Source organism: Nitrospiraceae bacterium, assembly GCA_020632595.1.
Taxonomy (GTDB): domain Bacteria; phylum Nitrospirota; class Nitrospiria; order Nitrospirales; family UBA8639; genus Nitrospira_E.
Genome location: JACKFF010000002.1, coordinates 230,687 through 288,357 on the forward strand (window position 1 = coordinate 230,687; position 57,671 = coordinate 288,357).

General features: G+C 51.4%; 45 protein-coding genes (2 of these 45 running past the window's edge). 15 read left to right on the forward strand and 30 right to left on the reverse strand.

What is annotated here, in order from left to right:
• On the reverse strand, positions 1-1,423 hold the 5' portion of the coding sequence (locus H6750_06100) for a ubiquinone biosynthesis protein UbiB (protein MCB9773883.1). Its footprint begins 266 nt before the window's first position; 1,423 of the gene's 1,689 nt are visible here — the first part of the coding sequence; it begins with the start codon at positions 1,421-1,423; its stop codon lies beyond the left edge, outside the window.
• 419 nt (positions 1,424-1,842) lie between these two features.
• Here H6750_06100 and H6750_06105 point away from each other — a divergent pair, with 419 nt between their 5' ends.
• The gene (locus H6750_06105; protein MCB9773884.1) at positions 1,843-2,925 is read left to right on the forward strand and encodes a hypothetical protein; all 1,083 of its coding nucleotides are present in this window, start codon (positions 1,843-1,845) and stop codon (positions 2,923-2,925) included.
• A 412-nt stretch (positions 2,926-3,337) separates the two neighbouring features.
• Here the strand turns inward: H6750_06105 and H6750_06110 are convergent, their stop codons facing one another.
• Positions 3,338-4,015, reverse strand: a complete 678-nt coding sequence (locus H6750_06110; GenBank protein ID MCB9773885.1) for a two pore domain potassium channel family protein — start codon at positions 4,013-4,015, stop codon at positions 3,338-3,340.
• Positions 4,016-4,677: 662 nt separating this feature from the next.
• Here H6750_06110 and H6750_06115 point away from each other — a divergent pair.
• The 7 genes from H6750_06115 (at position 4,678) to H6750_06145 (ending at position 11,716) form a co-directional block, all read left to right on the forward strand.
• Complete coding sequence (locus H6750_06115) at positions 4,678-5,055, forward strand: hypothetical protein (protein MCB9773886.1); 378 nt, start codon at positions 4,678-4,680, stop codon at positions 5,053-5,055.
• 848 nt (positions 5,056-5,903) lie between these two features.
• On the forward strand, positions 5,904-6,515 hold the full coding sequence (locus H6750_06120) for a paraquat-inducible protein A (protein ID MCB9773887.1): 612 nt from the start codon (positions 5,904-5,906) through the stop codon (positions 6,513-6,515).
• Complete coding sequence (locus H6750_06125; GenBank protein ID MCB9773888.1) at positions 6,512-7,147, forward strand: paraquat-inducible protein A; 636 nt, start codon at positions 6,512-6,514, stop codon at positions 7,145-7,147. Before H6750_06120 ends, H6750_06125 begins: the two co-directional genes overlap by 4 nt.
• Complete coding sequence (locus tag H6750_06130) at positions 7,144-8,820, forward strand: MCE family protein (GenBank protein MCB9773889.1); 1,677 nt, start codon at positions 7,144-7,146, stop codon at positions 8,818-8,820. The genes H6750_06125 and H6750_06130 overlap by 4 nt, the downstream gene beginning before the upstream one ends.
• Before the next feature lie 11 nt (positions 8,821-8,831).
• Positions 8,832-9,467 (forward strand): membrane integrity-associated transporter subunit PqiC, encoded by a 636-nt coding sequence (locus tag H6750_06135; GenBank protein MCB9773890.1) that lies wholly within the window; start codon positions 8,832-8,834, stop codon positions 9,465-9,467.
• Between the two features lie 417 nt (positions 9,468-9,884).
• Positions 9,885-10,382: a hypothetical protein gene (locus H6750_06140; protein MCB9773891.1), complete on the forward strand. Its 498-nt coding sequence runs from the start codon at positions 9,885-9,887 to the stop codon at positions 10,380-10,382.
• A gap of 320 nt (positions 10,383-10,702) precedes the next feature.
• Positions 10,703-11,716: a hypothetical protein gene (locus H6750_06145; GenBank protein MCB9773892.1), complete on the forward strand. Its 1,014-nt coding sequence runs from the start codon at positions 10,703-10,705 to the stop codon at positions 11,714-11,716.
• A 604-nt stretch (positions 11,717-12,320) separates the two neighbouring features.
• On the opposite strand, the gene H6750_06150 is transcribed toward H6750_06145, so the two are convergent.
• The 6 genes from H6750_06150 to H6750_06175 all read right to left on the reverse strand — a co-directional run bounded on the left by H6750_06150 (position 12,321) and on the right by H6750_06175 (position 22,703).
• Positions 12,321-14,219 carry a mechanosensitive ion channel family protein gene (locus H6750_06150; protein MCB9773893.1) on the reverse strand — a complete coding sequence of 633 codons (1,899 nt, stop codon included), beginning with the start codon at positions 14,217-14,219 and terminating at the stop codon, positions 12,321-12,323.
• A gap of 672 nt (positions 14,220-14,891) precedes the next feature.
• The gene (locus H6750_06155; GenBank protein MCB9773894.1) at positions 14,892-15,944 is read right to left on the reverse strand and encodes a hypothetical protein; all 1,053 of its coding nucleotides are present in this window, start codon (positions 15,942-15,944) and stop codon (positions 14,892-14,894) included.
• Positions 15,945-15,978: 34 nt separating this feature from the next.
• Positions 15,979-16,605 (reverse strand): hypothetical protein, encoded by a 627-nt coding sequence (locus tag H6750_06160; GenBank protein ID MCB9773895.1) that lies wholly within the window; start codon positions 16,603-16,605, stop codon positions 15,979-15,981.
• A gap of 53 nt (positions 16,606-16,658) precedes the next feature.
• Entirely contained in the window at positions 16,659-18,935 is a 2,277-nt protein-coding gene (locus H6750_06165; protein MCB9773896.1) for a VacJ family lipoprotein, read from the reverse strand.
• 835 nt (positions 18,936-19,770) lie between these two features.
• Positions 19,771-21,270, reverse strand: coding sequence for an alginate export family protein (locus H6750_06170; protein MCB9773897.1), 1,500 nt, complete (start codon positions 21,268-21,270; stop codon positions 19,771-19,773).
• A 422-nt stretch (positions 21,271-21,692) separates the two neighbouring features.
• A complete protein-coding gene (locus tag H6750_06175) occupies positions 21,693-22,703 on the reverse strand; it encodes a hypothetical protein (GenBank protein MCB9773898.1) in 1,011 nt (336 codons plus the stop codon).
• A 992-nt stretch (positions 22,704-23,695) separates the two neighbouring features.
• Between H6750_06175 and H6750_06180 the strand changes: the two genes are divergently transcribed.
• Together H6750_06180 and H6750_06185 are read left to right on the forward strand one after the other, a co-directional pair.
• A complete protein-coding gene (locus tag H6750_06180; GenBank protein MCB9773899.1) occupies positions 23,696-24,226 on the forward strand; it encodes a DUF4136 domain-containing protein in 531 nt (176 codons plus the stop codon).
• 269 nt (positions 24,227-24,495) lie between these two features.
• Positions 24,496-24,750, forward strand: a complete 255-nt coding sequence (locus H6750_06185; GenBank protein ID MCB9773900.1) for a DUF5132 domain-containing protein — start codon at positions 24,496-24,498, stop codon at positions 24,748-24,750.
• Between the two features lie 724 nt (positions 24,751-25,474).
• Here H6750_06185 and H6750_06190 read toward each other — a convergent pair.
• The 11 genes from H6750_06190 to cax all read right to left on the reverse strand — a co-directional run bounded on the left by H6750_06190 (position 25,475) and on the right by cax (position 34,835).
• On the reverse strand, positions 25,475-26,056 hold the full coding sequence (locus tag H6750_06190; GenBank protein MCB9773901.1) for a hypothetical protein: 582 nt from the start codon (positions 26,054-26,056) through the stop codon (positions 25,475-25,477).
• 15 nt (positions 26,057-26,071) lie between these two features.
• Complete coding sequence (locus H6750_06195; GenBank protein MCB9773902.1) at positions 26,072-26,539, reverse strand: hypothetical protein; 468 nt, start codon at positions 26,537-26,539, stop codon at positions 26,072-26,074.
• Between the two features lie 1,469 nt (positions 26,540-28,008).
• Positions 28,009-28,344, reverse strand: coding sequence for a hypothetical protein (locus H6750_06200; protein ID MCB9773903.1), 336 nt, complete (start codon positions 28,342-28,344; stop codon positions 28,009-28,011).
• Between the two features lie 139 nt (positions 28,345-28,483).
• On the reverse strand, positions 28,484-28,702 hold the full coding sequence (locus H6750_06205) for a hypothetical protein (protein MCB9773904.1): 219 nt from the start codon (positions 28,700-28,702) through the stop codon (positions 28,484-28,486).
• Between the two features lie 52 nt (positions 28,703-28,754).
• Positions 28,755-28,994, reverse strand: a complete 240-nt coding sequence (locus H6750_06210; GenBank protein MCB9773905.1) for a DUF5132 domain-containing protein — start codon at positions 28,992-28,994, stop codon at positions 28,755-28,757.
• Positions 28,995-29,075: 81 nt separating this feature from the next.
• Positions 29,076-31,679, reverse strand: coding sequence for a heavy metal translocating P-type ATPase (locus H6750_06215; protein MCB9773906.1), 2,604 nt, complete (start codon positions 31,677-31,679; stop codon positions 29,076-29,078).
• Positions 31,680-31,816: 137 nt separating this feature from the next.
• Positions 31,817-32,212, reverse strand: a complete 396-nt coding sequence (locus H6750_06220) for a hypothetical protein (protein MCB9773907.1) — start codon at positions 32,210-32,212, stop codon at positions 31,817-31,819.
• Between the two features lie 30 nt (positions 32,213-32,242).
• Positions 32,243-32,545 carry a DUF5132 domain-containing protein gene (locus H6750_06225; protein ID MCB9773908.1) on the reverse strand — a complete coding sequence of 101 codons (303 nt, stop codon included), beginning with the start codon at positions 32,543-32,545 and terminating at the stop codon, positions 32,243-32,245.
• A gap of 18 nt (positions 32,546-32,563) precedes the next feature.
• Positions 32,564-32,803 (reverse strand): DUF5132 domain-containing protein, encoded by a 240-nt coding sequence (locus tag H6750_06230; GenBank protein MCB9773909.1) that lies wholly within the window; start codon positions 32,801-32,803, stop codon positions 32,564-32,566.
• 229 nt (positions 32,804-33,032) lie between these two features.
• Positions 33,033-33,755 carry a hypothetical protein gene (locus H6750_06235; protein ID MCB9773910.1) on the reverse strand — a complete coding sequence of 241 codons (723 nt, stop codon included), beginning with the start codon at positions 33,753-33,755 and terminating at the stop codon, positions 33,033-33,035.
• A 12-nt stretch (positions 33,756-33,767) separates the two neighbouring features.
• Positions 33,768-34,835, reverse strand: coding sequence for a calcium/proton exchanger (gene cax, locus H6750_06240; GenBank protein MCB9773911.1), 1,068 nt, complete (start codon positions 34,833-34,835; stop codon positions 33,768-33,770).
• A gap of 775 nt (positions 34,836-35,610) precedes the next feature.
• Here cax and H6750_06245 point away from each other — a divergent pair.
• The 5 genes from H6750_06245 (at position 35,611) to H6750_06265 (ending at position 40,812) form a co-directional block, all read left to right on the forward strand.
• Positions 35,611-36,867 (forward strand): TolC family protein, encoded by a 1,257-nt coding sequence (locus H6750_06245; protein ID MCB9773912.1) that lies wholly within the window; start codon positions 35,611-35,613, stop codon positions 36,865-36,867.
• Positions 36,868-36,879: 12 nt separating this feature from the next.
• Complete coding sequence (locus H6750_06250; GenBank protein ID MCB9773913.1) at positions 36,880-38,247, forward strand: TolC family protein; 1,368 nt, start codon at positions 36,880-36,882, stop codon at positions 38,245-38,247.
• A 130-nt stretch (positions 38,248-38,377) separates the two neighbouring features.
• A complete protein-coding gene (locus H6750_06255) occupies positions 38,378-39,148 on the forward strand; it encodes a ParA family protein (protein MCB9773914.1) in 771 nt (256 codons plus the stop codon).
• 41 nt (positions 39,149-39,189) lie between these two features.
• Positions 39,190-39,603 carry a hypothetical protein gene (locus tag H6750_06260; protein ID MCB9773915.1) on the forward strand — a complete coding sequence of 138 codons (414 nt, stop codon included), beginning with the start codon at positions 39,190-39,192 and terminating at the stop codon, positions 39,601-39,603.
• 246 nt (positions 39,604-39,849) lie between these two features.
• Entirely contained in the window at positions 39,850-40,812 is a 963-nt protein-coding gene (locus H6750_06265; GenBank protein MCB9773916.1) for a hypothetical protein, read from the forward strand.
• A gap of 150 nt (positions 40,813-40,962) precedes the next feature.
• Here the strand turns inward: H6750_06265 and H6750_06270 are convergent, their stop codons facing one another.
• The 11 genes from H6750_06270 to H6750_06320 form a co-directional block, all read right to left on the reverse strand.
• On the reverse strand, positions 40,963-41,298 hold the full coding sequence (locus H6750_06270) for an EF-hand domain-containing protein (GenBank protein MCB9773917.1): 336 nt from the start codon (positions 41,296-41,298) through the stop codon (positions 40,963-40,965).
• 12 nt (positions 41,299-41,310) lie between these two features.
• On the reverse strand, positions 41,311-41,751 hold the full coding sequence (locus H6750_06275; GenBank protein MCB9773918.1) for a hypothetical protein: 441 nt from the start codon (positions 41,749-41,751) through the stop codon (positions 41,311-41,313).
• A gap of 38 nt (positions 41,752-41,789) precedes the next feature.
• Complete coding sequence (locus H6750_06280; GenBank protein ID MCB9773919.1) at positions 41,790-42,323, reverse strand: DUF1211 domain-containing protein; 534 nt, start codon at positions 42,321-42,323, stop codon at positions 41,790-41,792.
• A 787-nt stretch (positions 42,324-43,110) separates the two neighbouring features.
• Positions 43,111-44,094, reverse strand: coding sequence for a haloacid dehalogenase-like hydrolase (locus H6750_06285; GenBank protein MCB9773920.1), 984 nt, complete (start codon positions 44,092-44,094; stop codon positions 43,111-43,113).
• Positions 44,095-44,412: 318 nt separating this feature from the next.
• The gene (locus H6750_06290) at positions 44,413-46,008 is read right to left on the reverse strand and encodes an arylsulfatase (GenBank protein ID MCB9773921.1); all 1,596 of its coding nucleotides are present in this window, start codon (positions 46,006-46,008) and stop codon (positions 44,413-44,415) included.
• Positions 46,009-46,446: 438 nt separating this feature from the next.
• Positions 46,447-48,846 (reverse strand): arylsulfatase, encoded by a 2,400-nt coding sequence (locus tag H6750_06295; protein MCB9773922.1) that lies wholly within the window; start codon positions 48,844-48,846, stop codon positions 46,447-46,449.
• A 123-nt stretch (positions 48,847-48,969) separates the two neighbouring features.
• Positions 48,970-51,327 carry an arylsulfatase gene (locus H6750_06300; GenBank protein MCB9773923.1) on the reverse strand — a complete coding sequence of 786 codons (2,358 nt, stop codon included), beginning with the start codon at positions 51,325-51,327 and terminating at the stop codon, positions 48,970-48,972.
• Positions 51,328-52,479 carry a formylglycine-generating enzyme family protein gene (locus H6750_06305; protein ID MCB9773924.1) on the reverse strand — a complete coding sequence of 384 codons (1,152 nt, stop codon included), beginning with the start codon at positions 52,477-52,479 and terminating at the stop codon, positions 51,328-51,330.
• Between the two features lie 698 nt (positions 52,480-53,177).
• Positions 53,178-54,167, reverse strand: a complete 990-nt coding sequence (locus tag H6750_06310) for a peptidyl-prolyl cis-trans isomerase (protein ID MCB9773925.1) — start codon at positions 54,165-54,167, stop codon at positions 53,178-53,180.
• Complete coding sequence (locus tag H6750_06315; protein ID MCB9773926.1) at positions 54,164-56,395, reverse strand: DUF3604 domain-containing protein; 2,232 nt, start codon at positions 56,393-56,395, stop codon at positions 54,164-54,166. Before H6750_06315 ends, H6750_06310 begins: the two co-directional genes overlap by 4 nt.
• An 820-nt stretch (positions 56,396-57,215) precedes the next feature.
• On the reverse strand, positions 57,216-57,671 hold the 3' portion of the coding sequence (locus H6750_06320) for a DUF4410 domain-containing protein (GenBank protein ID MCB9773927.1). The gene runs 225 nt beyond the window's last position; only the last 456 of its 681 coding nucleotides appear in the window; its start codon lies off the right edge, out of view — the gene reads right to left on this strand; the stop codon is at positions 57,216-57,218.

Here is a 57,671-nt window from a genome sequence, read left to right on the forward strand (position 1 = left end):
TTTTCACGGTATAGATGCCGCGGCGGATCTCCTTGGGTAGATCAGCGAATAACTCTAAATATTGGAGGAGAACTTTCAGGCCCTGTTTTCCCAGGGCTTGCGGTGAAAACTGGTTGATGATGGTCTCCTGGAGGGTTGGCTGTATCGCTACCATCATGTCAAATGCCGGGTCGAGCTTCTTAAAAGCTCCTTCCAGTGACACAAATACCTTGAGCAGCATGGCCTGATCCGGTGGCATTGTGAGATTGTTGTTCCGGACCAAGGCCAACAGGTCTCCCACCATCACTGAAAGATCCATGTGCTCCATCGATCTTCCGGAATACTTGCCCAGAAATTCATCAACGGCCACCAACAGTTCCCCTGGGTCTTCTCCTTCCCGGTCAGACCATTGCAACAGGATGGTACAGAGGCCCTCGGCATCATTTTGTAACAAGGACTGGAGCAGTTTCATGATTTGTTGCCGTCTGATCTCAGAGACGCGTCCAATCATGCCAAAGTCGATGAAGGCAATCCGTTCACCCGGTAAAATGAAAAAATTTCCGGGGTGGGGATCTGCGTGGAATAGACCGTCAACCATAATCATTTTGAGCACCGCATTGGCTCCAGTCATGGCAATGCGCTTCCGATCCATGCCTGCTTCATCAATGGCTTGGATATTTACACCGGGAATCCCTTCTACAAATTCCTGGACATTAATGCGTTCCTTTGTCCATTCCCAGTAAATTTTGGGGATCACGATCTGTTCATGACCTTCGAAGTTGGCCGCAACCTGCTCGGCATTTTGCCCTTCCGTCATGAAATTGAGTTCATTCTGTAACGATTTCACGAATTGCTGCACCACTTTTTGGGGATGATAGGTGGCTAACTCAGGAACGTTTCTTTCAGCTAATGACGCCAAATAGGTTAATAGCCGCATATCGGATTCAATTTGTGCCCGAATCCCGGGGCGTTGGATTTTAAGTATGACTTTGGTCCCGTCTTTTAAGGTGGCCCGGTGAACCTGAGCCATTGAAGCGGCAGCCAGCGGTTTGGTATCGACGTTTTGGAAAATTTCTTCAAGAGGCGCTCCCAAATCTTCTTCGATCTGAGGACGAAGTTCTTCGAAGGCCAGTTGAGGTGCCTGTGATTGGAGTTTTTCGAATTCACTGATCCACTCCGGTTCGAAGAGGTCCGGGCGTGTGGCAAAAATTTGCCCGAGCTTGACAAAGGTTGGTCCGAGTACTTCAAAGAGTTTCCGTATTCGCTGGGGGCGTTCGAGGTGGGCAATGTCTTCTGCATACTTCCACCCCATAATCTTGCCTGTGCGTTCAGCTGCAGCTTCAAGCCCCATCTTTTTAAAAATATCCCCGAAACCGGCGACACTGAACGCCCTGACGATTTCGTGCAACCGACTCAGGTCGGCAATTTTGGATTGGAATCCCATCTTCTATGTCTCCTTAGATAACTCCATTTTTAGAGATGCTATCGAGCAATTCAAAAAAAGTTTGCCTGGACCTTTACGAAATTTCTGCAAAGTCCTCAAGGCACATCACGCTGAATGTTTGCATCCTTCTTGGGGCCCTGACTCGTTATTGAATCTGGACTCCGGCAAGGAATTTTGTTGTAATATAATATCCTGGGAATGGAAAAGGAAATCCAAATTACCGACGAGACTATTCCTCGTAGGAGTGGATCCAATCTATCCAGGGACCTCATCGGCGTCCGGTCCGATGCATGTCACTCATTTGGTCGTTGCTTGGCCCTTCAATGTTGGCCACGGTTTATCTTTCCTAGAACTGTCAGTGATCCAATAAAACAGTATAGTAATGTGATAAATGGTCTATTTTTTCCAGGAGAGGGGAAATGACTATGTGTGTATCATCTGGCTTGCGTCATCCTTCATTATTTCATTGGGGTAAAAAAGGTGCTTTGAAACCGGGAGTCGCGGGTATGGTTGGATTGATGGGGAGTATCTGTCTGATCCTGATAGGCTTCACTCTTCCGGCGATGGCGGTTCCTACGGCCGAGGAATTGCTCAAGGCTCTGCCCCTTTCCGACGGCGAACGGAAGGATGTCTTGAAGGGAGAGATTGTGCGATTTACGACGGAGGAAGGCTCTGATCGGGAGCTGGCGCTTGGAGCGGTTTTGCTGGTGAGCAAGGCACCTGAAAATTTGGTTTCGCTCTGGCGGGAGGCTGTCGTCTTCAAGCTTGTCGGCGCAGTTACTGCGTTTGGGGAGATTTCCGACAAGGGGACGGTGGGGGACTTTGCGGGATTGAAATTGGAGCCCAATGGAGAAGAGGAAGCCAAACGCTATCTTGAAGCTGAGCCGGGCGATACGTTGAATCTGGACATGAAGGAAATTTCCGCTTTTCAGGCCCTCAAGGCCAAGGGGGGAGCCCAAGCAGATGTCGAGGCACTGGTACGGGAACTTTTGCTGGCGCGCTATCAAGCCTATCGAGACAAGGGTCTGACAGGGATCCCTCCCTATGCGCGGGGGGGAAAGACAATGTTTCAGTTAAGTCAGGATCTTCTTCTAGCCACCAATGAGGCCAAGCTTGTCGCGAAATACTTTCCCTCTTTTCACCAAACCTTACTCAAATATCCAGACATTCAGGCCAAACCACTCGAGGTCCGGTTTAACTGGGCAAATGTTGACGTGTTTAGCCGACCGACATTGATCCTAAGCCATCGCATGTTATTCAATGAGGGCGAGGCGTACGTGGTCGTTGACCGACACTATTATGCCAGCCACGAATATAACGGTTTGCAGTCACTCGGAGGAGCACTACCTACGAAAGAGGGCTCGCTATTGGTTTCTCTCTATCGTATTTCCACCGATGGCGTGGCAGGCTTCGGATCCTCGGCGAAGCACCCGGTCGCTCGTGGGTTAATGGGGCCCTATTTCGAAGAAATATTTGAAGGCCTTCGGAAAAAAACGGAATAAACGTACCGCACGGTTATTGAAAAGGGAAGAGAGGATGAGATGATTCACCTTTTGCCCCCCATTTTATTGTGAAAACAAATCGTTAAACGGCCACCTGAATATGACGGGATTCGTTTAAACTGGGTTGACCTGTTTTCTTAAATGTTCTATTGGAGATTATCAAGCGAAAGAAATGTGGGTGGGAATGGCCTGGATGGCAATGATTATTGTCGCTGTTGCTTGCAACCAGCCATGGCCGGTAGAACTGCGGAGATTGATAAGGAGGTGAATGCCTCCTTGTCAAAACCAGTTCCGTAGCGAAGAATTTTTCCACGATCGCCGGGGAAATTCTTGTTTTTCTGAGGTCTAAAACTCAACGACGTCCTTGTGGAGCATGCGGTTGGAGTGAGCCAATGATTTCGTCTGATTGGATCTAGGGTTTTTGTTGTTGGTCGCCGTTGACGGAAAGATACATGCCGACAAGCCATGCCACTAATACGGCGACATAAAATTGCCCCACAATGGCTTCGAGATAGGCGAGTGTGCGGGCGATCGGCTTTGCCGGCGTTATATCACCGTATCCTAATGTGGTAATGGTGACATAGCTGTAATACAGCAATTCTGAGAACTGAATTCCTATGGCGTTGGATGTCAGGCCATGGAACGAGTCAGGGTTGACTAGGTTAATGAAAAGATAAAATACCGACCAGTTGAGTCCGATCAGGAGATAAATGCAGATGGCTCCAATGATTTTATTGATGGTGATTGGGCCTGAAAGGAGCAAATGTCGGGAAGCAATCCACGTGCTGACCAGAGAGAACACAAATAGTATGGACATGTTGACAAACTGAAGCTCAGGAACGTCATAAAAGTAGTCAATGATGGCAGTCGCGATCCCACTTGCCGTAAGAATCCCTCCTCCGACCATCAACCATTTTTTTTCACTGACATGGCTCCAAATCCCCATCAGGAGCATGAGGCAAAGTGCGGGCTCCAGGAACAAACGTCTGGCCACACTTGTGACACCTTCTTCCTGTGAAATGGCAACCGAGAGCAGGAGAGTCAGCAGACCTCCTAACAGATACCCAAAGTTCATTCTTCTGATAGGCATTGGTGTCTTCTCCAAATGGTGAAATCGGGAGGGTTCATATTTTTGACATACCTACTTTTTCTGGCATTTCAATAATCGCTATGGTAGGAATAGGTCGCCTTCAGTTCTGATTTTTGAGGAAGCAATTTGTCCCGAGGAGGAGTCTTTACACTGTGACCGCAATCGCCACAAGATTGACGTGATTGATTCAAAGGCAACAGCCAAAGATTTTGACGGGGTGCCCATCTCAAGGGTCCTTCTTCCGATACACAGAGATTGATGGAATTGGCATCGGTGAAAAAAACGTTCTCTCCCCAATTGCTGGGTCGGGTAAAAGAACGAGGCTGTTGCGTTTCACGCCTCTGTCCTGCCCCTGGCATGTCTCAGAGTCTATCATGGCAATAGGATAGAATCCCCCGATCGAGAATGCAAAACTCAATGGGATTCTTCATAATACAGCCCGTGAAGATGCAGGTGAGAATATAGAAGTGCGTCTCCAGTGCGGTCGGGCGTTGGATGAGCATCTCTCCATGGTGCTCTATTCCCGTGTGAAAACGGTTGTGTGGGTAGGTCGGATTTGGATTGTTTGAAAAAGGTTGATCCCCAGGCCGAATCCATTGAGAGAACCGCATTGCCTTGGCCGGAGAGGATTGATGTAATTTTTTATTTGTGGGAGGCATTTCATGACAATACGAGGAAAAACTGATTTTAAAAACAGGCCGGGGTATGGTCTACAACGGACCTGGTCTTTGTTTCTTACGATTCTCCTCGCGGCATGTGCGCAAAACCCTGCCTACCTCTATGAAACGGGTGAGAGGCCGATACCCGTAGGAATCGAAAAAGAAATCATTCCGCATACCTCCACTCAGGATGATGTGTTGACCCTCCTTGGAGAGCCCGTCGCCCGCCTCAAAACCAAGACGCAAGAAGGACATATTCATATCTGGACTTATTCGTACATGGATCTTCAAAGCACCTCACAGGACAAGGGGGAGTCGCTGACCATCACCTTTGATGATAAAACCTTTGTGGTCCAAAGTGTCACCAGAGGCCCGCTTTAAGGCAGGATTGGAAAATCAGGAAAAACTCATTTATGCCTGTTTTGATAGATTAACGGGCTTGTGCGGAATTTTTTGTGCTGTGCTCCTAGCCTTGCTTCCGAACGCCGACTCTGCCTTGAACATATAACAGGGGTCTGTTGAAAAAAGCCGCCAGCGGCGTTCTCGCCATTTTTCCGTGCTCACGTACTACGCGTACGCTCCGCGCGTACAAACGGCTGCGGCCTTGCTGGACGGACCCTTCGGGAAGACTCAGGGCATGCTTTTTTGAACCGACCCGGAGCCTTTGATGAGTAACCTAATCCTGGGCAAATTTTCCCTTGAAAATCTTTATTATTCAACACTCCCAACAGGGCCCGGAAAAATTTCAAACGGATTGTCGGGGAGCTATGGTTGTAGGCATGGTTCACCCTGCATGATGTGGAGACTGTCTGTTTTTTACTAGCAGGGTGTTGAAAAAATCTGGCAACGGGGTTCGCCGAAGCGGCTTCACCTCTACGCCCTGAAAAGCGCTTCGAAACGAAAGTGCGCATCCAGGTCGACCTTATGCCTTGCACATGTACTTCCCTATACGCTCCGCGCGTCTAAGGGCTTGCGGCCCGGACAGGCCTTGTTGAGCAACCTGCATCGCTCATGAACGATCGTACCATCCTGGATCTCGAAGCCCTCACATCAGTCGGTTGTTTCATCCTTAACGTGTCCAAACCATGCCTGGTGTCCCATGTTTGTGGGCTCGTTGTTGGTGAAAAATTTCCTCGGATGTGGTAAAAACATCAGCGACACGGTGGAACATTCCATCGAGGACCTTCCGTGGAGATGAGGTGTTTCCAGCCGGATCGGACGAGGATGACATGGCCGCCTTCCATACCCTAATCGCCTGCCATGAATGTGATCTCCTGCATCGTATTCACCCGCTACATTATGGTGAGCGGGCCAAGTGTTCGAGATGTGGAGCATCGTTGTATGCCAGAAAACGGGATAGTTTTGAACATACCACCATATTGGCTTTGGCCAGTCTCATTTTCTTTATCCTGGCAAACGTGTTCCCCTTTATGACCTTCGAGCTCAATGGCCGTGTTCAGGAGAGCCTTCTATCCACAGGGGTGAGGGAGTTCTTTGAACGGGAAATGTGGACATTGGGGTTCCTGGTATTGTGTGCAAGTATCCTTTTCCCAGCCCTGAAAATTCTTGGCATGTTGTACGTTCTTGGGCCGCTGGAATTCAACAAGCGACCGTGGCACGCCGCTTTGGTCTTTCGGATGGTTGAGCACTGCCGGACCTGGGCCATGATGGACGTGTATTTGCTTGGAGTCATCGTTGCCGTGGTGAAGTTATCGGATTTGGCTAATCTGGTTCCCGGTGTGGCGATTTATTCATTCGTTGCCTTAATTCTGACCTTGGCTGCCGCCGACTCCGCACTGGACACCCATGCGGTCTGGGAAAAAATGGAGGAGCTTTCATGAGGGCCTTTTCCCTCACCGCAGCCCGATCGGGGCTTATGAGTTGTCATGCCTGCCATCAACTCAGTCGAATACCCCCGATGTTGACTGAGGGGGAGGCCACCTGTCCTCGATGTGAGGCCCATCTTCATCTGAGAAAACCCAATAGTATCTCGCGCACGTGGGCCCTGTTGATTGCCGCCTACATTCTGTATATCCCCGCCAATCTGCTTCCTGTGATGACGGTGATTTCGTTTGGGAAAGGCGAGGCGGATACGATTCTGAGCGGGGTGAAGGAACTCATTCATGCCGGAATGCTGCCGATTGCCTTGCTGGTGTTTTTCGCCAGCATCACCGTGCCGGTTTTAAAGCTTCTGGCGCTGACCTATCTCTTGCTTTCTGTCCAATACAAATCCCAATGGCGGCCAAGGCAACGGACCAAGTTATACCGGCTGACCGAGGTGGTCGGCCGATGGTCCATGATTGATATTTTTATGATTTCCATATTAATTGCCCTGGTAAAGCTTGATGCCGTGGCGACAATTGAGCCAGGTCCTGGTGCGATCTCATTCGCTGCCGTTGTTATCCTGACCATGTTTGCCGCCATGAGCTTCGATCCCCGATTGATCTGGGACAACATAGAGGAGAAATTATGAAGGACAAGGAATCCAATCCTGACGATTTCGAGGAATTACCGCAAGTCACGGTACAAAAAAAACGCGGAATTTCCATCGTGTGGATTATCCCCATCGTCGCGGCTCTTATCGGAGGGTGGCTGACTTACAAAACGATCTCCGAAAAGGGTCCCACGGTCACCATCACCTTTAAGGATGGGGCCGGGTTGGAAGCCGGGAAAACCAAAGTGAAATACAAGTCCATTGAGGTTGGAACCGTTAAAAGCGTGCATATCAGCCCTGACCTCTCTCACGTGGTTGTGACTGCAGAACTCGGCAAACAGGCTGAGCCTCACCTCACGGAAAATGCCCAATTCTGGGTGGTGCGTCCCCGGCTGGGTTTGGGCGGCATTTCGGGGCTTGAGACATTAGTGTCAGGAGCCTTTATCGCTATGGATCCCAGGCCAGGTGCTTCGGCTCGAACTTTCACAGGATTGGAGAAACCACCTGGAGTGACACGAGAAGATGAAGGGGCCCAATTCCAATTGCATGCAGAAAATCTGGGATCGAGTTCCCCCGGTGCCCCGGTTTTTTATCACGATATTCAGGTTGGACGTGTGCTCGACTATGTCTTGGACAAGGAAAGCGAGGGTGTGGTCATCGATATTTTTATTCAAGACCCTTATCATCTGCGTGTACAAGATATCAGCCGATTCTGGCAGTTAAGTGGGTTCGAAATCTCGGTTGGGGCAGAGGGCCTGAATGTGAAAATGGAGTCCCTTTCTTCACTCCTTACAGGAGGTATCGCGTTCGATACCCCGGAAATTGCAGGAGGATCGGATGAACCGAGTCAACCGGGCACGGTCTTCAAACTTTTCAGAAATTTTTCCAGTATTCAAGATGAGAAATATGTCCTGACCCGTCCCTTTGTGATCAATTTCGATGGATCAGTGAGGGGCCTGAGTGTTGGGGCTCCTGTGGAATTCCGCGGCATTAAAATCGGGATCGTCTCTGATATCGCAGTCAATCTTGACCCCAACACGCTTGAGATTAAAATTCCCGTACTTATCGAGATCCAGCCGGAACGCATCACTACTACACAGGTCATGCAATCTCCAATCATGCAATCCAAGATTTCGGAGGATAAGTACGCCGTTATGAAACATATGGTGAAACGTGGCTTGAGAGCTCAATTGGAGACCGGGAGCCTACTGACCGGACAATTGTTTGTCGGGCTCGACTTACACCAGAATCTTCCCGAGAAAGAGCTGATCATGACCGGAAAATATCCGGAGATTCCGGCCATACCCGCAGCGATGGATGAATTGCGACGAACGGTCACCGATGTGATGGCAGAAATTCGACGGTTACCTCTTGATAAAATTGCCAGGGAAATCCTGGAAACCGTCGAAGGAGGCAACCGTCTGGTCAATTCCGCCGAGACGCAAAAAGCCGTCCACAATCTTAATGCGGCATTAGGAAATGTGGAAAAGTTCACTGAGGGTCTTGACCGGCAGGTTGATACCCTGATGACCAATTTGGACAACACTCTGGTGACGGTCCAGAAAGGACTACGGCAGATTGATCCCAATTCACCTGCTGCCGTGAACATGAACAATGCCTTGAAGGAGCTGTCTGCTGCCGCCCGCTCTATCCGGGTTTTGGCCGATTATCTTGAACAACATCCTGAGGCATTAGTCAAAGGGAAACATTGAATGAGGTGAACATGGACAACATCATACATGGTTTCCGTTTTATCATGGTCTTCGTAATTTTTCTGACTGTGCTCGGGTGCGGGACGAGTCAACCTTCGCATTTTTATGTGTTGCGAGCCCTGGCGCCATCCTCCGTCTCAGGCCTATCACACACGAAAGTCTCAAACCTGTCCTTTGGGTTGGGACCGGTCACCCTTCCCAAATATTTGGACCGGCCCCAGATTGTGACTCAATCCGGTGGGCATGAAGTCCAGTTGGCAGAATTTCATAAATGGGCCGAACCGTTGAGCGAAAATGTGTCCCGCGTCCTGGCGGAAAATCTCTCAGTTATTCTTTCAACGGATCGAATCGAACAATATCCGTGGAGGCGAACAACTCCCGTGGATTACCAAATTGTCGTGGATGTCTTGCAGTTTGATGGTACCAGGGGAGGGGAAGCCGTCTTGTCGGCACGGTGGAGGCTGGTAGGCGGAGATGAACAAACAGTCTTCACCACAAGGAAAACGCATGTGACCCATCATCAGGCAAGCCAGGATTATGAAGGGCTGGTCGAGGCCATGAGTCACAACCTTGAGGATCTCAGTCGTGAGATTGCCGAGTCGATGAAGATGCTTCTCCCCACAAATCTCCCTGGCTCAATTTCATAAGCTGCTATTGGCAGGGGTGGTCTTTCACTGTGTGCAGAGACATATCTAAGGGTCCGTTGAAAAAAGCCGCCAGCGGCGTTCTCGCCATTTTTCCGTGCTCAGGTACTCAGCATACGCTCCGCGCGTAAAAATGGCTGCGGCCTTGCTGGACGGACCCTTCGGGAAGACTCAGGGCATGCTTTTTTGAACCGACCCGGAGCCGTTGATGTGTCATCTAATCCTGGGCAAATTTGTCCTTGTTAATCTTAATTATTCAACACTCCCATCTAAGCATGTCCGTGGTGGTCATGGCCTGCCAAGAACACACCACTCAATGGCACTGGTCATCCGGTATGTTTCCTGATGGGCATCCGGACGGTATGGGAGAATCCGATTCAATTTGCTGAACATGATTTACATTTACCTGGAGAACAATTCATGGGGATGCTTTCGACGATCAAGCATGAACTGAAAGAAGTCGGTTTAGTGACACTATATTTTTTCTTCTGTTTCGGTGTCATTCTGACCCTCAAGAAACTGATGTTGGAAGGCTATCAGATTGAGTTCTATGCCTTTTCAACTGCACTGGTCGGCGCACTCATCGTTGGAAAGGTTGTGGTCCTGTTGGGGAAAACCCGAGCGGGCACCAGGTTCGATGCTCATCATTCGCTTGGTGCGGCTGCTCTGTATCGAACCATGGTGTATAGTGGATGCACCTTTCTGGTTTTGTTTGCTGAAAAAATGTTTCATGCGTTTCGGGAGAGTGGCATGTTGGGTGCGGCTTTCATAGACGTGTGGGAACATAAGGATCTTTCTCTCATTGTCGCTAAGGTTCTATGTATTGGGCTGGCCTTTATGGGATTTTTTCTTTATCGAGGGATTGATCGGCGATTAGGAGAGGGGACCTTGAGGCGCATCGTATGCAGTGCTCCCTGATTGCCTTCTAAAAGAGGATGTTGGCACCTGATTTTCGCAGACAGTGTAAATCACATTTGTACTGAAAACCGAGCCTCCTTACTTTGGTCGCTCCCGCACGTATTGAACGTATCGTCTATCCCCGGGCTAAAATGCTCGGGTCGGTTTTATTTTATTACCCCAACAGAACTGATGCCGGGAGGGAGTATTGCAAATGTCGGGATAAGTGTGTTCAAAGGAAAATGGTCGTTACGAAAAGCAATATGGACAACGGCAGCCCAGTGTCTCTCCCAGGCAGGCTCGGCAGGAGAGGTCGAGGCTTTCACAAAAGGCGACAACTCATGCATTTCCCTATTCAGGCATTACCCTTTCTTTATGTTGGAGTGATTATTTCGGTTCTAACCGGTTTTCCAATGATAAGTTATGGCATGACCAGGGACATCACCACTCCTCCTCCCGTGAGTGGACATGAACTTTCCATTGAATCCATCACCCCGGCTGATGTCTTCGCACGTGTGCAACTGGTACGGAAGGAACTGGACGACATTCGTTTTGAAATGGGAAAGCCCAAGAGTCGCGAAATAGGCCTCCTGGTTAAGGATGCGACTCCGCACGAGGTGTTCTTTCAAGCCAAAACGCTGAATCAAAAAGTAGCCCGATTGATAACGGAACTCACCGAGGAACCTGCGCGTCTTGAAACAGAAGATGACCCGGTCGATATCCGTCCGTTTCATGTCTGGAAAATGATCGACACCTCCCTACACCATATCCTGTCTCTTAAGCAGCAACTCGGGCTTCCCCTGACAAATAGTGAAGCCTTAGCCGACGCTGAAACCACCCCCACTGAAGTGTTTTTCATTATTGGGTTGGCGAATACCCAACTCAATCTTTTACTGATGCATCAGTTTTCGCCGAAAGATGCAGCAGAATTGGTTGCCCTGGGCATTGAATATACCAAACATCTATTACGTCAATTTCCTACCGCTCCCGCTCCGTCTCCTCTCCCTGCGCTTGAACGAGGTCGCAAGTCATGGAATAGTTATGACCATCTCATTGATTGCTATATGGTATTAGGAAGCATCGCGCGGGCCTCCGATATTAACATGTTAACCTTGGCCTCTCAGAACCTGGATCGTCCGGACATTCAGTCAAATGATGTCTATGATTTAGCAACCCTGGTCATCTCCGAACTGGCGTATCTTCATGCCCATCTTCCTCATACTCCACCACCACCACCGGTCAGCCTTCATGGTCCTATTCTACCTTCCCATGTGTATCAACAGGTAGGCGGACTCCTGGCTCAATTGAAGACATTATATACGCAGGTTCAATCTCATCCCGAATGGCTCAAATAGACTGTTTGTGTGAATGAACGCCCGGCGGCAAGATCACGTATTCCTGCATGACTCCCCAACTTGAGGTGGAACATTCAACGGTTGGTAAATCCTCCGTGGATCCCCAGATTCGAACAGGCAACGTGTCTTGTGACTGTCTGGGCAAGTTTTTATGCTCATTGCAGCCTTTCTTCGTCTTAGGAAAGTAATGCTACCTTGGATCTTGAGGAGTACGGCTCAATTTTTAACAATGTGGCGGCGGCATGCCTGCTTGTGGTGCGTTAAGGATGATGAATCTGGATTCACAGTCAATAGACAAGCCCCATTGATAATGTTGATACTGAAAAAACTGAGGCGACCAATCTAATAGGTGTTTTTGTGGGGAGCCAACGGGTATCGACCACAGCGAAATGAAAACGGACGACTGACAGGAGGCGTTCTTTCATGGCTGGGAATGTTCGCAACAGGTCACGCCAATGCCTCCGGCGAAAGCAAGCGCTGTCTTGGGCAACTTCACTGACACTATTGGAGGTTAGGCAATCAGGGATATAGACAATACCTGGGAAGGAGCGTTTGAATCCTCGCTTGATATGTATCAACAAGGGAACTGCCCTATTCAACAAGCTTATTTTGAGGGGAGTTCCGGTTCTTCCTGGAAGTCTTGTTCCGATGGTGGAGTGTTGGGCGCTGACTCAACTTCCTGCTTTTCTTGTGACTTTTTGGGTTGTTTGGCAGGCGGGGCGTACCATTGATCTTTCGACACGATTTTGGGTTGTGCGGTATCCGCCATATAGGCCGGGGTCATTATCTGCACGCCATATTCATTAAACACATCGAGAATATTCTGGTTGAGACCGGTATATAGGTCCATCATATAAAACGGCCGGTCGCAGTAGACGTTGAGTTCATAGGTGACGCAAAAATCGCCCAAGGCGAGCTGCAGGACGAAGGGCCGTGGATCTTTCAACAATCCGGGAGTCCGGTCAGCGGCGTCAACCAACATCGCCTCGACTTGCCTCCATGGGGTCTCGTATCCGATTCCGACCGTGGTATGAAGAATGAGACCCTTCTCTCTGGCGGCGGCGCTATAGTTGGTCACGTGGCTGTTCAGAATTTCCGAGTTGGGCACGATGATTTCTTCATTTTTCAACGACCGGAGCCGGGTCGTCAAAATTCTCCTTTCCATCACATCGCCAAGAATTTCATTCACCTTGATCCGGTCCCCTTCCTGGAACGCCCGCCGGTAAACCAGGGTATACCCGGCCAGGATATTACCGATAATCGAGGAGGACCCGAGCGACAAGAGCACCCCGAGGAAAATCGTGATCCCTTTAAAGGCCTCGGAAGTGGATCCGGGTATGTAGGGATATCCCACCACAATCCCGAAGGCGATCACCAGTGTCCGGAAAATTCGGTAGGTGGGCCAGGCCCATTCCCGATCGAACCCCGGCCATGTCACCTTTCCGATGGCCAGATTGGCAAAAATTAATTTCCCAAACTTCAGGAGGTAGCGCAGCAAGAAGACCAGAATAACGAGAAAAACCAAACTGGGAAAGGAGGCAAGAAATCCCCTCACAATCACCCGAATCGGGTCGAGGATGATATCGAACAACTGCTTGCCCATGTAGGCGGTCCAAGGGAACTGACGGAACACAAAATTGAGATACGCATACAGTAGCAAAAAGAGCAGGAATGTCCTGATTCCGTTCAGGCTTCCACGGAGCCCGGCCCACATCTGATGGGCCTGAAGGATAATGACTTTTTGAACGGTTAAATCCTTGACCCGTTCTTTGTATCGTCGCTCGATTACCGCATCCAGCTTGTCGAAAACCCATCGGGTTCCCCACCAGGCAGACGCAAGAATAGCTGTGGCCAGCAAGGAGAAAGCAATGTGAATGAGGATGTTGATGGGTTTGCGTGTCTCCCTGTGGGCCACCACGGCTTCCTCGATCCGTTTAAGGTAGATCCGAGCCAAGACGCCACGCTCCACTCCGCCTTCTAGCCGACCGTCGGCATCGGTTACCCCTGCTAATGGGTGATCGCCCGCGAAAATCATGGTGACCCCTTTTTCCTCAACCAGGCGCAAGGATTGGGGTGACAGACTCAGATCGGAGCCAAACTCATCAATGCGCTCAATAATCCTTCGGGCGCGTTCCTCTGCGGGTAAGGCAGACACGCCGCGTACCTGAAAGAGCGTTTCCCCATCAAGTATGACGGGCGCGGTGGGAACCAGAATCGGTGGAAGGACCATTTCATCATCGAATTTTTCCTGTGGCTCTTCTTGCAGGAGAGGAATGCCTTGGGCCAGAGCCGACGGAGGACCCAGACTTACGAACATGATCCACAACACAATAAGGCAAGGCAAAAGGGGAGGAATTCGACTCAACTTCTGACGAGGTAAGCCAATGGGGAACAAATAGGAGGAAAGGGATTTGGTCAATGCCCGTCTTTCTTCAATCAGAATCGAATACCACGAACCCTTTCGCGATGTGGACGAATAGGCCTGTTGCGGCGAGTTTCTCAAAAAAGAATGGCTCCTTTGACCAAGAGAATATTCACAGCAAGAAAAACACCTCGATCCGGTTTGAAGCACCCTCAGTTTCAGCGTGCGTACTTTTCAATTTCTCATTTTGCGTTTTATAGCGGAACCGGATTAGATCATACTCGAAAGGTGAATCCGTTTGGTAGTAACAAAAGGGATGTTCATAATCTAGATCCATGGCCGGAAATCCCACTCCGTACATACTCCAGAATAATCTAAGCGTAGTTGAATGGAGCGTGAAAGCCGGCCACTTTGGACCTTACGGTCGCCATACCTTGACGCATGCTACGGGGTAATTTAAGGGTCTGTTGAAAAAAGCCGCCAGCGGCGTTCTCGCAATTTTTCCGTGCTCACGTACTAAGCGTACGCTCCGCGCGCAAAAGCGGCTGCGGCCTTGCTGGACGGACCCTTCGGGAAGACTCAGGGCATGCTTTTTTGAACCGACCCGGAGCCGTTGATGAGTGATCTAATCCTGGGCAAATTTGCCCTTGAAAATCTTTATTATTCAACACTCCCTTTAACGAAATCACTGTGGCGGATATTTTCGATCTCGTCGAGGGACGAGGCGGAGCATACCCAATTATCATTCTGCGTCAAGAAAGGGGATATTGTTGAAGGAGTATGGATGAAAGATTTTCAATAGGGGTCCATTCTCTAGCGGGTGATCCATGTTGGATCGTTTCCGACCAACTGTGCCAGTGCCTCCAGTTGATGAAGAAGCACGGTCGCTTGTTGGAAGACATGGGAAGGGAACGTGCGTCCGGGATAGGGAATGGGTTTTGGAGGGTCGTGGCTTTTCATTTGCGCATGAAGATAGGCCAGATCCGAAACCAGGAGGGTGGCCATATCATAGACGTCGCTTGGTTCCAATTGCCGGGATACTCCGACCTTTTGCGCGGCAGGCAGATCAAGATGAAGAACAGGAATGCCGGACTGATGGGCAATCGTTTCCAGAATGGCATAGCATTCAACCAGGCGGAGAAACACATCGCTCGGCTGCTTGCCCCTATCGAGCGGGGGAGTCTCCGAAGCCACCTCCGGTTGGGGAAGTCTGGCCAGCAATTTTTTAGCATACCGACTGGCTAGAAGCACCTGTTGCGACACATCGCTGGGTGAGAAGTGGCGCTCCTGCAGAAGGTTAATTTGGCGGTTGGCTTGCACAATGGCACGTCCGGTTTCTGTCAGACCGGTCGAGGGATCTTCGGGGCGCTCCGCAATAATTTCCTTCAGGCCTAATTCTTCCTTAATGGCCAGAATACGAAGGTAGCTCGCGTTTACCATTTTCCAGATATGCAAGGGTGCAAGAGCGGAAAGGGAAATGGGCTCCGGAGAAAGTCCTGTGCTCCCCGTGAGTTCCAGGGCCAGATGGTCGGCTTTCTGAAAGAGGGTGAGGGCCTGGAAATAGGCTTCATGGGCTTGAACATTGGTGACGATGGTTTCAAAATGGGTTGCCGGCGGTTTTCCCATTTCAAACCGGATCAATTCCAGGGTATCACGAAGCATCTGAACCCGGGCCAGGACATCCGCAGGCGTGATTTCCTTGAGAGAAATGGAATGTCCGCTCACGGGGTTGGGTTCATTCAGGCTGCCTCCGTATGTGGCCGGCACCGTTCCAATGCTCACCATGAAGAAGAGCGCCACACCGGATAGGCTGATTCTCATGGCTTGAATATGTTTATCCACTCTGTTCACCCCTTCTTGAGTCATGCGGATTTTCCCCGGACACTGACGTTGCCTGTTGTTATTGCGATTGGTCCATTGCCTTTTGGGCTTCTTCAGGTGTCACAACACCTTCCTGGATCAAGTTCTGCAGCGCACCTTGAAAGGCATGAGAGGCGGTCTTTCGGATTCCCCGGACTCGTAAGACCGGAGGGTATAATCGAAGAAGGTCAGGATTCTTGATTTCGATGAGGAACGATTCGCTTTCACCGTATGGGGGGAGTTCTGCCTGGCCATCAACCGGAACACGAAAATACGGTTTCCCATTTTCAGTAGTCCCATCGGTCCCTTGAATATCGAGGCTGGTGGTCACATCACGGAGCTGTGCCATATCTTGAATTTTGTCCACGACGAGGATCAGGGAGTCGGCCTCAATGGGATCGCCGGTCTGATTTTTCAGTCGGACCAGATACCGCACGTCGCCACGAGAGGAAAGCCTTCCTCCTGAAAACAATTCGCCTCCGCCTGAAAAACTTGTTCCGGAATCATAGGAAAGCAAAGGAATGACTCCTCCCGTGAGATCGACGAGTCCATCAATCGAAGAATCTCCAAAGGCTCTTTCACCGACCCCTCCATAACCTAAAAGAACCAGCAGCAGGCATGCGCGGCCAAGATTCGTCAGGATCTCCCTCTGCAGCAATTGAATCATCGTGGCGTCATCTTACAAAGAACGTGATGACACTGCAAAGATGCCTATACCGGTTACTTGGCAATTTCTAACTCCCGATATTTTGTGTAGAGAAACCGAATCAGGTCATATTCGAACGGAGAGCCGGTTTGGTAGTACCGAAAACTCAATCGATGCCTCGTATCCACTCCCCATGTCACAGAAAAGGGAAAACTGCGTTCAAGATGATTGTTGAGATGTAAGGGAGTGTACAAATAAAAGAATCTGGCCGCGGAGTCTGTCAGTAGTCCGGCGGTGTCCCTCATGGATGAAGGTCCGAAAATGGGAAGTACGAAATAGGCTCCGGGGTTTAGTCCGTAATGCCCGAGCGTTTGCCCGAAATCCTCTGTCTGTTGGGGTATACCTAAGGGAGTGGCATGATCAAAAAACCCTCCTAATCCGAATGTGCAATTAATGAGGAAGCGTCCCAAAGTGTTCAGTGTGGCTTCTCCCTTGAGCTGAAGCATGGCGTTGAACAGATTACGGATGTCGGCGATGTTCGAAAAGAAATTTGAGATTCGATCCTCGAAAAAATCGGGCATGACGGCTTCATACCCTTCCACCACCGGCAGGAAGATATATTCATCAAACTGGGCATTAAATTTATACATCCCACGGTTAAACCCTTCGATGGGATCATAGACATCCACGAGATATCTGGTGTTCGAATGCACGATGTCTTTTAGTGACCGTTTCGCCGGTTCAATCATTTCATCTTCAGCGTCCGGAGGGGTGGGGGCCTCTCCCTGATGCGCAGGATCAGGAATGTTTTCTGAAGCTGTCGCCCGGGCTTGTGCGGTCCGGAGATACGCATGAGATTCTTGAAGTCTGCGCTCTAGGTCCTGGATTTGTTGATCGAGTTGAGATTGGAAGTCGAGAGAGGGCCGGTAGGAAATTCTCTTTAGCATATGAGAGGAAGGAGGCTCGTTCAGCCTTGTTGCCAGATGGGTTGGATAGCCAACAGCCATCGGTGTGGGCATGGGAAGCATGGCTTCAGGGTGTTGGGCCATGTTGGCGGGAAGCGGGTTTCGAAAGAAGTTTACAATAAAACTGAGGGTAGTCCGGTGGTCCAGATTGCCGCAATGTCCTCCACGGGGATAAATTTTAGCCCGCGGCCCGAACACGGTCTTGAGATAATCCAATTCGCCGGGCGCAAGGATGATGTCGTCCGCATTATGCAAAAGTCCGATTTTCGGGGTGTGTCTTAGGTATTCCTCCAGGGTGGCCAGGCTAAGGCTTGCGATGAGCCCCTGTTCCGTCATCCACGGGTATCTGGATTGAAAAAACGGGTAAAACATTTCACGAAAATAATCCAAAAATGTCACGCGATTGGATACTTTAAAATAGTCCGTCATCGAGTCGGTTGCCGACAAGACCAGATTTTTCGGTTTGATATATCCCGAATTGGTCAAGACGTCGGCCGTGAAAATCATATTGGCGGAGGAGAGGCGAAATGAGGTGCCAATGAGCGCAGCCAGGACCCCATCAGAAGGTTGCCGGTTTTTATAGGCTGAATATAAAAAGTCGCCGCTAAAACTCACGAATTCCCCATGCCGGTATTCTTCCGAAAAGGCATGAAACACTTTGTCGAAAAAATCCGGGAATTGATCGGTGCCGCCGGGAATATTGTCAGCCAACATGTCATCAAGGATGGAGGTCGAGGTATATAAGCTCACCGGCGGGTTGATCAGCAGAACTTTTGTAAAATGGAAATCTCCCTGCTCCCCGTCAAGCTGGGACACAAAAGCGGCCTGGGCTGCGCCCAAACTGTATCCCGTGAGATAAAACTCTGTGACCTCGATTTCGGTTTGAATGTCCAGCCAGGCCAATCGCATGACTCGATACAAGTCTTGTGAATCCTCCAGAAGGTGACCGGGGATTCCGGTGCGGGAGGCCGAGACGATAAAGTCCGGATGGGTGGGCGAGGATAAAGAGAGAACATGGAAGCCGGCTTGAAAAAAGGCTCGCTGCAGAACCTGCATCTTTTCGGAATTATACCCTGCACCGGTTCCGGCAATGACAAATATCAATGGCGCGGCTTTTTCCTGGGCGACCAATGAATACCGCATTTTTTCCCCATACCAGAGAATGTCGGGGAGAGTACGATCCGGAAAGACGGTCAGTTCCCGATCTTCAACGGGGATATGCTTGGGAAGGTCGGCTTTCAGCGCCGTCGGCGTTCCAATGACTGTCGCGGCATAGGGACTGACATCTGGATAATCATAGGAGGTCTCTTGCTCCTGGGCGTGAATCGTAGATACAAAAAGGGAGGGCAACGATAGCATGAAAAGAAGCAAGACACGGGTATACATACACCTCCTTTATAATTTCGCGTGTGGGCAAAATTGATCCGGGCACCAGGAAAATGATCAAAATGTGCTCCCGCATTGTGCGGAATAGATTGGAAATTTTCAACATTAAAGTGCAGCTCTCCTCCCGATCTCCATTCTCCAGTCATGCCTCAAGCGCCGGCCCGATTTGGGCTCATGTCATTTTGTGCGAAGCAGTCATTTTGGAAAAGGGAATCATATACTAGAATTCGAGAGGACCATTTGCACAAAAATGACCCATGGACTGGAAAGCGCATGAACATGGCAATGTCACTATGTGTCCAAAAATCAAATGGCCCTGTATACAATTCAATGTGCATTGCCATCGAGAACATTCTTTCATGAATGCGAATTGTGTCGTCGACTGAAAACTATTGAAAAACCTTGTGCGCAGCCCTATTTGAAGCGAATTCTTGATGCCCGTATCTATGCCCTTGCCATAGAAACACTCTGGGATGAGGCTTCGCTCGTTTCCAGCTGCATGGGTAACCGGTGTGCTTTTTCAAAATTCGCAGAGCGTATAATCGTTGGTTACACGTCACTGATAAGCAGCGGGCCGGTGCCGCCATTGGGGCCTCTACGGACAATCGCGCAGATAGTCTAGCGTTGCGGGTCATGCGCCTTGGGGTGCATGCCACCATCGTGATGCCGGGAACAAATACCTGCGTTTTAGGTGGATGCTGTCATCATTGTGGTTGAAGCCGGAACGAATGACGCTAAACAGCAGTAGTTACGTCATTCACCCGAATGGGAAATGAGATAGGAAAAATCCAAACAGAGCAAAATTTCTTTTAAACTGATGGTTCTTTCCAAGGGATCAAAATCTGACTTCGGTTTGAAGATAGAAATAATTGGTATTATTGGCTGGAGGATTTCCTGGCACATCAGTCTGATTTGTAATATAAGAGCCCTTAAAGAAGTGTTCATAGCCTGCATCTATGGTAAAGCTTGGGGAAGGACGCCATTGAATTCTGACCTGCACATCCTGTCCTAAAAAATTTCCTGCCGCCCCCGTTGGATCCTGCATGCCGGAGTTGACCCACTCATCCCGGGATTGGGCCAAATACCAGGCTCGATATTTTACATTGATATCCAGGGTTGGGAGTGGGTGAGTGATCAGCCGGATGCCCGGCGAGCTGATGTTGGAACGATAGAAAGGGCCGAAGAGACTGGTTGAGGTATATTCAAAATTGCGCGCACCAAAGAGGCTGTCAAATGTATGGCTTTTGTTCCCATTAGGATTGTTTGTGCCACTGGCGTAATCGTACATGGCCAAAATCCTGGGTGACCATGGAAAGGCAAAGGTATAACCAAGTGAGAAATGTTGAAAATAGGCAAAATGATCCATGTTGTCCAATGTGCCGAATTGCCAGGCAGATTCCGCTTCATAATCATACGCTCCAACTTCCGGTTGTTGATAGACCCGGACTCCTAAGGTTGAATGCCTTCTTTCGGTTCCTCCGTCCTTCTTCTCTTCATCTCTGCCAAAATAGTAGAGCTGGGTCCTGGCCCAGGAAAAGTGCGAGTTTTCATAGGAAAGCCCCCAGAAATAATTACCTCCATTGGTAAACAAGCCAAAGCGATTCCTGGTGTTGTTATCGGCAACAACTTCTGTAAAAAAGGCGCGGAAAAACCACTGATCGGTCTCAGCTACTCTTAAATGAATGCCATCAAAGGGCTGGGCAGTATTGGGAAAACGAGAACGAGCGACGAGGCGTCTTGACCCGATGTCCATATTGATGCGACCGACGTGAAGATCCGTTCGAAGGCCGGTCTCCAGGAAATTTTGGAGAGTCATAGACGCAAACAATTGTTGGATATTGGCCGCATTAAACGCGGAAGAACCAACAATGTCTGTGTCGGCCTTTTCACCGGAATTCGCTCCTTGAAATTCTAGCTGCGCCCGGAAAACCTTCCATTTTGTGGTGGCCCGAAAGCGGGTTCGCTGATCCCAAGCCCAGGTATTGCCTTTCTGGTCGGCCTTAAAAGGGTAATCAAATCCTTCTCGACGAACTCGATTGGTAAAGCCCAGGTCCAACCACTCGGGGGTATTGAGGGCAGCGGACAAATACCGGGGCCAATTGATAAGGTTTTCTTCCTGAATAATCACTTGATCCGGATATTCATTCCAGGTCCACTTCTGACCGTTTCGAATCCGCTCCCATACATTTTGAGGAATTTCTCTGGTTCTTTTCCTGACTGCATCCAAGCGCCAAAGTAAGTAGGGATCTTCCGGCGGAGGAGTCGGCTTTTTGTGGGGTTCCTCTCCCAGGGACGGGGATGCCGTCAGCAGGAACCAACATAAGGAAAGAGACATGACCTTTCCGGCATTCCTGATCTGGGTGAACCTTGGCCGCATGGAAGCTATACTGAGATATAAAGCCCTGATTTAGGCTGCTCTAAAGTGCCGGTTCTTTCGACAATTGCATGGATAAAGGTCGGAGCTGATCACTCCTCGGTCCCCTCTCCATTGTCTGGAGGGGGTGGCGGTTTTTTTGCCTGAAAACGGCAAGTGGAAATATCAATGCTCAGGGACTCGCTTTCACCTGTTATGCTTCTTTAGCATGAATTTTTCTTCGGATGACAACCCTGACAAAGTGGAAGCGCCACAAGATAGCACTCTATTGCAAAAAACTCATTAAGACAGAGCACACTCACGCAACACTCGATTAAACCAAACTTTCTGATCTACCCATCCTCAGGGTTGCTGAGAGGATCATTTTTTCCGGCGTGAGAAGATTAAAAAGTCAATTTGGCACCCAGCCAGGTATTCAGATTTTTTAACCCCTTTTCAAAGCTTTCTTTTCGATGTGACCCCTGAAACCCGGCTGTGATCTGAAGTATCTCGTTTACCCGATATCGGGAGGCAATGTCCCCCTGGATCACATTTTCATGTTGTCCCTTGCGTTCATCCCCCTGGATACCGGTGGTCCATCCGTTAAATTCATAATGAAGTCCCATCTCCAAACTAAGACGTTCTGTGATCTCATATTCAAATTCTCCCGTCACGAAATGATTGAAGTAAGAAATATCATCTTGCAACTCCGGCTGCTTTCGCCCATCAGCCAATCCTCGTTCATAATGGTAGCCCAGAGCTAACCCGATCTTCTGCGTGGGTGCCCATTCCATGTGCGTCCCGATAGTCCAAAACCTGGTATCCCGCTGTCTAAAGGGTTTATCGTAGTCCCGCAATCCATAGCGGCCATAGAGAATAAGCCGGAGATCGTCCATGCCGGGGATTTGTTGAGCAAGCCCTCCAGCCCAATAATTAGTGGTGACCTCTTCATTTTTTACTTGTGGGGGATTTCCGTCAGACTCCTCAATCGGCCGCACCTCATTTTTCCCTAAAAATAAATCGGGTCCGAAAAAATAGCGCATCAGGAGAGCTGTGGTGGAGGTTAGATTATGGGAGGCCTCCACGCTCAATGATCCGTGATTGAATTGCGTGTTGTTGGTAAACACAAACCCTTGTCCACGGACACCCAATTCGGTAGGTCGACCCATCAACGAGAAAGATTTCATGATGTGGGCCGTAGGTTCAAACACCACATCGTCTCCCTGGTTGGCGAGAAGGCTATCAATAACCGGTTGGGTGGGGTCCTGGTTTCGACTCAGCCGCCGTGTCGAGGAGAACAGGGCGGCATCGTCGGTATAGTAGACATTGCTCTCGCCGGTGACCGTCCACCCGGCAAACGAGGGTGATGCGAGAAAGACGAGAATTCCAATGAGAAGAGATGAAAAAAAAGGCATGTGAGCAGGGTCTCCTGTGCCGGTTCGTCTCAAGAACATCAGCCGTCGGGTCCGCAGTTGTCGACGGACATGTATCCTCCTTGCGTCATGTCTGCGAGTCAGGGCAGGCATTTATCCTCAGGCACACACAGATAAATTTCCGATTGGACATTGCAGGAATGACGGGGTTGAGGGATCCCTCCCTGCAGGGTGAAGTAGAACGCCGTACGTCATGTTCCAAGAAAACCCCCTGCTTATCCTTCTTCAGACATGATCCGAGCCGCCAAGTCGAATTTGGTACCGTTCAGGGCCAACACCCCATCGGCCTCAGAATGTTGGAAAGGACGCCAGGGTTTTTAACGTATCTATTCATGCTGAGGCAATCAAAATCCGAACCCTTATCCTGGGAGCTTTGTTGCGGGGGAATGTCTGACCTCAGGATCCTGAGTGGGTCGGTTTAAAAAAGCCGCCAGCGGCGTTCTCGCCATTTTCCCGTGCTCACGTACTCAGCGTACGCTCCGCGCGTACAAACGGCTGCGGCCTTGCTGGACGGACCCTACGGGCAGACTCAGGGCATGCTTTTTTGAACCGACCCGGAGCCTTTGATGAGTAATCTAATCCTGGGCAATTTTGTCCTTGTTAATCTTAATTATTCAACACTCCCTGAGTCGAAAAGGGTCAGAAGTGTCTGTTATAGTTTTGTGCCAGAAAACCGGGACAGGCAGAAAGCTGATGGGCGACCACCAATCGGCCCCCATGATTGGAACGGGGGAACGGCCTATCCTCCTGGACCCTTTGAACGCAGCAATCTTGAGAGGGTTTCTGTTGTGACAAACGGCCGCAAATATGACAAGTCGATCAGGAGGAAGAACGACACAGCTCTCACGGGCAGGCAGATGAAAATCTTCAGGTGCATGCTTTGAGAAATGTCCTTTGTGATAAAAACGGTGAATCCGAGATTCGGGAATGCCATTCATGTGGCAAAAGAAAGGGAGTGACGAATGCGAGGTCTCATGAGACTTTTTGTTTTTTGGTCGATTCCGGTTTTTGTCGGATGCTCCAGTATCTCCGTCAGTTCCGATTATAATGAATCGACTGACTTTACCGCGTTGAAAACATTTTCATGGTTGCTGAAAACGCCGGAAGGAGCTATCGATCTGGGTGGGGGCAACCCACTGGCCCGGCAAAGGATTCAGGATGCTGTCGCAGCCGAGCTTGCGAACAAGGGATTCATGGAAATTATCGATGGGAAGTCAGATTTTTACGTGACCTATTTTGTTGGTACTCAGGAGAGGATTCAGGTCCAACCTATGCAAGGTCCCCTGATGAGACCGTATCGGATGGGTATGGGCTACGCAGAAGTTTACCAATACGAGGAAGGCACGCTCATACTCGATCTGCTTGATTCGAAGAAGCAGCATGTCATCTGGCGTGGGGTTGCCAAAGGAGAGGTGGATTGGCAAAGATCCCATGAAGAGAAGACGGAGCTAATTGATGAGGCCGTCCATAAAGTTCTGGCAACATTCCCCCCAAAACGTTCCTGATGCATCACGGTTGGCTTCGCGAAGTCCGACTACCATGGAATCTCTTTTAAAGACGCTTCTCGATCTTAAAAGATATGCGATCAAATTGCCGGAAAGTCCTTTCATTGGCATGGGGCTGAAAAGTAGCGTGGCGTGAAGCGGATGCGGCCGTTTACGGTCTGTACACAGGCCCGCCACTGAAGGGGAGCTTCACTAAATCTTTCTGGTTATGGTAAAATCAAACGGTTTTCCGGGAAGAATTAAGAATTTTATCTACAAAGGAGGAGAACATGGAAGCTGTCATTGGTGGTGTGGTGGTCGGAGCTGTTGTCGCAGTGGCTGCTCCCTCCATAGCGTCGGGAATTGGATCGGTACTTCGGCCTATGGCCAAAGAAATTATTAAAGGAGGTCTTGTGGCCTACGCCGCTGTTTCAGAAATGGTTTCTGAAACCGGGGAACATTTCAATGACATTGTGGCTGAGGCCAAGGCAGAAATCGAGCATCACGATAAAAAAATGCCGCGGGCTAAAGCGCAGCAGGCTTGACCAAGGAATAGCCCAAGTTTGGCAGGCAATACCCCGCTCAGCTCACGCAAATCTTATGTCGGGGGATGAGCTGTTTCCAGGATAAAAAAGGACGTGAGCCATTGTTGAAGTCGTGTGCCTTGATGATTGTTCTCTATCAGAAAGTCAGGACTCAGGGGCAAAATGCGGAGGGGAATACATTACTGTCCCAGTTGGTACCCTTAGTGCCGGCTTGAAGGATAGGGTCAGATTCTACCCTTCTCAGATTCATTCACCAGCAACTTCAGTGGGCCTCTGACCTGAATGAGGAGGAGCTGTATTATCCCTTCTGCTTGGCATAAGTTTGGTCTTTACCCTACCTGTTTTTCTTCCGTTACTGAAGTCATTTCCCCCGAATCCTCTTAGCTGCTTAGAATTGCCATGATTGCCTGTGTGTGGAATGAAGGAAGGACAGTTTGTGAAGAGGTAAGACTCTGCTGCTTTATTCCCGCGCGAAATTCGATTGCCCTGAAATATTTGTCGAGCGGTAAAAGACGAACAGTCTTAAACCCCGGTTTGGATCCACTGCCCATCATCTCTACAGTTTTTCCGGCCTTTGACAATGTCTCCAAACACATTTTCATTTGAATGACTCGCACTGCTGAGCGTTTCCCTTCCTCGGTGATGGCTTTCCTTCTCAATGTCACAAAATATGAATTCCATAGGAAAGATGCTAAAGCCGGTCGTTAGAGATTTCATAAAAAATTTAGGATTGAAGTGGAAAGGATGTGTGGATCTGTCTGGATTGTGGTCCACCTGGTACGCAGTGCGGGCCATCCTGATAGCGGATGGCAATTCCGGTGAGCGATCTCACCGTTGTGTCATACATCATGGGCGTTCCCATGCCGTAAGGCGAATACCCGAATCCACCTATTGTGTATCCGGTTGTACCGTATCCCCCGTACCCGCCCATACCATAAGAGGCATATCCCCATCCGGGGTAGCCGTAATTGTACGCATACCCTCCGTAGGCGGGAGTTGAGACTGTCCGTTTTGTTCCCTTATAGAGCACGACGGCGTCGGCCCCTAAATCAGCCGCTTTTTTGATAATGGCCCCTTCCTCGTCTGCATAACTCTCCGCCGAATCCAGGACACTCAATTGGGCCAGGGCGATATGAGGGCATTTTGGCTCTAGAGCCATCACTTCCACATCTAAAGTCGATTTTTTGGGTGGAAAGGTTTGGCTCGTTAATAGAATGGTATCGACTGAGGTACACCCTGTCATGATGAACCATATACCCGTCAAACATAGGGCAAATAATACGGTCGGTCGTTTTACGCAATCCATTCGGGTCTCCTTGCCTTATCGCAAATATTGTTCAATCAACTTGCTTTCTGTTTCTATGCGCAACACTTCGATCCCGGCCCGTTGTTGTCGATAATCATTCATGGCCTCTTTAAATTCTTGAAGTCGGCTAAGCCAGGCTTGTAAGGCTTCGGGTTTTTTTTCGGGATGGTCCTGGACTTTCCGCAAGAGTCCCTCAGTGAATCGCAATCCGTCGAGTTGCAGCTTCCATTGTTCCTGATGCAGTTCCCAGCCTCTCAGATCAAGATTCCGGACTTCCTGAATGAGAGGATCATTGGAATCCGGAACCTCGCGTAAAAACTTCATCCGGTCCGAAACCTTCTCAATGTTAATGGTCAATTCGGCAATGTGGCGTTCGATGTCCGTGATGATGAATGGTAAGGGGTGCATTTCCTCATTTGCGGCCATGGAGTTTCCCATGATTCCCATGGTCAAGGTCAGCACCATTGCGAAAATGTGCGTCATGCGTGACATGCTCATAGCATAGGCCTTTCTTTGTGATCGAAGTGGGTTGGGAAAATAATGAGATTCTGGAAGCTGGTTTGTTTTTCTGATAAGTGATTTGGCAGTGAGAATCCTGCCAACTGAGGGTTACGTGTTTATCTTCTCTTTCATTTCAGGGTCTGTTGAAAAAAGCCGCCAGCGGCGTTCTCGCCATTTTTCCGTGCTCACGTACTACGTGTACGCTCCGCGCGTACAAACGGCTGCGGCCTTGCTGGACGGACCCTTCGGGAAGACTCAGGGCATGCTTTTTTGAACCGACCCGGAGCCTTTGAAGAGTAATCTAATCCTGGGCAAATTTTCCCTTGAAAATCTTTTTTATTCAACACTCCCTTTCACGAACGCAAGGTTCCAAACGAGATGCCATTTCACCATAAACTCTTTTGTCCAGGCAATGAAGAATTTCCACAGGCGGTATTCTTTTGGGAGGTTCTCAGTCTAGGAGATATCTTCGAATCCTTCTGAGTGAGAAGGTCCTTTAACCCATGCGTAGATCCGACCTTATGTGGCCTTCTCTTGCAGAAAGAATCGGGTCACTTGGACATTGATTGGATTAGCTGTGGGATGATAGCGCTGTGGACTCTTCCTTGATTAGCATGATCAAAGAAAATAATCTGGTAAATTACTTGGCCTCACTAATAGAGCTTCCCTTTTTTCTGTCCTGTTGCACTTTCTACAGGTTCTTGAAGTCAGAAAAAAAGCGCCTCCTGCTACTGGCAGGAGGCGCCCAATTTTTTGAATCCCGGGTGTGAATCCGAAGGACTAAACGGCTAAGGCACCTAAGACCATAAAAGCCGCCAGCACTCCCAAGAATGACGCGAGAACTTCAGACAGAAAGGACATGGCATCGCCTCCTTTGCACGGTAGGGTTGAACTGTCCATTGCCTTTCAGAGGCAACGGCCTGACTTTTTCCACTCAGATGGAAAAGAAATATTTGGAAAGAAGCAGAATCGGCGCGCCCGGCAATCCCGGAATAATAAACAAGACCGCACCCACGACTAACGAAAGCCAACCCATAAAATTATAAAATGACTTACTCATGTTGACGCCTCCTTTTTGGGGGTGATTGTCATTCCGGCATGTAATGCTTCACAAAAAAAGTGCTTGCGGCAATATTCTCTCCTAGAGACTGGACTCTTTCCCATTCATTGGTAAATCCACACCGGGTACTCTTGTGAGGGTTTCTGAATACCCCATTGCGAAAGGCCCTCATGATTTCATGGAAAAGTTTAACTGAAAAAGGGTATAAATCAGCAGCATATTTTCACAAAAGAATATGATATTGTGGAAAGGATTGAGGTCCTTTGGAAAATTGGTAGGACGATCGATGGTAGGGACACCCGGAGTTGAACACGCCGGAAAAGACGACTGTGAAGGTATAAAGCCTGACTGTCATAGCCAACAGTCCTTGGTAGTCAAACTGAATTGATTGTTAGAGCTCCTCTTTGGAGAGCTTACCTTCTCTGAAGGCGATGGTCTTTTCAATGGCCTCGGTAAACGTCTCCCCATAGGCAAAAATTCTATACCCGAGATAGCCGGCGGCGACCCCTGCCACAATCTCACCGACACCAATGGTCATGGCTGCAGCAACGCCCAAACCGCCAGTCAAAACACCGCCGACATTGGGATGTTCATGAAAAACTTCCCAAATTCCACCGGTAAGCGCGGTAATGCCTCCTTCCAGGCCTCCTAACGCTTCTTTGCCACTTGCGGCGATTGAGTCAGTCATTGATTCTGTATCTGTTGTGCTGGTTGCACTTTTCGCCATATCAACATCCTTCTCAAATAAAAAAATCTCAGCCCCACGTCACCATGGAATTCTAACGGAATCATGGCAGGTTGTAAAATTCTGTGAAGAATTCCAGGCCCGGATATTGCTGTTCCCCACCTCTCGTCCTGCCGGAGAATTATGATGACGATGATGAATGTGTCAATTCCGCCCTGGCCTCTGTGACCAGCTCTGAAAAGGTGGCTTCGATTATCAAGCCTCCCTTGACGACTCCTTTGACGACAGGGCGAACACTTTGTTGAAGACCGGAAATGATGTAGGGCGAAAAATACCCTACCGCGGCCGTAGCCACAAATCCGATCGCGCCCCAGATCAAACCCGCAACGCCAGTCTCCATGAGATCCTCCTCTTCTTTAAATCTCTTTTCTTATTTCCTGTATGGAAAAGATTTAGCCTTCAACGGTTGTTTTTTTTGCCTGCTTGACTTCAGATTTTGCCTCAGCGACAAGATCTTGAATGTGTTCCCCTGACTCAGCAACGAGTTCTGATGTCGCGGTAAAGGCCGCCATTCCACCCTTAATGACCCCCTTGGTGAGCGCACGCGCTCCTGAAATTACTCCGGAAACGAGCGATGGAGCAGCTAACGCGGCAATCGCTCCAACGACCACACCCCCAATGATTGGCAACATACAGACTATCTCCCTTCTTGAACAGGTTTACGTGAATACTCTCGAAGCATGCGATCAATAATGCTTCTCAACCCTATGGGGTTACGCCGGGATGTCGAGAAGTTCCCCTTCCAACACAGGAAAGCGTTGTTCCTGCCCCCCGTTTTCAGAAATATCATGCCTCACCCCGTGCGGTTCCAACACCAGCATAGGCCGTGGCGGTGCGGCTGGCTTTCCCATAATGGGTCGAAGGCCATTCAAGGTGGCAATGATGGCTGACCCATTACTGAGGAGGGTCGCGCCGATGGGACCGAGGATTCCAATACAGGCCAAACCCAACGCAATGGTATTGGGAATAGAAATGATTTTCCAATTTTGATGGATCAAGCTGATCGCTTCACGACTAATGTCAATGGCCGCGGGGATCTTCCATAGGCCTCCATGGAGTAAGGTCACATGGGCCGTATCCTGAGCGACCTGAGTGCCACCCTCCACGGCAATTCCGACATCGGCAAAGGCAAGGGCCGGGGAGTCATTGATCCCATCTCCCACCACGGCCACCTTATATCCTTGTCGTTGTAGGTCCTTCACCACATCCGCTTTATGGCCGGGGAAGACTTCGGCGATGTAGCGGTCAATCCCCAAATCCATGGCGACGCGTTTGGCAACTTTTTCATGATCTCCTGTGAGCATGACGATTTCTTTAACCCCACGGTCCTTGAGAGCCTGAATCACTTCAATGGCCTCCGGCCTGATAGGATCGGTATAAGACAACAGACCTGCGAGTTTCCCATCCACGGCCACACAGAGGGGAGAGACGGCACGATCTTCCATGTCGCTGATTTGCTTTTTAATCTTTTTTGAAAGCGTGATGCGTTGTTCCGCCATATACCGGTGATTCCCTACCAGCACAATCTTATCGTCCACTATGGATTCAACGCCAAGCCCCAGCGTGTAGTCGGATGTGGTCCGCTCCGGGATCATCAGTCCACGTTCCTGCGCAGCACGGACGATGGCTTGGGCTACAGGGTGTGTCAGGCGGTTCTCCGCAGCCGCGGCCAGGGTCAAGACTTCATCTGCGGTGAAGGAGCCAAGTGGGCAAATGTCCACCACGTCGGGGTGTCCCATGGTTAAGGTGCCTGTTTTATCAAAGACCACAGCATCCACTTCAGCCAGGGTTTCCATATGCCGCCCGCCTTTGATTAAAATCCCATGGCGGATCGCTTTTGTCATGGAGCAGAGGACGGTCGTGGGAGCTGCGATTCTGATTCCCGTTCCGTAGTCCACAATTAACACGGCCGCTGCGCCGGGAATGCCGCCGCCAATGACGGCGCCCACCGCGCCAAGTCCAAAACTATAGGGAACCAGGTCATTGGCCCATTTTACGGCATAGTTTTGAATTTTGGTCTCTCTGGCCGGGGCGCCTTCAACTAAACGCACAATTCGGGCGGCTTCGGTTTCATCTCCGATTTGTTCAGCCTGAACGTACAGTTCACCTTCACGCAGGACGGTGGCGGCATAGACCGGATCGCCGGGATTTTTTTCGACCGGCATGGATTCACCGGTAAGAGTGGCTTGATCCACCAGGGCTTTTCCCGATTGGACGGTCCCATCTATGGAAATCCGTTCCCCCGGGTAGATAACCACGGTTTCTCCTCGTTGAATCTCACTGACGGGAACCTGGATGGTTTGCCCGTTCCGAATGACCCACGCACGAGTCTTCTGGTAAGCCAGAACTTCCTCGATCGCTTTTTTGGATTGCAACACTGTGAGGTCGCGAATATAGTCCGCAACATTGATGAGAAAGACCATACCGGTTGCCATGGGAAAGGCACCTTGTATCGACATCAGCGCGGTCGCGGAGGCATCAAGAACATCCACATTCAGTTTCCCGTCCACCGCGACAGAATGGTAAGCTCGTTTGAGCATAGGCAGTGCAGCAGCCAGGAGAAAGACGGGAACCGCGATTGGTGCAAGAGGTTCGACAAACAGGGCGATGGCAATTCCGGTGCTTGAATACCACAGTTCCGGGCCGGACTCCTCATCAACGGCATTCTCTGCCTGTTCTGGTATGACCTGTTTGGGCTGGTATGCCTCAATGTCCTCATGCCGAAGGTCTCGCAGGAATTGGGAGAGTCTTTCTCCGTCCCAGAGGGTTGAGTCACAAGTTACCGTGACGCTGGAGCAGGTGGAGTTGACTCTGACCTCTTGAATGCCTTCCTGATCTTGTAAAAAGATAGGGAGGGCTTCGGCAAGCTGGGCACGAATCTGTAAGGCAGGGACACGAAGACGCACTCGTCCTGGAAGTGAATGGACAACTTTCGAAGAGGCCATGATATTGGGAATGGTGGCGGGTAGGTTGGAGGATTTTTCTCTGGAAGAGGACTTCGCTCCATTCCCCTTGTTCTGGTCATGGACTGTCTGTCCAAAGGATGTTTGGAGGTGGTCGATGGCGAAATCGTTCGGGGAGACTCCAAGGGTCTCAGCGACGGAACGGAAGAAATCCGGATTAGTCACCTGACATGCATCATAGTGAAGAATGAGATGACCGGTGGTTAAATTCCTTGTGACCTCATCTACCCCTTCCAACTCAGAAAGCTTGAGATCGATCGCTTCTGCGGAGTCAACATTTTGCTCGTCCTCAGATAGTTTTACACGAAGACGCCCTGGAATAGCATGAACAATGGAGGCCGAAAGAACGCCCATGGGGATAATTCCTTTGAATGAAGTGAGGATTGGGGGAATACATCTGCGCGAATTCTAAATTTTTATTTATAAGGATATCGTCGAGTTCTATCCTGTGGTTTCAATCATTAGTTTTGTCATGACCGCTATTGTCCAATTTAAGGTTTGCCTCTGGCTTTCTTGGAAGATTTATCAGACTTGGCTTTTTTCTCGATTTTTGTGCCGGCCTGGCGAACAGTTTTTATAGGTTTGCCCCGACCTTTGGCAGGAGGGGCATCTTTGTCTTTGTTTACTGGCTGGACAGCAGATGGGGATAAGTTTAGACAGGAAGAAATGGATGGATGAAGGGCCAGTACTTCTAAGGCAGTCGGGTCGTATTGAATGAGAAGGCTTCCCGTCTTGGGGTTGGTCTCCAGATGTGTAATCCCATGGACCTTATGAAGGAGGTTTTGAATTTCCTCGGCATAGGCGATATTGTTTTTCAGCCGGTGAAGCTTAAGGCGCACTCGATCAGGCAAAGCGTGGACAACCTGAATGTCTTTTTCGATTTTCATTGGTCTTCCCTATGCCTCTCGGGGCTTTCCTCAGGCTTTTGTGTGTGGATCCTTCGACTTTCCAGATTTTCTCGCTCTGCCTTTTGTTTCGGTTTCTTCGTGGTCACCGTCAGCGGAGGGCGGTTTCATCGTTTCTGAGCGTGCCTCCTCCACGAGATCATTCAATTGCTTTCCAAACCCCGATGCCTTCTCTGAAACCGTTTCATAGACGACGAGCCCGGCTTTCACGAGCTCTTTGACTAAAGGGCGGAACGCTCCAGAAATTCCCCCGGGACCGCTCCCAGCTTGGGACTTGTCCGTTGATTCAGGATCTTCTTTCTCGGGATGAGACATGTTCCGGCCCAATCTGCTTTAGTTTGAGGGTTTGGCTTTCGTGGGATGGGCAATTTCTGCTTTTGCCTCGGCGACAATGTCATTGAATTGTTCCCCGGTCTCGGCAACCATCTCTGAAACAGCGGTATAGGCCACAATACCCCCCTTGAGGACTTCTTTTGCCAAGGGACGAAGCATCCCTCCAATTCCCGAAATAAGTGAAGGGGCTGCCACTGCCGCTACAGCTCCAACCACGGCACCGCCAATTACAGCTTCCATTTGCAGGTTCTCCTTTCAAGCTCATACTTATTCACATTTATCCCACAAAATTTCCACAGGGTCTATATAAATTTTTCTGAACTTTTTTTCAAGGGTTTTTTCATTAGTCTGTGATCTTTTAAAAAATAATCCAACAAACAAATGGGGCTAAATGCCACAAAAATAGGGGACCTTCTGATTGAGCTGGCTGTGAAGTCCCACTTAATGGACTTTCCCGTCCAACACCTGCTTAATGCAGGATAAAGCCGTGTCGAGTTCCCTCCCGAACCCAGTAGGTCTTTCCAGGCCAGATATATTCCATGCCTTGGGGACCGTGGATTTGGATGCCTGTCAGGACGGCATAGTCATTATGCACGGGGTCAACGGTTAATTGGATCATTCTTTCCAGTTCCTCAAGAATCACCTCATATGCAATTTTGGTGAGGCTCAGCAGATCCGGAATGTCACCATAGGTGAGTTTGCGAAACAGGTGTTGTTTTAGCAGGCTTTGTTCGATGTCATCCGGATCAATGCCTAACGAGACGCACCGATTGGCCAGTTCCATCTGGAATCCGTGCAATGCCCCGCAGGCATGGGACGGTTGAAAGCGCCCCGGACGATCATGGCGTCCAATCTCGCCTTGTGCATCCACCCCGATGTGCGGCAGGGCAAAATAGACATAACGTTCACGCCCATCCTCATTCGGCGCATGGTGCTGCGCCGCTAAAAATCCGGTTTTTCCAAGAAAGAGCATGCCGCCCAGACTGGAAAAAATAAAGGCTTCTCCCCAGGTTTTTTTGACCTCCTCTACTAAGGGCAAGGTCAGTTCATCCCGGCACACGCTGACGAAGGCAATCGTGTTTTCAGCGCGGAAGCCCGCAGTCTGCAGAAGATTATACGAGCGTTGGACAAAATCACCTTGTGGTATCGCCTTGGGAAAGTGCGCAGAGAGAACTGTTTCAAAGTTTGCCATGGGTGTGCCTGGCTACATCGGAAGAAAGAAAAATCCAATGCCTAAAATCAGATAGACTCCCAGCAACATCACGCCCTCCATCCAGTGGGATTCGCCATCTTTCGTGAGGTTTCCGTTGACGAGAATCGCGATGACAATGGCCGCAATTTCAAATGGCACGAAAAGCAGATCCAGGGGTTTGGGACCGAGAAGGTAACTGACGAATACCAGCATCGGTGCCACAAACATGATCACCTGGGTACTCGCCCCGACGGCAATGCCCATGACCAGATCCATTTGATTATTCCTGGCAAACCGTATGGAATTCATCAGCTCTGCCGCATTTCCGAATACGGCGAGAAAAATCACACCGGCAAAAATAGGCGTAAGGCCGATGCCTGCGGCTGCGGGCTCAATTGCTCCGGTTAATATTTCGCTCATGAAGGCAATCGCAATGGTGACGGCCGCCAAGATCCCAATGGCCTTGTTTTTACTCCATGCCTCTTCTTGTTCCTCCTCTCCTCGAGGCGTGCCTGCTCCAACCTGTTCTTCGGCTTCCGCGCGAAATAAATGCTGGTGAGTTTTTAGGGTAAACACCAGGCTTAGGACATAGGCGATGAAGAGCACAATGGCGATTTCGGTACTGAGTTCCTCTTCCTGTTTTGACGTGAAATGAAATAGCGCAGGGACCATAAGCCCGACACCCGCGAGTGTTAACAGTCCCGAACTCATCCCGGCCGCCGTCGCATTAAATTTTTGCCGTTCATGGCGAAGGCCGCCGAGGAGTATCGCAAGCCCCATTCCGAGCAGCAGGTTTCCCACGATGGATCCGGTGATGGAGGCTTTGACCACATCGTAGAGCCCGGCTTTCAAGGCGAAAATCGAAATAATCAATTCCGGGGCATTTCCCATCGTGGCCGCGAGTAATCCGCCAAGTGTCGCGCCGATATAGACCGACAGGCTTTCCGTTGATCGCCCCATCAAACCCGCTAACGGCACAATGGCAAGGCCCGAGGCAATGAAGACCAGAATGGGGTTGGCTTCGTACCAGTCAAGTCCTACTGCAATAGGGATGAAGACCAGGAGTAGATTAAGACCCATGGGTGCCCTCTTGAAATGGTTAAGCGAAACCGGAATATCGGCAGTGTACTAAATACCTACCACACTATTCATTACCTGTCTGTATAAAAGTAGTTTTCGCGCACGCTTGAACTCTCGTTGAAGGAGGGATGAACTCAATGTCGCCCAAAGGGAAAGGTTTTACAATTTCGTTACGTCTCAAATCCCGAACCAGAAAATTATAGGCAGCTTTAGGTGAAGGGTGAATATGTTGAGTGTTGGGAATGGAAGGCCTTCAGCACTCCCGACGGTTCCGTCATCCCGGACAATTAGTTGTGGAAGTTTTTTCCTATCGAGTTTATTCCTGACTCCTGGTATTGGAGCAGACAGTATCTGTAGGCCGCGCCTAAGTCTCTAAATGACAAAATTTTCAATCCGGGAGTACCTCACAAATGACAGTGGCGGACATGAAATTTAGGACGTCAAAATGAAATCTTGAGGCTATGGCATATGGCTACAGACTGAATATTTGAGCTATGCTGACGCCAAGTATCCTTGGGTTGATTTGGTTTGACAGGAAAGGCACCCCCTTTTCAGCCGGCCCTGAAGTTTCCCCCCGCATGTATGGACGCGCTGTCGCGCTTCAACATGCAAGGCGAAAGTGGGAAGCAGGCACCCAGAAGGGATTTTTTTGCTTGGTGAGTTGTCAGGAGGGAGGAAACGCATGACCAGACGGGCAACCCAATACTCCTATCCCGTGAGAGTCCATTGCAGATGGACATGGTCCCCGGGGATATGGTCTCTGACGATCGTGATAATGCTCCCGTGGCTTTTGGGTCTGAGTTTAGCGTTGGCGGCAGCTGGGGAAGGCAGCTTGGAGGAGCAGAAACCCCCGATCCTCCGTCTGAGTCTGGATGATGCCCTTGCCATGTTTCTGCGTCAAAATCTGGATCTCCTTAAAACCAAATATGGCATTGATGCCGCAAAGGCCCAACAGATCACCGCCGGACTGTTCCCAAATCCCGAACTCTCCATCAATACCCTCAGCGCCTACACCCAGGATTGTAATTTGAGTAAGTGCGGAGGAATTATGCCGGTTATCAGTCAACTTTTTCTGGTGGCCGGTAAACGCGGGTTCCGTGTTGAAAGTGCGGAGTTCGGGACTCAATCGGCCGAAGCCAATTTTGAAGACACTCTTCGACAATTCAGTTTTGCCTTGAAGGATGCCTATTATCGGGTGCAGGTGGGGCGTCGCCTTTTAAAAGACGATGAACAGAGGTCGGGCCGGATCAATGATGCTATCGAGAAACTCATTGGTTCACCCACAAAGGTACAAGACCCGGAGGATTTAATCCGCCTCCAGATTCGAGCGGTGAAAACACAAGGGGATATCATCCGGGATATTCAACAGATTGATTCGGACCGATCCGATCTCCTGCTGCTCCTGACTCTTCCCCCGGAAACTGAATTAGTCCTAACGACGGATCTAACATTTCAGCCGATCGATCCAGATATTGTAGCTTTGAAGAAGCATGTGGAAAATGCCAGACCGGATCTTCGCGCCAAGCGTCTCTTGCTGGCCAAGCGCCGCTCAGAATCGAAGCTCGCCATAGCGAACCAGTATCCGGATGTGACGGTGGACCTCGGATACAATGTCCAGGGACCTCAAGGGCCCGACAACCAGCAACAATGGACCATTAATTTGGGGATGCCCATCCCCGTGTTCGACAGAAATCAGGGAGGCATCAAGGAAGCCGCTACCAAAGCACATATTGCAGAAGCCGACCTGCGCAAGACCCTCAACGAAGTGCATCACCAAATTAACACGGTCTATCGCCATTTAGGCCAAAGTCGTCTGCTAGTTGAAATCTACCGTGCGGGTGCTTTCGAGGCCGCCCAGGCGCTGTTTGATAGGGTAGAGGATGACTTTCATTCGGGAAAGACGACAATTCTGCATCTGCTCGATGCCTTTCGGACAAAAATAGATATTGACAAGGCCTACATCAACGCTCTCTACGAATATCAACGCGATATCCTCCTCCTCGAAAGTGCCGTCGGGCAGCCAATCAGCTAAAGATCGCCGCCTATGATTTGTTTCCATTATTACATTGTCTTTTCTGTAGGGTTACGCGACCACACCAGGCGTATGCCGGCGATTCGATCATTCGCGAAGGCATGTACCATCATGGGGTTTCTTAGCTTGTTAGGATTGGGAATCCTGGAAAGCGCCACGGCGGGAGAACAGGAAAACAGGCCTGCACGTGGGATGTCCGCGGTCCAGCGTCTGAGCCTGGATGATGCCATTGCCTTGTTTCTCCGTCAAAATCTGGACCTCCTGACCATGAAATATGGCATCGATACCGCGAAGGCCAAAAGAATTACCGCAGGGCTCTTCCCGAACCCCGAATTCTCCATCAATACCCTGAGTTCCTACACACAAAATTGTCAACTCTCTGACTGTGGAGCGATCAGCTCCGTCCTGAGTCAACTCTTTGTTGTGGCCGGCAAACGCGGGTTTCGTATTGAAAGTGCGGAATTCGGGACGCAATCAGCCGAGGCCGGGTTTGAAGACTCCCTCCGACAACTCAGTTTCGCCGTGAAGGATGCGTATTACCGCCTGCAGGTTGCGCGTCGCCATCTGGCTTTCGATAAAGAGACTCGCGATCGCCTCTCTGGTGTGGTGAAAACCATGATGGAGGAATCACACCGGATCGGCTACGGCAAAGATCTCATCCGTCTCAAAATCCAACTGGTGGATGCACAGTATGCGTTGATCCGTGATAGGCAGCAAATTGATTCCGACACCGCCGACCTTCTCCTGCTCTTGACCCTCCCCCCGGAAACTGAATTGGAACTCACGACGGACCTGACGTTTCAGCCGATCGCGCCTGATATACACGCATTGAAGTCACGGATTGATAATTCGCGACCGGATGTTCGGGCCAAACGTCTCGTGTATGCCAAGCGTCGCGCCGAATTGAAACTCGCGTTTGCTATTCAATACCCGGATGTGACGGTGGATCTCGGGTTCATGGTCCAGGGAGCCAAAGGGCCTGACAACCAACAGCAATGGACCTTTAATGTGGGCATGCCCCTTCCCGTGTTTGACAGAAATCAGGGCGGGATACGGGAAGCCGCCACCGTCGTACAGATAGCCGAGGCCGACTTGCGCCAGACTCTTAATGAAGCGCATGCTCAAGTCGATTTGGCCTATCGTCATCTGGTCCAAAGTCGTCGGTTAGTGGAAGCCTATCAAGCTAAGGCATTGGGTGCCGCGCAGGCCCTGTTCGATACCGTGAAGAAGTCCTACGAATCCGGGGACATCGCCATTCTATCCTTCCTTGATGCCCAGCAGACGAAAAACGATATTCAAGAGGCCTACCTGGATGCTCTCTACCATTATCAACGGGATATTCTTCTCCTCGAAAGTGCGGCCGGACAAACAAGTAGTTGAAAAAGATGGTGGGATCGATATTCAATTTCCCTTGACTTTTTAGTAGGCATTGCTGAAACTCTTCCATCTGTTTTCTTGTCGACCGCCCATGTCCTGAGCCTATAATCAGGAGTATTCCCTTACTCAAGCGATGACTCGCATACTTGCCATCACCAATCAAAAAGGCGGGAGTGGGAAAACGACAACCGCCGTGAATCTGGCCGCGACGCTGGGCGAACTCAAGCGTCGAGTGTTATTGGTTGACCTTGATCCGCAGGCCTCAGCCTCCAATTGGTTTGGGATTACCGAAGAGGGGAAAGGCCTCTTCGAGGCCTTTACGGAATCTCGAAATCTCAAGGATCTCATCCATCAGACCTGTGTGCCCTTGGTTGAAATGATCCCTTCTTCCGCCTGGCTGGTGGGGGTGGATAAGGCGTTGGCCGGGGAAGTCGGGGCAGAGATGATTCTCAAACGGCATCTCGCTGAGTTGTCTGATCAATGGGATTATATTCTTCTTGATTGTTCGCCCACGCTTGGCATTGTCACCATCAACGCGTTAGTCGCCGCCAAAGAAATCCTCATTCCTGTCGAGGCCCATGTGATGGCCTTGCGCGGATTGGCGCATTTGCTTCAAACGGTGGAGACGATCCGTTCCAGATTGAACGCGGATTTGGCGATTTCAGGGATTCTGGCCTGTCGGGTCGATGCTCGCACGCGGCATGGCTTAGAAGTGGTTGCCCAACTCCGGGAGCGTTTTGGCAAGCAGGTGTTTCAGGTCGTGGTGAGGGAAAGTATTCGGTTGGCGGAATGTCCATCATTCGGAAAACCCGTGACCCTTTATGATCCACAGGGGAATGGCGCCAAAGACTATCGGAATTTGGCCAAAGAAGTGAAAAGACAGGAAAGCCGAGCAGGAGTATAAGGGGCAAGCATTTTCGCTGTTTTGCAAAGGAGATCTGGTTAATGAGCAAACGAAGCACCATCGGGAACAATCCACTGGATGAGATCATTCCCAACCCATTGGGGACTGCGATCCCTGACCAACATGAAGGTTTAGCACCGTCAGCGCTTCACGACGTTGGGAAGCCGGAAAATGATGCAAAGCCTGCCGGGAAGCAAACGGTGCGAGGTCGTGTTCCTGAAAACAAAACGCAGGGGACACGGCTTCATGCGGTTTCACAGAATGCCGGGCCTCAACGGAAATCTAAAAGCCCCCAGGAGGGTCCTGTATCGGTCGCTCAATTACACGTAGAGGTGCTTCCGGCGACCGGTGAATTCACGGAACGGCTTGTCGAACTCGAAGAGGAGAATCTTTGCCTGAAGTGGGCATTGGGATTGATTCTCGCGCCTCTTGTCCTGTTAGCCTTACTGGGCTAGGTCCGATATGCTCGAATGGCACTCTCCGTCCGACTCAAAAGGGAGGGATGTGTACATGGTCTTCCTAAGAAAAAACTTACCAAACCTTTGTGAAATGGCATTGGCATCCAGGCTGCAGCTCATAGGCCGGTTGCTTAAACAACATCCGCCCTTTGTATCGATTCTGCTCTGAACGGTATCCACTTCCCATTGATTTCGGGCTTCAAGGATGGTGAAAAAACCGATTAGCATTGGAAGGTGCTCCCAGTGCAGGTACATTGTTTCCGGCTACAAGAGCAGGGCTTGCTGCAACTGACCGAGGAAAGACCTTCGTCATCATGGCTCGGGGATGGGATCGTCCGTTTATTGGATATTGATAATCCCGACCTTACCAAAGAGCTGCCTGAGCTTCTTGCACCCTTGCAACTGGATGACGCCTTGATGGACAAAGTCAAATCCCAAGGCGGGGGCGTGGGTGTGGAAACCTTCTCCCACGCCTTGTTTCTTCGATTCCCACGCCCGGCCTTACATGATTTTAAGGATCCCTATATAACGGCCATCTGTGTGCGAGAAACTCTCATTGTCCTTCACAATGAACTCTATTTGCCCCCGGACCAAATTCTCGCGAGGATCGATCGGTTCGGCGGGATCGGAACTTCCACCATCACGGATCTGCTTCTCCATATCCTGTTGTTGGGCATTAATCGTGATATCGAACTGTATCAGCAAACTCGACAGATGATTGCGGAATTGTCAAATGACTTTGACCAGTGTCTCAATACCGATGTTCTCAATGATATTCAGAATCTGACCAATCACGTGAGCCGTCTCCAATCAACGACCGAGGATCGTCTTATTCTTATGGGAAGCTTACTCACGTTGAAATCTTCTTTATTGGATTTGCATGAAGTACGGTTGTATTTTAAGGAAGCCATGAACGAATTAAACCAAATGCAGCGTTGGCTGGAACGTTTAGAGGGTCGGCTGAACGGGTTATCCCAACATTACAATTTGTCACTCCAGAATAGCACGAACAACCGCCTTCGAATCCTGACGGTGATTTCAGCCATCTTTATGCCGCTGACCCTGATTGCCGGCATTTACGGCATGAACTTTCCTAATATGCCCGAACTTCAGATACCCTACGGGTATTTTATCCTTCTTGGTCTCATGGCCGTGATTGGTGGGGGATTGGGAATATTTTTCTATGTGCGGGGCTGGTTTGATTAGAGGCCCTCTTCGATTAGGGGGCTGTTGAAAAAAGCCGCCAGCGGCGTTCTCGCCATTTTCCCGTGCTCACGTACTGAAAGTACGCTCTGCCACCAGAAATATCCTCTTGGGAAAGTCGTTTGGAAGCCTTCCCATTTTCAATCGGTAAACCTATTTGTCAGGGAATGAGTCCTCACCCGGTTCTTTTTCCGTTTCATCTTTGGGTTGCGGGCTGTCTTCAAGTATCGATGCGAACTCATTCCAGGAAATGGCGCCGTCCTGATCCTTGTCGAGTGCTTTTAAGACGCCTTCCACCCATAGGGTTCGGGTCAGGAAATTTCCTATCTTGGCATCGGCGAGGAGTTGCTCCAACGCGGATGAACCGATCTTGGAATCCTGGCCATCGATCGAATCGTAATGGTCGAAACCTTTACGAAAATCACCCTCAAAATTCTCTTTGACCAGCCGACGAATTTTTTTTATCAACTCCTCCTCTTCGGCCCCCACGGCATCTCCTTTCTATCGATTGCAGGGTTTGGCTTCTGCATCAGTCTGGTGTGGTGTTTTTTGAAACTCGAAGATAAAATCATCCGGAGTTTTTAGTCGGAGTTCATCCCCCCGGAAGGTATAGTCAAGGCGAATGTGTTCACGGGCTGGCGATGCGGTCAAAAGGAGAGCATGGCCTTGAATGAGGTAGGTTCCCGAATGGCAAACGCCATCAGGTTCCAGCCATGTGAATGTTCCATGCCGGTCCAGGATCAATCTGACATTCCTGCCTGGGTTGGAGGCCGGCACCCCGGAAAAAAAGGGGGAGGGATGGGTAATCTCAGTGCTTCCCCACGACCCTGTCAAGAGGTGGTCTTGCGTTACACATGCACCAATCCCGACTGCGCAACATACGGCGAACGCCAACCAGAGTCGGCTCAAGCATACCTGCCCTTGTCGATAGGGATTCATCATTCATTCTCGAAGTGGATCGTTGTTGCCTCTGAGGCCAATTATCTCTGAGAGAAAAAACGTGTCCAGAGCGGGGCGAGGAACCAGAAGGCAATCGCGCCATTGACGTTGTTGAAGGAGATGAGAATAGAACCCATCGCAAAAAGTGGGGCGGGGTACATGGCCCACAAGTTCGGGTTTGTCCATAGTTTTGGAGCACCATCCAGATGCCAATCACGTTTGGCAGCCACATATTGGTGGAGGAGCAGCAGGGAAAAACTGGCCAGACCAAGAATTGCGGAGAAAATGATGACGGCAATGGCATCTTCTTCATAATGTCCGAGCAGCGAGGCCGCGTAAGGGATGAGAGATACAAACATCAGATGAACAAAGTTCAACCAGAATGTCTTTTCATCGCATTTCTGGAGATGCTTGAGAATCCAAAAATTTCTCATCCACAAAAACGCCGCCATATAAAAACTGAGTATCCAGGCAGCAAAATTCGGGATCTGTTCCTGCAGGTCGGAAAGTAGCTGCCCTGTAGTCAGGCCCGGAGTTTCAGGCACCTTCAGGTCCAGCACCAGCAGGGTGATCACGATTGCATACACACCGTCAGTGAGAGCATTGAGTCGTTCCAGTGAGGTGAGATGGCCTAAAAAGATGCCTCGACTCCAATTTCTCATTTGCCGGTGGTGTCCTTGAAAATGCGTAGACCCTCACACCTCTTTTGTCTCGTATATCCAGGAGTGTGAGTGACGTATTGTGCGACGATGAAGTGTTGCCCGGCATGGAAAACCAGTGCAATGTTGAAAATATTACCCTATAAAAGACCGGGAGTGCTACTCCGGGGCGTTTGCGATTTAACGGTTATTCCTGAAACACCTCGGAATTGACATGGAGGAACAGCATGAAAATCAAATACGTTAGAGGAGCGTGAAGCGTCCAATGCAGGAAGAGGCGATTTCATATGCGACGATTCAGAGTTGGGTGGGCCTTTGGACCGAACGCGCGGACAAACCTTCGGACTTGTTGTGCAGAGACCTCAATGTCCTCATTCAGTAAAATCCAGGGCGCTTCCTTGGAACAGGGTGTCTCGTCAATGATCCCTCATGAAAAGAGAGATGGTTCGTGTCATTCGGCAGAGAGGGTTTCATTGTGAAGGCCGGATCCTCTGTCTCCCGCTTCCATCGGAATTCGATCCCCCGGTTTTTGTTCGATCCATGTCCCGGCCTGATCCAGGATGGGATTGCATTCCTCATTTTGAATCACTATACCAATGCCCGCCGGGTGGCCGACCGGTTAAATGCCATTCTAGAGGACAGCATTTTTCATCAATGTGATGTTCACTTGGATCATCCCTCCAACAAATCGCCAATAAGAAATTCATCTACCTGTGGATTCGGGAAGAGACATATCGCCGCTCGGGGTGTGAAACGGATAGACGGCCTTCCAATCCTGTTTCATATCTACCACCGTCCACCCTTTGCCTTTCGCTTCGTCCAGTGCCTTATCCAGACGGCCGATGGATGATTTGCGGTCATAGGCCCATTCCCGCTCAGCGTCTGTGTGGTGGATGAGAGCCATGAAGCGTGCTCCGCTTCCGCTTGCCGTCCACTGGAGCATTTGAAGATCGCCGTCTGAGTTGCCGAAGGCAAGGATGGGCCTCCGGCCGATGTGTGTTTGAATGCCGACAGGCTTGCCGTCCTTGTCGTCAATGAAATTGATTTCAGGAAGTTTGACGAGTACCGGATCCCCATCGCGCTCCGCATATTTCAACTTGCCGCTGCTGCCGACGACCTGTTCGGGTGGGATGCCATACACGCGCTCCGTCCACGGCCGCATGAACTCGATGCCGCCGCCGGAAACAATGAACGTCTTGAAACCATGTGTCCGAAGATAGGCCAGCAACTCCAACATGGGCTGATACACCATTTCAGTGAGCAGACGTTCGATCCTGGGATGCTTCGCGGTTGCAATCCAATCTTTCACGGTTGTCTCGAACTCAGCCGTCGTCATTCCCGCGTGAGTGGCCATGACGATTTTGAGGATTGCGTGTTCACCGCCCGCTAGGGCGGCCTTTACATCCCCTTTGAGCAGAGAGGCGAACGGCTCCGTAGTTTTCCACTCGTGATGTTGTGGCGCGAGTGCTTTGACGCGGTCAAGCGCAAAGAACAATTGAAAGTACATGGGCTGTTCTGCCCAAAGCGTGCCATCGTTGTCAAATACCGCGATACGGTCAGCCGGTGAAACAAAATCAGGACCGTGTTTCTTGGTGACTCTCTCCACAAATTCCACAATAGACTTCTTGGTCATGCCGTCATTCCAGGACGGGAGTGAGTCGATGGCGTGGGCGACGGTTGTGATCATCACCAGCGCACAAACGAGCACAGTGGAAAGGAGATTTCGCCTGCCAGCTGAAGCTTTGACGAAGGGAAATGTGCGTGTGGTTTTCATGGTGGGTTTCTATTGAAGGGTATTTGGCTGTCTGGGGCTGAACACGTCACTACGGCGGATGGGGTTCGACCAATCAATTCTGGGCCTTTCATTCAGCATGCATTGCCTGCCGCCGCATTTCTGCAGATTCTTCATTCCCTCCATGTCGACTACTGCATACCAAAATTCCATACTGCGGCTGACCGCAGAAGACGGTCAGCCGCAGGGGGTAATCGTCGAGTCTGCAAAACTTTATTGGGACGAGGTTTCCTTCAGCTTCTCCATTACTTCATCCATATTGAAGCTGGCGGCCTTCTGCCGCTGTGGATAGTCCTTGAACGTTGTCAGGAATTTCCCAACATATCCCTGGGCGGGTACCAACAGGAAGACGTGATCCAGCAGCCAGTCGTAATAGGTATTGGATGTAATATCTGCTCGCTCGTAAGGATCCGTGCGGAGATTGAAAATTTTTGGAACCCGCAAGTTGACGAACGGCTCCGCCCATATACGTAACGTGCCCTGGGTCCTCTGCTCCAGGAACACGATTTTCCAGTTGTCGTAGCGCAAACCGGTCAGTTGCTGGTCGTCGTTGACATACAAGAACGATTCCCGCGGACTCGTCACGGCCTGCCCTGTCAGATACGGCAGGAGGTTGTAGCCGTCAAGGTGGACCTTGTAGGTCATATCGCCGACTTTGTACCCCTTTTGCAGTTTATCCGCCACCTGCGCGTCACCTGCCACGGCCAGAAGTGTCGGCATCCAGTCATGGTGGGCGACCATCTGGTTCGAAACCTGACCCGGGTTGATTTTGCCCGGCCAGCGAACCATTGCCGGCACCCGGTAGGCGCCTTCCCAGTTCGAGTTTTTCTCATTTCGGAATGGCGTCATCGCTGCATCCGGCCAGGTGTTCATGTGCGGACCATTGTCGGTGCTGTACATCACAAAGGTGTTGTCGGCAATGCCCAAATCGTCCAGCACCTTGAGGACCTGACCGACGTTCTTATCGTGGTCAATCATGGCGTCGTGGTAAGGACTCTGCCAGCGCCCGGATTGGCCGACACTCTCCGCCTTGGTATGCGTGCGGAAATGCATGTGGGTAAAGTTTACCCAGACGAAGGCCGGTTTTCCGGCCTTGTTCTGGCGCTGAATAAAGTCAACGGCTCGCTGAGCGATGTCATCGTCGATGGTTTCCATCCGCTTTTTGGTTAGAGGGCCGGTGTCCGTACAGATCTGCTTGCCGACTTTGCCGAACCGCGGATCTACAGTCTGGTCATCCGTGGCGGAGGCCTTGCAGTCCATCACCCCGCGCGGTCCGAACTTGGCACGGAACGCAGGATTTTTCGGGTAGTCGGGAAGCTCAGGCTCTTCCTCGGCGTTGAGGTGATAAAGGTTGCCATAGAACTCATCAAAACCGTGCACGGTAGGCAGGAATTCGTTGCGGTCTCCCAGATGGTTCTTGCCGAACTGGCCGGTGGCATAGCCTTGTGCTTTTAATAACTCGGCAATCGTCGGGTCTTCCTTTTGCAAGCCTAACGTAGCGCCCGGTAAGCCGACCTTGGTCATGCCGGTACGCAAGCCGGATTGACCGGTGATGAACGACGCACGACCGGCGGTGCAGCTTTGCTCGGCGTAATAGTCGGTGAACATCATGCCTTCCCTGGCTACCCGATCGATGTTGGGGGTCTGGTAGCCCATTACGCCGTGGGAGTATGCGCTGATATTGCTTTGTCCGATGTCATCGCCCCAAATGATGACGATATTAGGTTTTGTTTCAGTGGCTTGTGCTGTCGTCAGTCCGCTCAATATCAGCAGGACGGCCAGCCTAAAGGGGGTCAGTAGTGCTTTCATTTCGGCGATGCTCCTTTCTGTGAAAAGTTCAGGATGCTTACTGAGTGGGCTGTCTGATTTCAATGGATGGTGTCATTTTTTGTGGTATTCTTTGACTCCTGCTAGAACCCGCCTCCTGTCACAAGAAAGTTTTGAGCATGCTGGCGACGTATGTGCTAAAATCAGGTTCGAATTCAGAAGTGGTGCGGGCAAATTATACCTCCCCGAGGAGGGTCGATTCCATCAAAAAAAATCCCTCTACTTATTTTAATGGCGAAACATCAGAATGAGGGCCAGAAAAAAACACAGGAAATTGATCCGGAAGACCTACTCCTCTCCTAATCTCAGAGATTCCGTTTGTCAGTGCCAATATTTGTTGGAGTGCACTGGTTTGATCTCAGAAAAAGCCATTTCTTTTTTTAAGATTTTCATTTAACCCATTCCGGCAAAGAAATAGGGTCAATCTGCAATGGCCATTTTATGCCTGGCGATGGCCTGACCTCTCTCCTCCGCGGCTTTGTCGGTCTGTTTCATTTCCTTCAGATCGATGGTCACTTTGTGAATCGATCCGGAAAACCGATAAGGGGCCGGAATGCCGTAGTCCTCAACAACGGGCGTTTCTCCGTCCTCACCCACATCCGCTCCTTCGTCAGCCGAAAAGATCATGCCCTGCGTGTGTTCAATCCGTCCTTGGGCAACCTTCTTGTCATTGACGAAAATTGTCCCCGTTCCTCCCTTGCCCAAACCGCCGCCGACATACGCGAACTCAAAGCGGATCGAAGCTTTCCCGGCAGGCAGCGCATCATCCGCGGCAATGGTAAAGCGCATCAAGCCAAGGAAATTGTAGGTATAGGTCGGTTTGCCCTCCTTCAAATACAGGCTCCAACCGCCGAACCGACCTGCCTGAGCAAGAACCACCCCATTGACGCTTCCCTCGGGAATCTCCACGTCGGCCGTGATGGTATGCGATCGGTTTTTGATGTTGATGAAGACATTTTCCGACATGCCCGTCATCCCTTCGTACACGGCGAGTGACGTCCGTCCGGCCATGAGATCCGGTCTGCCGGCAAGGGCTGGGTTAACGCGCTCGATCGTTCGATCATCAATCGGAAGCACGTGATACTTCACCGCTTCCTTTAAGAACAGGTTCTGCAACTCTTTGAGTTTGGCGGGGTGCTTGTCGGCCAGGTCATTGATCAAACTGAAGTCGGTCCGCGTGTCGTAGAGTTCCCATTGATCCTCTTGAAGAGGCCTGCGGGGCTTCAATTCCCATGGCGCCCGATGCAGCGTACTCGCCAACCACCCGTCATGATAGATGGCACGATTGCCGAATATTTCGAAGTACTGGGTCTGATGGCGGTCTTGCGCCTTGGCGTCATGAAAGCTGTAGAGCAGGCTCACGCCTTCGATGGGAGTCTGTGGAATGCCGTTCACCGCTTTCGGCTCCGGTAGGCGGGCAGCTTCCAGGATGGTTGGAGCGATATCAATCACATGATGCCATTGCGTGCGCAATTCGCCCTTTGCCTTCACCGACTTTGGCCAATGGACAATCATCCCGTTCCGCGTTCCGCCGTAGCTCGAGGCAACCTGCTTGGTCCAGGTGAACGGGGTATCTCCCGCCACGGCCCATCCGGCGGCATAATGGTTATAGGTCGTCGGGCCCCCGAGCGTATCATAATGTTTCAGGATGTCCTCGACCTTCTCCTGTAGCCCGTTAAAGTAGGTCATCTCATTGAACATGCCGTTCATTCCGCCTTCCGCACTCGCCCCGTTGTCGCCGAGGATGTAGAAGACGAGGGTATTGTCGAGCTGTCCCATGTCATTAATGGCGTCAATGAGCCGTCCGACTTCGGTATCCGTGTATTCGGCAAAGCCGGCAAAGACCTCCATCTGGCGGGTAAAGAGCTTCTTTTCATCTGCAGTCAGATTGTCCCAATCCTTAATGGCTTTCGGCTTCGGCGCAAGCGTCGTCCCCTCAGGCACCACGCCCAGCTTGATCTGACGAGCCAGCGTCTCTTCCCGAACCTTATCCCATCCCTGGTCAAACCGGCCCTTGTTTTTTGCGATCCATTCCTGAGGCACATGATGCGGGGCGTGCGTGGCTCCAGGTGCAAAGTACATAAAAAACGGTTTGTCAGGGGTGAGTGACTTTTGAAATCGCATCCACTTGATGGCCTGGTCGGTCATGTCGGTCATGAAATGGTAGTCGGGATCTTTCGATACTTCCACTTTAGTCATCCCATCGTAGACAGCCGGTGACCACTGGTTTGTCTCCCCGCCCATGAATCCGTAGAACTTATCGAACCCGCTCCGGGTCGGCCAGCGGTCTGTCGGTCCGGATGGACTGACTTCCCAGGCAGCGGTCTCGTGATTCTTCCCGAATTGTGCGGTGGAGTACCCGTTGTATCGGAGCATCATGGCCAAGGGAGCCACGCTCTCAGGACGTTGGCCGGTATTTCCCGGAAAGGCCGTCGCGGTTTCCATGATCGATCCCGTGTTGGTCATGTGGTGATTCCGGCCCGTCAGAAGCGCGGCCCGGGTCGGAGAGCAGAGTGCCGTGGTATGAAAATGGTTATACCGGAGACCATTATTAGCCAAACGGTCCGCGGTCGGCATGGGAATGGGCCCTCCGAAAGCGCTGGACTGGCCAAATCCCAAATCGTCGATCAGCACGATGAGCACGTTGGGAGCGTCTTCGGGCGCTTTCACTTGAAAGCGCGGAGGCGGGGTGGCATGGCGGACATCCAGCTCAGTGACGGGAGGGTATTCCGGCTCGTGAATCGGAAGTACCGTCCGGTCCGGGGCATCTGCCGCCCAGACAGGGACACTTACTGCTGACATAGCCAAAAGCATCCCCATCCGTATGGCGGTATTGATGAAAAGCATTGGGTCTCGTTGCATATGTTTTTCTTCTCCTAATTTAAGAAGGATACATCGTTACATTGTTTGTTCACGTCCGACTCAGCCGGCATTCACGAGGGCCTATTTTGTTTCAATCGTTACCTGCTCGATGCGACCATTGAAGGCAAACGGGGTTTGATAGTCCTTCGACACGGCAGACACGGTATCGCGTCCAATGTCGAACGGCTCCACGCTGTAGCGGAACGGCACTGTTTTTCCGATCTGACCGCTCCCGGTTTCCTTGCCGTTGACAAACAGCTTCACGTTAGCGGGCTTGCCGGGGCCTGGCTCCACCGGCATGATCTCAACCCGCACACGGGACTTGCCATTGGGCAATGACTCGGACGACCGGATGCGCGCATGGTCCACCTCGAAAAAGTTGTAGTAGAACGTCGGCTTGCCGTCCTTCACATAGAAGGACCAGCCTGATGTGACCCCGCCGATAGCAGCGAGTACGCCGTCGCCGCCACCTTCGTCGACTTCCACCTCGGCGGTGATGCTAAAGGGAACGGCGTGAGTGTTGAGCACCGCTGATTCGCTGATGCCGGTCACACCCGGACCATAGCTGAATTTTTTCAGACCGGCTAACGGATTGGGCCGGAGCGACGCGTCGAAGCGTTCGGCCAGGCGGTCATCGAGTGGTAATACGTTGTATTTTTTCGCCTCGACAAGGAACGCCGCCTGCAACTCTTTCACTTTGTCCGGATACCTGTCCGCTAAATTGTCAGCCTGAGAGAAATCTTCCTCCAGGTTGTAGAGTTCCCAGGGGTCGCTGTCGAAGGAACCGAGGACCACACCTCCGGTCTGCCACGGCAGTCGTCCGTGCCGCGTGGTAGCTATCCAGCCGTCTTTGTAAATGCCGCGGTTTCCGAACATCTCAAAATATTGCACAGTGCGGCGGGACTTGGCATGGCCATCGTCGAATGAGTAGCGCATGCTGACACCTTGAATCGGCTCCTGCTTCACGCCGTTCACGACATGCGGTTGGGTGATGTGCGCGGCATCGAGCACGGTCGGAGCCACGTCAATGATGTGGTGGAACTGGGAGCGCAACTCACCCTTCGCGGTAATGCCATTTGGCCAGTGCACAACCAGGCCGTTGCGCGTACCGCCGAAGTGTGAGGCGACCTGCTTGGTCCACTGGAACGGCGTGTCGGCGGCCCAGGCCCAGGCAGCCGGGACATGCGGCTCGGTTTCCGGTCCGCCGATTTCGTCGAACTTCGCTTCAAGACCTGCCAGACCCAATTGGATGCCGTTCAGGCTTGCCACCTCATTGACCGTGCCTTCAAGGCCTCCTTCGCCGGAGGCGCCGTTGTCGCCCACGATATAGAAAATCAGTGTGTTGTCCAGCTCGCCGGATTTTTCGACGGCCGCGAGCAGACGGCCGACTTCCATGTCAGTATGTTCGAGGAAACCGGAGTAGTTTTCCATCAGGCGACGATAGACGCGTTTGGCATTTTCCGGCTGGTCATCCCAGGCCGGCAGTTCCTTTGGTCTGGGTGTCAATTTGGTGTTTGGCGGAATGACACCAAGTTTTTTCTGACGGGCGAACGTCTCCTCGCGGTACTGATCCCAACCGGCATCGAATTTGCCTTTGTATTTGTCCCGGTAGGCCTTGGGCGTGTGATGCGGGCCATGGATGGCTCCGGTGGAGAAGTACATAAACCAGGGTTTTTCCGGATTCGTGGCGTTCACCTGATTCATCCACCCGATGGCGTCGTCTACCAGGTCTTCGGTGAGGTGGTAGCCCTCTTCCGGTGTCTTCGGTTGGGGGACCGGTGTGGTATTGCGATAGAGCACCGGATAATACTGGTGGGTCTCTCCGTTCATGAACCCATAGAAATATTCAAAACCCCAGGTCTTTCCGGTAGGCCATCGGTCGAAAGGACCTGACGGCGTGATTTCGTTGTCCGGCGTATTGTGCCATTTGCCGAAGGCGGCCGTGGTATATCCGTTCTGCCGGAGAATTTCCGGAAATCCGGCCGTGGTGTTAGGCACTATACCGGTATAGCCTGGAAACCCCGTTCCCAACTCGATGATCACCCCCGTTCCTACGCTATGATGGTTGCGTCCGGTAAGCAGGGCGGCGCGCGTGGGCGAACAGAGGGCGGTCGTGTGGAATCGATTGTAGCGCAGCCCGTTTTTCGCGAGCCGGTCGAGGGTGGGGGTGGCCACCGCACCGCCGAAGGTCCCGGCATGCCCGAAGCCGACATCATCCAACAGGACGATCAGCACATTCGGGGCACCGGCCGGTGCCTGAAGAGGTTTAGGAAAGTCCGGTTTCGAATCCTTATACGTCTTGCCGATGGTACCATGAAAGGCCGGTTCGGGCTTCGGAAGGACGTCCTGCGCAAACACATCGCCCCCACCTGATCCTATCGTCAGCGTTAGCGCCATCAATGGCAGAGATCCCATCCACTTCACTGGTACCATTTTCATTTACTCCTTCTCCTTTGCTTGTGGAGCTTCCCTCATGGGCGATTGTTCTTTTTTGGATTGCAATGAGCGGACCGTGCGAAATCCCAGGTGATTGGTTCCCGTGTTGATTTCACCTTTGCCGCGTGTGCCGACCATGTAACGGGAGCAGTATTGATCGGTGCACAAAAACGACCCGCCACGGTGCACGCGTTTTTGTTCGCCTGGCTCGCTGGGATCGAACGGGGAGTCCGGCCCTTGGGGATTGTGTGCGACTCCGCCTGCTATGGCGAGTCGTGCGTAATAATCGGGCCGATACCAGTCACTCGTCCATTCCCATACGTTCCCGGCTACGTCATACAGTCCATACCCGTTGGGGGGAAATTTTGCCACAGGCCCGATGCCCGGATACTGGTCCTTCCCCGTGTCCTGTTGCGGGAAATGACCCTGAAAGCTATTGGCCATCCATTGGCCGTCTTTTCGAAACTCATTTCCCCAGGGATAGACTTTTCCGCTTAATCCTCCCCGCGCGGCAAATTCCCATTCCGCTTCAGTCGGGAGTCGGTTGCCGGCCCACTTCGCATAGACGACCGCGTCCTCATACGCCATGTGCACAACAGGAAATTGGTCGCGCCCTTTGAGGTCACTCCCTGGACCAAGCGGATGGCGCCAGTTTGCGCCTCGTATGTAACTCCACCATTGGAAATGGTTATCGAGCGGCACGGAATGGTCCGGTGGAGTAAACACGACGGATCCGGCAACCAGGTTCTCCGGTGGGGCACCTGGGAAATCCTCCGCACGTGGTGTGCGTTCCGCGACCGTGACATAGCCGGTGGCGTCGACGAACCGTTGGAACTGTGCATTGGTGACCTCTGTTTTATCCATCCAGAATCCATCGACATAGACCCGATGAATCGGCCGGGAATCGAGCGTCGCGTGCATGCCGACATCGTTCATCTCCCCATCGGATAAATCCGCTGCCCCCATGGAAAATTCACCACCGGGAATCCAAACCATTCCCTCCGGAGCAGGATCGGAGGGCGGTGACGAGTGTTCAGTATCTGATGAAGCCTCCGCGGATGGGGACGGCTGGTCCATAGGCATGGTTGGTTGCCGATTCGTCACTGACAGAGCCCGGCCGGGCTTCGCAGCCGAAATACCCATATCGCAGGTCATGCCGACCTGTGGATCCGGCACAGATGACTGGTCTGATTGTGCCCCGCTATACCACCAGACTCCGATGACCAAGAGCACGACGAAGACCCCTGCGCCAATTGGCTTAACCGCATGAGAGAGGGAACGTTTCCCTTGGTCTTTCAAACCGCGTCCGGGTTTCATGATGACTTCACACTAGTTGAGAAAAAGAATTGAACTCTTGTTGCGGTGAATAGGGACTCACACGAATCTACCAGGACTTCCAGAACTTTTCTACCTGTTTCACGCCGATGGCACGATCGTCGTTTGGGAGAATTGGTATAGTTTTTTGCTGCCGTGGGCCAGGATGGAAAAGCTGCATGGCTTGGCGCAACAAGTTATACAGAGCGTCGTTCGGGTTTCGCGAAAATTTTTTTCGTGCCCCTATGCCGATGACCCTCGGTGACGTTGGTTGACGCGCGTCCGTTAGCCGACGCGAGGACTCGCACCGAGACGACATTTCGAGGAAATATCTGCATGATAGAACTCTTATGACGAGAAGGTTTTTCGTGATGAACCGATGCGCAACGTTTTTTCGACGCAAGGGGATCGGAAAGATCAGTCAGTCCACCATATTGGTCAGGACAGCTTGTTGGGGCATCAGGTGATAGGCGATTCTCACTGCCTGAGGGTGACTCCCCCAACAACCGGAAACATCTGCCTATGAGCCTCCGTTTGGCTCATGGCGCTCCCTTCGTCTCCGTGGTGTCCGCCGTCATGTCATCGATCGCAGGTGCGTGAGGCAGGACCACCTCGTAGCGGGCTTTCATTGCCTCAAACGTCCGGCGGCTGGATTCGATGCGTTGCTCTTCGCTCCATTGAGCTTTAATGTCCGGCTCGATTTCTTCGAAGGCGGGCGTGCGACCCGGTGTGTGCGCCTCTACCCAGACGACGTGCCAGCCCAATCCGGACTCAATCGGGCCTTCCCAGGATCGCGGCGTGAGTTGGAGCAATGTTTCGGCAAACGTGGTGCCGAAGACCGCGGCCACCTGATCCGGCGTCCGGTCATTGTAGAAGTCCTGGAACATGAAAGGATCGCCCAGCGTTGACAAAACGGGCGAATTCAATGGCTTCCCGTTAAGCTGTTCACGCGCTGATGCAGCCTCTTTTTTTACCCCTGGGCCACGCCGGTCAGGGGAAAAATAGAGATGATGGAACGACACCCGTGGGGGCGGCGCGAAGCGATCGGGATTCTTCTCGAACCAGGCCCGGAGTTCTTCAGTCGTCGGGTCGTGAAGGGCAGCGAGATCTTGGACGAGAAACTCCATCTTCTGTGCCAGTCGGCGTTTGACGATGATGTCTTCCTTATCCAGACCCAGGGCAAGCGCCTCCCGGTAGAAGATCTCCTCGTGGACCTTGTTTTCGATGAGACGACGCATATCCTCGTGAGTGGGCGAAGGGCGTCCTTGCGCAAGCCACGTTGCCCTGAGTTGGCGCAGATCGTCCATGGTCAACACAATGCGATTGGATGAATTACGCCCGGTCGTTTCCGGTTGCAGCGCCTGGTATCCGATAAATAACACAACGCCGATCAGCAGGAAGTGCAGCAGCGGTTCGCGTCCCCAACGCCTGAGACGCGATGGTGTTCCCCCGACGGAAGCGGGATCATCCTGATCCGGACCAACGCGTTCTTCCAACCGCACTTCTTCACGCTGGCTCAGACCGGTCATTCGTCGGCCGCTTCGATCTCATAATTGGCGTACCCGAACTCATTGCTGCGTGCCGCTACGTGCTTGTTGCCTATCTTGTAGACGATCACTTCGAAGGGGGTCCCCGCGACATCCACCAAGTAGCGCCCGTCGCGGATTTCATATTGCATTTGGCGGCCATGCGCCAACTCGCCCATGACGTCCAGGCTTGGCAGATTCCCGTTAACCGCCGTGATGAGGCGCCGACCGTCGGCTCCATGGAGGATTTCGAACCGTTGTCCGGTGACCGAATTACGGACCCGGATGGTTTTGCCCACGATCAACTGTTTCAATTCCTCGTCACCGAGAGCGATCGCGCCCTTCTGTGTGAGTTCGGCGACGGTGACGCCCGGTTTGGCCGCTTTGCGTGACTCTTCGTTTGGTGTGTACCAGATCGGCGATGTCCAGGCGCGCTCCTGAATCGTCGCCGGCACACCGTCCGGCGGTACTCTGCCCAACTGCACAGCCTGGATGGTGCTCCAGCGCGGGGTCGGAATCTCCAGAACACGGGCGTAGTAAAATGCGTCGAGACTCGGATCAAAATCCGGGTCCGTCCAGACAGTCTTCAGCTCCACTGCGCCAATGGTGTTCGTATACGTTGCCGTCACGAGGTTTACCGTGTGGCCGATCGAGGGCAGTTTACCCGTGGCCGGGTCCGGTTTCCGCGTGCCGCCCCAGGCAACATCATATATTTTCTCAAAGGTCTGACCATTTTTGGACCAGCCTTTGACGATCTGGATGCGATCAAGGTTGCCGCTGTCGGGGTCTTTCACCGCCCAGACGACGAACGACGGGGCCTTGGCCGTTGCAGCCGGCAGATCGCCACCCATCGATACGCCTTTGGTATAAGCCGTCTTCACCCAATCCTTCTGTTTGAGGACATCGGGTCCGAATTCCCATCCGCCGAATAGCCTTACCCTGAGGCGGACGCCGCTGGTGGAGTAGGTCTCCTTGCGTTGCATGGCGGCGAAAATGGCCTCGCGCGTATTTTCTTCCGCCCACACCACGCTCAAGCCTGCAGGGCTGGCCCACAGGTTCTTGAATCCAAAATGCCCGCCTTCCAGGCGCTTTTCCGGTGTTTCGTCAAAGTTACCTCCGTGGATGCCGAAAAAGTTGTTCTGCCGGTAGGACACCGCGGTGCTATGCGAATCGGATCCGCTGACGACACCGAATTTGTAAGGATTGAGGCCGAGCCTGTCCTGCATGGCGAGTCCGTCCTTAAAGGCCTGGCGGATGTAGCTGCCGAAATTGCGCGGATCGCCTTTATAACCCAGGAGTTGCCAGACGACGACTTCGTAATTGGCAAATTCATCGTTGGGTGACAGGCCCGGTGTGGTCTCCGACTGACCCTTGACCTGCTTGAGTTCCCCCAGCGGTTCGTTGCGCATGCGGGTCTCCGCCCACGCCTTGTCGATCGGACGCCCTCGATCATCCACCTCCGTTGGAAACATCAGGCCATTGCTCAGGTTCGGATTATGGGTAATCGCGAGGAGCTCGTTGCCCGCTTTGCGTTGGTCGTCCATCCACTTCCAGAGCGCGCGAGGATCGTCCGAGTCGATCGCGCTGAAGGGCATGTCCGGCACCTTCTTGGTATCCAGAAAAAAGATGTTGCGATGCAGATTGGCGCTGTTGGGTGTGGAGGTCCATTCATACGCCGCAAAGGTCGTGAACTTGCCGGGCTGGTAGTATTTGTCGGCAATCTCCACCAGCCGCTTCCAGTAGGTGCCCAACACGTCAGGGGCCATCAAATCCGTAAGGGGATGATTTTTGAGCATGGTCACCGTGAGGAGCTTGTACGTGGCCTCGGCCTCCACCCGGCTGCCGAACTTCAAGGACTTTCCAAGTAAGGTCTTGCTGAGCTGCGAATCGGGGTCCAGTGCGGCCTGAACGGCTCCGAGATACTCCGCATGCTCGGTGGTCGCGCCCCAGTCAAGCGGTTTGGTGATTTTCACCGTGAATCCCCCCGGATGCGTGATGGGCTGTCCCAGCGAATACTTGTAGAACTCTTCAGGTCCGGCGATGGTGTTCCCGAATCCGAGATAGGAGTCGAGCGACCAGCTCGTATGCACATGCGTTTCCCCGAAATAGGCCTCCCGTTCCGGTGCCTGTTGGGCGAAGGCCGCTTGACCCGCCTGGATCAAGAGTCCGGCTAACAATAGGGTCCTGATGGTAGAGCCGAGGTTCAGGCGAAACAGAACACGGTTCTGCATAGCAATCTCCTTTTTTCGCATGGAATTCGTTCGGGACAGTGAATGCCTGTTTTTGCCGAACGGAGGTTCTCAGAATTTCCTGTTGGCATTGAGGATGACAAAGAATATATCGTTTCCCTAAATGTCGCGATTAAGCAGGGCCTCATTATTGTTCTTGGCCTTTCCGGGATTATCGGATCTGAGCTTACCTCATTTTGTTGTCCTCTCCGGGTATCCTGTTGACTGCCAGCCTTCTTTGAGTTGAAAAAGAAATCAGAACCGAAAAGTCGGGTGGCTTCCGTTCTGATGCGTGGTTTGTCCTGGGTCGCGGGCCCATTCACTTCGTATCGCAACGGGACGATCGCCTTCCGTGCATCCAACACGGTGATCGATAGGTACCTGAATTCGTGGATCGGGAAGGGGGCTGTTGAAAAAAGCCGCCAGCGGCGTTCTCCCCATTTTTCCGTGCTCACGTACTGGAAGTACGCTCTGCGCGCAAAAATGACTGCGGCCTTGCTGGACAACTTTTTTTGAACAGCCCCAAGGCCTCTAATATGCAATGTGCCTGTCGGTCAATATGCCCTTGGAAATTATTATTATTCAACACTCCCGGAAGGCGTCTCGGTCCAATATTTCTGCCGTATGCGGATCGAATGTCGATATTGTTGCAAATACCGGCAGTATAATATGGGGTATAGATTCATGGAAACGTCCTCTTCATCAATTTTGAAATTCGCGATGTCCTTCTTGCATCGGTCTCAGGCCTGCATGTTTGGAGGCGATGTTCGGGCTCGTCCCTGCCGTGTCCGCCGGGGTGTCCCGCGGACACGCCATCATCGGGTTATTTAATCCATCCTTGTTGCTGGAATCTGGGCTTGATCTTATCGGCGATTTCTTTGGCAATCGCCTTTTCCCGGCCCTCAATTTTGGCGCTACCGCTGTATTCCCCGTATGCCTTCATCCCGCCTCCAACGATAAGGCCCACGGGGTTGGCCGTGGCAATGAGGGCGGCGGTTCCTACCGCTGCTCCGGGGGTTTTACTTCCTCCGGAATGTACGGTACCGGATCCAAGTTTTCGCAGTCCCTGGGGCGTCATTTGGAAGCCTTCGGCCGCCACCGTCAACTCCGACCCACCGGAGCCAAATCCCACCGCGACGCGCTTGACCGCACTGCCTTCATCGATGGCGAGGAGGTAGCCCCGGATCACGAGGTCGTTGATCTGCGGTGTGGTTTCACTCGAAGCCCGTCTGGCTGCCAGTCCCATGTAGCGAATCTCCTCGACCAGTTGTTCTGCAAT

What these genes read in the sequence shown, in the direction of transcription:
- H6750_06105 (MCB9773884.1), top strand. Translation starts at nt 1,843, where the DNA reads ATGACTATGTGTGTATCATCTGGCTTGCGTCATCCTTCATTATTTCAT.
- H6750_06110 (MCB9773885.1), bottom strand. Translation starts at nt 4,015, where the DNA reads ATGCCTATCAGAAGAATGAACTTTGGGTATCTGTTAGGAGGTCTGCTG.
- H6750_06115 (MCB9773886.1), top strand. Translation starts at nt 4,678, where the DNA reads ATGACAATACGAGGAAAAACTGATTTTAAAAACAGGCCGGGGTATGGT.
- H6750_06120 (MCB9773887.1), top strand. Translation starts at nt 5,904, where the DNA reads ATGGCCGCCTTCCATACCCTAATCGCCTGCCATGAATGTGATCTCCTG.
- H6750_06125 (MCB9773888.1), top strand. Translation starts at nt 6,512, where the DNA reads ATGAGGGCCTTTTCCCTCACCGCAGCCCGATCGGGGCTTATGAGTTGT.
- H6750_06130 (MCB9773889.1), top strand. Translation starts at nt 7,144, where the DNA reads ATGAAGGACAAGGAATCCAATCCTGACGATTTCGAGGAATTACCGCAA.
- H6750_06135 (MCB9773890.1), top strand. Translation starts at nt 8,832, where the DNA reads ATGGACAACATCATACATGGTTTCCGTTTTATCATGGTCTTCGTAATT.
- H6750_06140 (MCB9773891.1), top strand. Translation starts at nt 9,885, where the DNA reads ATGGGGATGCTTTCGACGATCAAGCATGAACTGAAAGAAGTCGGTTTA.
- H6750_06145 (MCB9773892.1), top strand. Translation starts at nt 10,703, where the DNA reads ATGCATTTCCCTATTCAGGCATTACCCTTTCTTTATGTTGGAGTGATT.
- H6750_06155 (MCB9773894.1), bottom strand. Translation starts at nt 15,944, where the DNA reads ATGACTCAAGAAGGGGTGAACAGAGTGGATAAACATATTCAAGCCATG.
- H6750_06160 (MCB9773895.1), bottom strand. Translation starts at nt 16,605, where the DNA reads ATGATTCAATTGCTGCAGAGGGAGATCCTGACGAATCTTGGCCGCGCA.
- H6750_06165 (MCB9773896.1), bottom strand. Translation starts at nt 18,935, where the DNA reads ATGTATACCCGTGTCTTGCTTCTTTTCATGCTATCGTTGCCCTCCCTT.
- H6750_06170 (MCB9773897.1), bottom strand. Translation starts at nt 21,270, where the DNA reads ATGTCTCTTTCCTTATGTTGGTTCCTGCTGACGGCATCCCCGTCCCTG.
- H6750_06175 (MCB9773898.1), bottom strand. Translation starts at nt 22,703, where the DNA reads ATGCCTTTTTTTTCATCTCTTCTCATTGGAATTCTCGTCTTTCTCGCA.
- H6750_06180 (MCB9773899.1), top strand. Translation starts at nt 23,696, where the DNA reads ATGAGACTTTTTGTTTTTTGGTCGATTCCGGTTTTTGTCGGATGCTCC.
- H6750_06185 (MCB9773900.1), top strand. Translation starts at nt 24,496, where the DNA reads ATGGAAGCTGTCATTGGTGGTGTGGTGGTCGGAGCTGTTGTCGCAGTG.
- H6750_06190 (MCB9773901.1), bottom strand. Translation starts at nt 26,056, where the DNA reads ATGGATTGCGTAAAACGACCGACCGTATTATTTGCCCTATGTTTGACG.
- H6750_06195 (MCB9773902.1), bottom strand. Translation starts at nt 26,539, where the DNA reads ATGACGCACATTTTCGCAATGGTGCTGACCTTGACCATGGGAATCATG.
- H6750_06200 (MCB9773903.1), bottom strand. Translation starts at nt 28,344, where the DNA reads ATGGCGAAAAGTGCAACCAGCACAACAGATACAGAATCAATGACTGAC.
- H6750_06205 (MCB9773904.1), bottom strand. Translation starts at nt 28,702, where the DNA reads ATGGAGACTGGCGTTGCGGGTTTGATCTGGGGCGCGATCGGATTTGTG.
- H6750_06210 (MCB9773905.1), bottom strand. Translation starts at nt 28,994, where the DNA reads ATGTTGCCAATCATTGGGGGTGTGGTCGTTGGAGCGATTGCCGCGTTA.
- H6750_06215 (MCB9773906.1), bottom strand. Translation starts at nt 31,679, where the DNA reads ATGGGCGTTCTTTCGGCCTCCATTGTTCATGCTATTCCAGGGCGTCTT.
- H6750_06220 (MCB9773907.1), bottom strand. Translation starts at nt 32,212, where the DNA reads ATGAAAATCGAAAAAGACATTCAGGTTGTCCACGCTTTGCCTGATCGA.
- H6750_06225 (MCB9773908.1), bottom strand. Translation starts at nt 32,545, where the DNA reads ATGTCTCATCCCGAGAAAGAAGATCCTGAATCAACGGACAAGTCCCAA.
- H6750_06230 (MCB9773909.1), bottom strand. Translation starts at nt 32,803, where the DNA reads ATGGAAGCTGTAATTGGCGGTGCCGTGGTTGGAGCTGTAGCGGCAGTG.
- H6750_06235 (MCB9773910.1), bottom strand. Translation starts at nt 33,755, where the DNA reads ATGGCAAACTTTGAAACAGTTCTCTCTGCGCACTTTCCCAAGGCGATA.
- cax (MCB9773911.1), bottom strand. Translation starts at nt 34,835, where the DNA reads ATGGGTCTTAATCTACTCCTGGTCTTCATCCCTATTGCAGTAGGACTT.
- H6750_06245 (MCB9773912.1), top strand. Translation starts at nt 35,611, where the DNA reads ATGCTCCCGTGGCTTTTGGGTCTGAGTTTAGCGTTGGCGGCAGCTGGG.
- H6750_06250 (MCB9773913.1), top strand. Translation starts at nt 36,880, where the DNA reads ATGATTTGTTTCCATTATTACATTGTCTTTTCTGTAGGGTTACGCGAC.
- H6750_06255 (MCB9773914.1), top strand. Translation starts at nt 38,378, where the DNA reads ATGACTCGCATACTTGCCATCACCAATCAAAAAGGCGGGAGTGGGAAA.
- H6750_06260 (MCB9773915.1), top strand. Translation starts at nt 39,190, where the DNA reads ATGAGCAAACGAAGCACCATCGGGAACAATCCACTGGATGAGATCATT.
- H6750_06275 (MCB9773918.1), bottom strand. Translation starts at nt 41,751, where the DNA reads ATGATGAATCCCTATCGACAAGGGCAGGTATGCTTGAGCCGACTCTGG.
- H6750_06285 (MCB9773920.1), bottom strand. Translation starts at nt 44,094, where the DNA reads ATGATCACAACCGTCGCCCACGCCATCGACTCACTCCCGTCCTGGAAT.
- H6750_06290 (MCB9773921.1), bottom strand. Translation starts at nt 46,008, where the DNA reads ATGAAAGCACTACTGACCCCCTTTAGGCTGGCCGTCCTGCTGATATTG.
- H6750_06295 (MCB9773922.1), bottom strand. Translation starts at nt 48,846, where the DNA reads ATGGGGATGCTTTTGGCTATGTCAGCAGTAAGTGTCCCTGTCTGGGCG.
- H6750_06300 (MCB9773923.1), bottom strand. Translation starts at nt 51,327, where the DNA reads ATGAAAATGGTACCAGTGAAGTGGATGGGATCTCTGCCATTGATGGCG.
- H6750_06305 (MCB9773924.1), bottom strand. Translation starts at nt 52,479, where the DNA reads ATGACCTGCGATATGGGTATTTCGGCTGCGAAGCCCGGCCGGGCTCTG.
- H6750_06310 (MCB9773925.1), bottom strand. Translation starts at nt 54,167, where the DNA reads ATGACCGGTCTGAGCCAGCGTGAAGAAGTGCGGTTGGAAGAACGCGTT.
- H6750_06315 (MCB9773926.1), bottom strand. Translation starts at nt 56,395, where the DNA reads ATGCAGAACCGTGTTCTGTTTCGCCTGAACCTCGGCTCTACCATCAGG.